Source organism: Pleomorphochaeta sp., assembly GCF_050031695.1.
GTDB lineage: Bacteria > Spirochaetota > Spirochaetia > Sphaerochaetales > Sphaerochaetaceae > Pleomorphochaeta.
This window is the reverse complement of sequence record NZ_JBNAIC010000035.1, coordinates 1-57,671: the sequence shown is the minus strand read 5'-3', so window position 1 is coordinate 57,671 and position 57,671 is coordinate 1. Positions and strand designations below refer to the sequence as shown.

Annotated in this window: 55 protein-coding genes and 2 tRNA genes (1 of these 57 running past the window's edge); 10 read left to right on the top strand and 47 right to left on the bottom strand. The window is 27.8% G+C overall.

Going from position 1 to position 57,671, the window contains the following annotated elements:
• The 10 genes from ACPKM0_RS06540 to ACPKM0_RS06495 all read right to left on the bottom strand — a co-directional run.
• On the bottom strand, positions 1–156 hold the start of the coding sequence (locus ACPKM0_RS06540; RefSeq protein WP_472474459.1) for a radical SAM protein. 1,245 nt of this gene lie to the left of the window's left edge; only the first 156 of its 1,401 coding nucleotides appear in the window; it begins with the start codon at positions 154–156; the stop codon falls past the left edge of the window.
• A gap of 135 nt (positions 157–291) precedes the next feature.
• A complete protein-coding gene (rseP, locus tag ACPKM0_RS06535; protein WP_472474457.1) occupies positions 292–1,686 on the bottom strand; it encodes an RIP metalloprotease RseP in 1,395 nt (464 codons plus the stop codon).
• A gap of 28 nt (positions 1,687–1,714) precedes the next feature.
• Complete coding sequence (dxr, locus tag ACPKM0_RS06530) at positions 1,715–2,824, bottom strand: 1-deoxy-D-xylulose-5-phosphate reductoisomerase (RefSeq protein ID WP_472474455.1); 1,110 nt, start codon at positions 2,822–2,824, stop codon at positions 1,715–1,717.
• A gap of 6 nt (positions 2,825–2,830) precedes the next feature.
• On the bottom strand, positions 2,831–3,670 hold the full coding sequence (locus ACPKM0_RS06525; protein WP_472474453.1) for a phosphatidate cytidylyltransferase: 840 nt from the start codon (positions 3,668–3,670) through the stop codon (positions 2,831–2,833).
• On the bottom strand, positions 3,670–4,365 hold the full coding sequence (gene uppS, locus ACPKM0_RS06520; protein ID WP_472474451.1) for a polyprenyl diphosphate synthase: 696 nt from the start codon (positions 4,363–4,365) through the stop codon (positions 3,670–3,672). The genes ACPKM0_RS06525 and uppS overlap by 1 nt, the downstream gene beginning before the upstream one ends.
• Positions 4,365–4,919 carry a ribosome recycling factor gene (frr, locus tag ACPKM0_RS06515; protein ID WP_472474450.1) on the bottom strand — a complete coding sequence of 185 codons (555 nt, stop codon included), beginning with the start codon at positions 4,917–4,919 and terminating at the stop codon, positions 4,365–4,367. The genes uppS and frr overlap by 1 nt, the downstream gene beginning before the upstream one ends.
• Before the next feature lie 63 nt (positions 4,920–4,982).
• Complete coding sequence (gene tsf, locus ACPKM0_RS06510; RefSeq protein WP_472474448.1) at positions 4,983–5,819, bottom strand: translation elongation factor Ts; 837 nt, start codon at positions 5,817–5,819, stop codon at positions 4,983–4,985.
• Between the two features lie 10 nt (positions 5,820–5,829).
• Positions 5,830–6,720: a 30S ribosomal protein S2 gene (rpsB, locus tag ACPKM0_RS06505; RefSeq protein ID WP_472474446.1), complete on the bottom strand. Its 891-nt coding sequence runs from the start codon at positions 6,718–6,720 to the stop codon at positions 5,830–5,832.
• Between the two features lie 115 nt (positions 6,721–6,835).
• Positions 6,836–7,399: a Maf family protein gene (locus tag ACPKM0_RS06500; protein ID WP_472474444.1), complete on the bottom strand. Its 564-nt coding sequence runs from the start codon at positions 7,397–7,399 to the stop codon at positions 6,836–6,838.
• Positions 7,400–7,402: 3 nt separating this feature from the next.
• A complete protein-coding gene (locus tag ACPKM0_RS06495) occupies positions 7,403–9,343 on the bottom strand; it encodes an ABC-F family ATP-binding cassette domain-containing protein (RefSeq protein ID WP_472474442.1) in 1,941 nt (646 codons plus the stop codon).
• Positions 9,344–9,440: 97 nt separating this feature from the next.
• Between ACPKM0_RS06495 and aroE the strand changes: the two genes are divergently transcribed.
• The gene (gene aroE / locus ACPKM0_RS06490) at positions 9,441–10,928 is read left to right on the top strand and encodes a shikimate dehydrogenase (protein ID WP_472474440.1); all 1,488 of its coding nucleotides are present in this window, start codon (positions 9,441–9,443) and stop codon (positions 10,926–10,928) included.
• 35 nt (positions 10,929–10,963) lie between these two features.
• Here aroE and ACPKM0_RS06485 read toward each other — a convergent pair whose 3' ends face one another.
• Genes ACPKM0_RS06485 through ACPKM0_RS06460 form a run of 6 tightly spaced genes read right to left on the bottom strand, consistent with a single transcriptional unit; the run spans position 10,964 to position 17,793 of the window.
• Positions 10,964–11,722: a fumarylacetoacetate hydrolase family protein gene (locus ACPKM0_RS06485; protein WP_472474438.1), complete on the bottom strand. Its 759-nt coding sequence runs from the start codon at positions 11,720–11,722 to the stop codon at positions 10,964–10,966.
• Positions 11,723–11,730: 8 nt separating this feature from the next.
• On the bottom strand, positions 11,731–13,764 hold the full coding sequence (locus ACPKM0_RS06480) for a hypothetical protein (protein ID WP_472474436.1): 2,034 nt from the start codon (positions 13,762–13,764) through the stop codon (positions 11,731–11,733).
• 20 nt (positions 13,765–13,784) lie between these two features.
• Positions 13,785–15,704 (bottom strand): DNA repair helicase XPB, encoded by a 1,920-nt coding sequence (locus ACPKM0_RS06475; RefSeq protein ID WP_472474434.1) that lies wholly within the window; start codon positions 15,702–15,704, stop codon positions 13,785–13,787.
• Complete coding sequence (aroC, locus tag ACPKM0_RS06470; protein WP_472474431.1) at positions 15,705–16,775, bottom strand: chorismate synthase; 1,071 nt, start codon at positions 16,773–16,775, stop codon at positions 15,705–15,707. It abuts the gene before it with no gap.
• Positions 16,775–17,284: a shikimate kinase gene (locus tag ACPKM0_RS06465; protein ID WP_472474429.1), complete on the bottom strand. Its 510-nt coding sequence runs from the start codon at positions 17,282–17,284 to the stop codon at positions 16,775–16,777. The genes aroC and ACPKM0_RS06465 overlap by 1 nt, the downstream gene beginning before the upstream one ends.
• Positions 17,284–17,793 (bottom strand): hypothetical protein, encoded by a 510-nt coding sequence (locus ACPKM0_RS06460; RefSeq protein ID WP_472474427.1) that lies wholly within the window; start codon positions 17,791–17,793, stop codon positions 17,284–17,286. Before ACPKM0_RS06460 ends, ACPKM0_RS06465 begins: the two co-directional genes overlap by 1 nt.
• Positions 17,794–17,860: 67 nt before the next feature.
• Between ACPKM0_RS06460 and ACPKM0_RS06455 the strand changes: the two genes are divergently transcribed.
• A complete protein-coding gene (locus ACPKM0_RS06455) occupies positions 17,861–19,030 on the top strand; it encodes a deoxyguanosinetriphosphate triphosphohydrolase family protein (RefSeq protein WP_472474425.1) in 1,170 nt (389 codons plus the stop codon).
• Here the strand turns inward: ACPKM0_RS06455 and nrdR are convergent, their stop codons facing one another.
• On the bottom strand, positions 19,031–19,498 hold the full coding sequence (nrdR, locus tag ACPKM0_RS06450; RefSeq protein ID WP_472474423.1) for a transcriptional regulator NrdR: 468 nt from the start codon (positions 19,496–19,498) through the stop codon (positions 19,031–19,033).
• Between the two features lie 110 nt (positions 19,499–19,608).
• Entirely contained in the window at positions 19,609–20,454 is an 846-nt protein-coding gene (locus ACPKM0_RS06445) for a deoxyribonuclease IV (RefSeq protein WP_472474421.1), read from the bottom strand.
• A gap of 166 nt (positions 20,455–20,620) precedes the next feature.
• On the opposite strand from ACPKM0_RS06445, the gene ACPKM0_RS06440 reads away from it, so the two are divergent.
• Complete coding sequence (locus ACPKM0_RS06440) at positions 20,621–21,274, top strand: hypothetical protein (RefSeq protein ID WP_472474419.1); 654 nt, start codon at positions 20,621–20,623, stop codon at positions 21,272–21,274.
• Between the two features lie 9 nt (positions 21,275–21,283).
• Entirely contained in the window at positions 21,284–21,748 is a 465-nt protein-coding gene (locus ACPKM0_RS06435; protein WP_472474417.1) for a nucleoside-triphosphatase, read from the top strand.
• A 154-nt stretch (positions 21,749–21,902) separates the two neighbouring features.
• Here the strand turns inward: ACPKM0_RS06435 and ACPKM0_RS06430 are convergent, their stop codons facing one another.
• The 4 genes from ACPKM0_RS06430 to ACPKM0_RS06415 form a co-directional block, all read right to left on the bottom strand.
• On the bottom strand, positions 21,903–23,207 hold the full coding sequence (locus ACPKM0_RS06430) for an ATP-binding protein (protein ID WP_472474415.1): 1,305 nt from the start codon (positions 23,205–23,207) through the stop codon (positions 21,903–21,905).
• 511 nt (positions 23,208–23,718) lie between these two features.
• Positions 23,719–23,901 (bottom strand): hypothetical protein, encoded by a 183-nt coding sequence (locus ACPKM0_RS06425; protein WP_472474413.1) that lies wholly within the window; start codon positions 23,899–23,901, stop codon positions 23,719–23,721.
• Positions 23,902–24,077: 176 nt separating this feature from the next.
• Positions 24,078–24,536 carry a thioredoxin-dependent thiol peroxidase gene (bcp, locus tag ACPKM0_RS06420; protein ID WP_472474411.1) on the bottom strand — a complete coding sequence of 153 codons (459 nt, stop codon included), beginning with the start codon at positions 24,534–24,536 and terminating at the stop codon, positions 24,078–24,080.
• Positions 24,537–24,630: 94 nt separating this feature from the next.
• Positions 24,631–25,269, bottom strand: coding sequence for a flavodoxin family protein (locus tag ACPKM0_RS06415; protein ID WP_472474409.1), 639 nt, complete (start codon positions 25,267–25,269; stop codon positions 24,631–24,633).
• Between the two features lie 260 nt (positions 25,270–25,529).
• On the opposite strand from ACPKM0_RS06415, the gene ACPKM0_RS06410 reads away from it, so the two are divergent.
• Positions 25,530–26,189, top strand: a complete 660-nt coding sequence (locus ACPKM0_RS06410; protein WP_472474407.1) for an IclR family transcriptional regulator — start codon at positions 25,530–25,532, stop codon at positions 26,187–26,189.
• 89 nt (positions 26,190–26,278) lie between these two features.
• On the opposite strand, the gene ACPKM0_RS06405 is transcribed toward ACPKM0_RS06410, so the two are convergent.
• Positions 26,279–26,360 (bottom strand) — tRNA-Tyr (locus ACPKM0_RS06405).
• Between the two features lie 173 nt (positions 26,361–26,533).
• On the opposite strand from ACPKM0_RS06405, the gene ACPKM0_RS06400 reads away from it, so the two are divergent.
• Both ACPKM0_RS06400 and ACPKM0_RS06395 read left to right on the top strand, forming a co-directional pair.
• Positions 26,534–27,511 carry a 2-hydroxyacid dehydrogenase gene (locus ACPKM0_RS06400; RefSeq protein WP_472474405.1) on the top strand — a complete coding sequence of 326 codons (978 nt, stop codon included), beginning with the start codon at positions 26,534–26,536 and terminating at the stop codon, positions 27,509–27,511.
• 135 nt (positions 27,512–27,646) lie between these two features.
• A complete protein-coding gene (locus ACPKM0_RS06395) occupies positions 27,647–28,342 on the top strand; it encodes a queuosine precursor transporter (RefSeq protein ID WP_472474403.1) in 696 nt (231 codons plus the stop codon).
• Here the strand turns inward: ACPKM0_RS06395 and ACPKM0_RS06390 are convergent.
• On the bottom strand, positions 28,339–29,157 hold the full coding sequence (locus tag ACPKM0_RS06390; protein ID WP_472474401.1) for an inositol monophosphatase family protein: 819 nt from the start codon (positions 29,155–29,157) through the stop codon (positions 28,339–28,341). The two genes, ACPKM0_RS06395 and ACPKM0_RS06390, sit on opposite strands and share 4 nt — an antisense overlap.
• Positions 29,158–29,213: 56 nt before the next feature.
• Here ACPKM0_RS06390 and mfd point away from each other — a divergent pair, with 56 nt between their 5' ends.
• Together mfd and trmB are read left to right on the top strand one after the other, a co-directional pair.
• A complete protein-coding gene (mfd, locus tag ACPKM0_RS06385; RefSeq protein ID WP_472474399.1) occupies positions 29,214–32,513 on the top strand; it encodes a transcription-repair coupling factor in 3,300 nt (1,099 codons plus the stop codon).
• Positions 32,514–32,522: 9 nt separating this feature from the next.
• Entirely contained in the window at positions 32,523–33,263 is a 741-nt protein-coding gene (gene trmB / locus ACPKM0_RS06380) for a tRNA (guanosine(46)-N7)-methyltransferase TrmB (protein WP_472474397.1), read from the top strand.
• Between the two features lie 39 nt (positions 33,264–33,302).
• Here the strand turns inward: trmB and ACPKM0_RS06375 are convergent, their stop codons facing one another.
• The 16 genes from ACPKM0_RS06375 to ACPKM0_RS06300 form a co-directional block, all read right to left on the bottom strand.
• Positions 33,303–33,602, bottom strand: a complete 300-nt coding sequence (locus ACPKM0_RS06375) for a GNAT family N-acetyltransferase (RefSeq protein ID WP_472474395.1) — start codon at positions 33,600–33,602, stop codon at positions 33,303–33,305.
• Between the two features lie 135 nt (positions 33,603–33,737).
• Positions 33,738–35,810, bottom strand: a complete 2,073-nt coding sequence (gene fusA, locus ACPKM0_RS06370) for an elongation factor G (protein ID WP_472474393.1) — start codon at positions 35,808–35,810, stop codon at positions 33,738–33,740.
• 375 nt (positions 35,811–36,185) lie between these two features.
• Entirely contained in the window at positions 36,186–37,334 is a 1,149-nt protein-coding gene (locus ACPKM0_RS06365; RefSeq protein WP_472474391.1) for an MFS transporter, read from the bottom strand.
• A 136-nt stretch (positions 37,335–37,470) separates the two neighbouring features.
• Positions 37,471–37,938, bottom strand: coding sequence for a NanQ anomerase/TabA/YiaL family protein (locus ACPKM0_RS06360; RefSeq protein ID WP_472474389.1), 468 nt, complete (start codon positions 37,936–37,938; stop codon positions 37,471–37,473).
• A 179-nt stretch (positions 37,939–38,117) separates the two neighbouring features.
• Positions 38,118–38,861 carry a nuclear transport factor 2 family protein gene (locus ACPKM0_RS06355; protein WP_472474387.1) on the bottom strand — a complete coding sequence of 248 codons (744 nt, stop codon included), beginning with the start codon at positions 38,859–38,861 and terminating at the stop codon, positions 38,118–38,120.
• 5 nt (positions 38,862–38,866) lie between these two features.
• A complete protein-coding gene (locus tag ACPKM0_RS06350; RefSeq protein WP_472474385.1) occupies positions 38,867–39,898 on the bottom strand; it encodes a lactonase family protein in 1,032 nt (343 codons plus the stop codon).
• Positions 39,892–40,452, bottom strand: a complete 561-nt coding sequence (locus ACPKM0_RS06345) for a hypothetical protein (RefSeq protein WP_472474383.1) — start codon at positions 40,450–40,452, stop codon at positions 39,892–39,894. The genes ACPKM0_RS06350 and ACPKM0_RS06345 overlap by 7 nt, the downstream gene beginning before the upstream one ends.
• An 86-nt stretch (positions 40,453–40,538) precedes the next feature.
• Positions 40,539–42,122, bottom strand: a complete 1,584-nt coding sequence (locus ACPKM0_RS06340) for an ABC transporter substrate-binding protein (RefSeq protein WP_472474381.1) — start codon at positions 42,120–42,122, stop codon at positions 40,539–40,541.
• Between the two features lie 46 nt (positions 42,123–42,168).
• Positions 42,169–43,125 (bottom strand): ABC transporter ATP-binding protein, encoded by a 957-nt coding sequence (locus ACPKM0_RS06335; protein ID WP_472474379.1) that lies wholly within the window; start codon positions 43,123–43,125, stop codon positions 42,169–42,171.
• Positions 43,126–43,129: 4 nt separating this feature from the next.
• Positions 43,130–44,116 carry an ABC transporter ATP-binding protein gene (locus ACPKM0_RS06330; RefSeq protein WP_472474377.1) on the bottom strand — a complete coding sequence of 329 codons (987 nt, stop codon included), beginning with the start codon at positions 44,114–44,116 and terminating at the stop codon, positions 43,130–43,132.
• 10 nt (positions 44,117–44,126) lie between these two features.
• Complete coding sequence (locus ACPKM0_RS06325) at positions 44,127–45,038, bottom strand: ABC transporter permease (protein WP_472474375.1); 912 nt, start codon at positions 45,036–45,038, stop codon at positions 44,127–44,129.
• Positions 45,039–45,041: 3 nt separating this feature from the next.
• The gene (locus ACPKM0_RS06320; protein WP_472474373.1) at positions 45,042–46,028 is read right to left on the bottom strand and encodes an ABC transporter permease; all 987 of its coding nucleotides are present in this window, start codon (positions 46,026–46,028) and stop codon (positions 45,042–45,044) included.
• A gap of 31 nt (positions 46,029–46,059) precedes the next feature.
• Positions 46,060–47,109 (bottom strand): NHL repeat-containing protein, encoded by a 1,050-nt coding sequence (locus ACPKM0_RS06315; protein ID WP_472474371.1) that lies wholly within the window; start codon positions 47,107–47,109, stop codon positions 46,060–46,062.
• A gap of 399 nt (positions 47,110–47,508) precedes the next feature.
• Positions 47,509–48,132: a GntR family transcriptional regulator gene (locus ACPKM0_RS06310; protein WP_472474370.1), complete on the bottom strand. Its 624-nt coding sequence runs from the start codon at positions 48,130–48,132 to the stop codon at positions 47,509–47,511.
• Positions 48,133–48,362: 230 nt separating this feature from the next.
• A complete protein-coding gene (locus ACPKM0_RS06305; protein ID WP_472474368.1) occupies positions 48,363–49,271 on the bottom strand; it encodes a ketopantoate reductase family protein in 909 nt (302 codons plus the stop codon).
• The gene (locus tag ACPKM0_RS06300) at positions 49,272–50,270 is read right to left on the bottom strand and encodes a LacI family DNA-binding transcriptional regulator (RefSeq protein WP_472474366.1); all 999 of its coding nucleotides are present in this window, start codon (positions 50,268–50,270) and stop codon (positions 49,272–49,274) included.
• Between the two features lie 206 nt (positions 50,271–50,476).
• Between ACPKM0_RS06300 and ACPKM0_RS06295 the strand changes: the two genes are divergently transcribed.
• The gene (locus ACPKM0_RS06295) at positions 50,477–51,160 is read left to right on the top strand and encodes a cyclase family protein (protein WP_472474364.1); all 684 of its coding nucleotides are present in this window, start codon (positions 50,477–50,479) and stop codon (positions 51,158–51,160) included.
• Between the two features lie 76 nt (positions 51,161–51,236).
• On the opposite strand, the gene ACPKM0_RS06290 is transcribed toward ACPKM0_RS06295, so the two are convergent.
• The 7 genes from ACPKM0_RS06290 to ACPKM0_RS06260 all read right to left on the bottom strand — a co-directional run bounded on the left by ACPKM0_RS06290 (position 51,237) and on the right by ACPKM0_RS06260 (position 57,633).
• Positions 51,237–51,566: a helix-turn-helix domain-containing protein gene (locus ACPKM0_RS06290; RefSeq protein WP_472474362.1), complete on the bottom strand. Its 330-nt coding sequence runs from the start codon at positions 51,564–51,566 to the stop codon at positions 51,237–51,239.
• Positions 51,567–51,579: 13 nt separating this feature from the next.
• Complete coding sequence (gene fusA / locus ACPKM0_RS06285; protein ID WP_472474360.1) at positions 51,580–53,619, bottom strand: elongation factor G; 2,040 nt, start codon at positions 53,617–53,619, stop codon at positions 51,580–51,582.
• A 185-nt stretch (positions 53,620–53,804) separates the two neighbouring features.
• Positions 53,805–54,698 (bottom strand): hypothetical protein, encoded by an 894-nt coding sequence (locus ACPKM0_RS06280; RefSeq protein WP_472474358.1) that lies wholly within the window; start codon positions 54,696–54,698, stop codon positions 53,805–53,807.
• 53 nt (positions 54,699–54,751) lie between these two features.
• A complete protein-coding gene (locus ACPKM0_RS06275) occupies positions 54,752–56,119 on the bottom strand; it encodes an aldehyde dehydrogenase (RefSeq protein ID WP_472474356.1) in 1,368 nt (455 codons plus the stop codon).
• 84 nt (positions 56,120–56,203) lie between these two features.
• Entirely contained in the window at positions 56,204–56,785 is a 582-nt protein-coding gene (locus ACPKM0_RS06270; RefSeq protein ID WP_472474354.1) for a hypothetical protein, read from the bottom strand.
• A 227-nt stretch (positions 56,786–57,012) separates the two neighbouring features.
• Entirely contained in the window at positions 57,013–57,516 is a 504-nt protein-coding gene (locus tag ACPKM0_RS06265; RefSeq protein WP_472474352.1) for an asparaginase domain-containing protein, read from the bottom strand.
• A gap of 45 nt (positions 57,517–57,561) precedes the next feature.
• A tRNA-Glu gene (locus ACPKM0_RS06260) sits at positions 57,562–57,633 on the bottom strand.
• Positions 57,634–57,671 lie beyond the last annotated feature (38 nt).

Sequence of the window (57,671 nt, the reverse complement as noted above, 5' to 3'; positions counted from 1 at the left end):
AGACATTTTTTTATCTTTTTCTGTAGGTTTGAAATATTTATTAAATAGATTAATAATATCATTTATTCCTTGTTCTTCATTATTCTTTGCGTGATTTATAGCTATATCTAATCCAGCACTTATAGCAGTTCTTGCTGCTTTATGTGGAATTCCCATATGTAGCCTCCTATATATTTAGATGATAGTATCCTTAAATTTTATTTAAAAGGGTCAATATTAAAATTGTGTATAAAAAAACCCCACATATTGATATTTGTGGGGGTGTATATAAACCTTATAAGTTATTGTTATTTATATTAAGGAAAGAAAATATCTGATATCTACAAAATACATTACAGAAAATAATATAATAACAAAAATTAAACCTATAATCTGAGATATCCAATAATGTTTAGGTGAAATTTTTTTCTTTCTAATCATCTCTAATAAAGAAATTAGCATTTGTCCACCATCAAATGCTGGAATCGGAAGTAAATTGGCAATTGTTAAAGAAATTGATACAACGGCTAAAAGATATAAAAAAGCTCTTATTCCACTTGCAATATTATTTTCAAAGCCTAATACAGTAATATTTCCTATCATTAATGATGCTCTCATAGGACCTGTAAATACAGTTCTAATGTCATTAGTATTTCTAGTTATTAAGTTTTTAATGCTGATTATTGTATCATTAAATAAATTAATAGCCATGTCAAAACCTTCAGTTAATGCAAGTGAAATTGATTGACCTTCAATTTTTTTTGTTGGAGCAGAGAGTGAAAAATTATTTTTAACACTACCGTTGGTATTTGTTTCAGGTGTGTAAATAATTGTTTTTATTTTTTTATCCCGATTTATTGTTAGAGAAATTGAATCAGTTTCAATATCTTTGAAAAAAGTTAATAAATCTAAATTGTTTGAAATTTCATTTCCATTAACCTTTGTTATTATATCTCCTTTTCTAAGTCCAGCTTTATATTCTGGAGAAAATAGTCTGACAAGAGATATTTGTGTATCAATAATATAAGTGATTCCATAGCGATAAGAATCAGCCTCAGTTTTTTCACCTACAATAATTAAATTATATAATTTATCATTTCTTTCAACTAATAAAGATATTTCACTAGAGTTGTTTTTTGCTAATTCATTTCTAAAATTTTGCCAATCTTCTATTTCTATATTATTGAATTTAATAATTTTATCATATTTTTCTAGTCCATAAATGCTTGCAGGACTAATTTGATTCTCAAATAGGATAGGGTATTCATCAATAGGAGTAATTGTTGCAGGAATAGATAATTCTTGATGAGGAGTTGTAAATAATGCTGTACATAGAAGAATTGTTAATAAAAAATTGGTTGTTGGTCCTGCTAGGTATGTTAAGAACTTGTAAATAGGTTTTACTGAAAACAAAGAACCACTTTCAATATGTATAAATTTATCTTTATTGTGATCTAGTGCTCTTGTTAAATCATCGGCTCCTTTCATTTTACAATACCCACCAAATAAAAACCATGAAATTCTATATTCAGTATGTCCTATTCTTTTACCAATCATTTTTGGACCAAATCCGACAGAAAAAATTTCTACATCAATTTTGAATATTCTTGCAGCAATGAAATGCCCAATTTCGTGTAATAGAACTATAATCCCTACACCAAGAATACCGACAGCATATTTTATTATTGTTGATAAAATTTGATCCATATTTAATTATACCATTAAATTGAATAATTTAAATCATACTGTTTGCAATAATTCTTGCTTTTTTATCAACTTCTAATACGTCATCAAAATTTTTAATTGTATAGGAGAAGTCCTTTTCTAAAGTTTTTAAAACTAAATCTTGAAGTTTGAGATAAGAAATATCTTTTCGCAAGAAAGCATAAACTGCTTCTTCATTAGCTGCATTAAAAGCAATTGGATAGCCTTGTTTTTTTTCTAGGATATCATAAGCACATTTTAATAAAGGGAATTTATCATAATTAGGTTTTTCAAAAGTTAATGATAGATTAGTGAAATCTAAAGGTTTTACTAATTCTTCATTTGTATAATCATTTAATATTCCTTCTATTATAGGTAAGGACATATTAGGTGTTCCAAGTTGTGCATATATAGCACCATCATGCATTCTAATCATTGAATGTATGATACTTTGAGGATGTACACTTACTTCAATGTTATTAGCTTCAAATCCAAACAAATATGAAGCTTCTATAACTTCTAGTGCTTTATTTGCTAGAGTGGAACTGTCAATTGTTATTTTTTTCCCCATTTTCCAAGTTGGATGGTTTAATGCTTTTTCAACTGTAATATTTTTAAATTCGTTAAAATCTAATGTTCTAAATGGACCACCACTTGCAGTTATAATAAGAGATTTAATATTTTCTTTTTTATGTGATTCTACTAAAGCTTTTAGAGCAGAATGTTCACTATCTACAGGTATAATTTTGCAATTATTTTTTTTAGCTAAATCAAAAATAAAAGAACCACCTGTTACAACAGATTCTTTATTAGCCAAAGCAACATCTCTATTATTATTTAATGCTTTAATTGTTGCATTAAGGCCGTCAAATCCTGCTATGCCATTTAATACTACATCACATTCTATATTTTTTAGTAGATCATCAATTGAATTAAAATAATTGAAATTTGTATTTCTGTAATCAGAATTCGTGAGTAATAAATTTGATATATTATGTTTTAAGGAAATTTCTTCAAGTTTTTTATAGTTAGTATTTGCACTTATGGCTACAACTTCAATAGGTAAAGTCTTCTCTTCTATAGCTTTTAAACAAGTTGATCCTATGCTTCCTGTCGCACCTAAAATAATTACTTTTTTCATAATATCTTATCTTATAAATATTTCAATTAATAAATAAAAAACTGGAGCACTTGTAAGTAAAGAATCTAAATTGTCTAGAGCTCCACCACGTCCTGGAATAAAACTACCAGTATCCTTAACAGAAGTACTTCTTTTTATTACAGATTCGATTAAATCACCAATATTTGCACTAAATGAAATTGTTAATCCTAAAATACCTGCTTCAATAATAGTAATTGGGACTTTAAATAAAAGAGTAGCTACGATACTAATTAAAATGCTTGAAATTATTCCACCTACAAAACCAACAACACTTTTATTTGGGCTAGCTTTAATAAAGCCTCTTGAATTTTTTCCAAATAACATACCAAAAACATAGGCAAAAATATCATTAGAAAAAACAGCTAGTAGGAATAATGCATAAAGCGAAGAAACTGATTCAAAAGTGTTTAACTTAATAATAAAAGATAATAAATATCCAGGATATAATAAAGAAAAACTATTTATTGAAATTTTTAAAAATGAATTTTGAAAAGGTGTTTCTTGTTTAGTTCCATCATAAATCTCTATTGCAAAAGATAGGATTAATAAAAAAACAAAACAAAGATCAACTAAATTGTTAATATTTGTTATTGAACTTATCCATGCTGATAAAGGTAAAAGGCCTGTTAAATAAAAAGGTAAATTTGGAGTTATATCAAACTTCTTTTCAATTAATTGATATATTTCTTTACTTCCTAATAAAGTAAATCCAATTGCAACGATAGCAAATGCTAAGTGACCAAATTGAGGTAATAAAAAAATTACTATCAACAATAATGGTATGCCAAGTAAAGTAGTTAATAGACGTTGCTTAAGTGAGGACATTAAATTATACCTCCGAATTTTCGTATCCTAGATTTATAATCTTCAATTATTTTTATAATCATAGATTCATCCCAGTCTGGGAATAGTGTATCATAAAAACCTAACTCAGCGTAAGCACTTTCCCAAAGTAAAAAATTGCTTAGCCTTTTTTCTCCAGCACTTCTAGTTATCATATCAACATTAGGTACTATTTCACTAAATTGCATGTTAGATTTTATATCTTCTGCTGTAATTTGTGCTTTATTGTTATTTTTTATGTAAGAATTTACACTTCTAACAATTTCATCGTGGCCACCATAATTAATACAAAGAATAACCGTCAATTCATTATTATCTTTTGTTAAATTCTCAACTTTTGTTATAGCTTCTTGTGCATTTTTAGGTAGTTTTGAAATATCTCCACGAACTAAAATTCTTATTTTTTCTTTTTGATAAAATTTTATTTCACCAGGCAATTTGGAGGCAATTAGATTCATTAAATAATTAACTTCAGTATCAGGTCGCCTCCAATTTTCTGTTGAAAAAGCATATAATGATAAAAATTTAATCTCATTTTTTTTACTAGCAATTAAAATTTTTTTCAAAGCCTTAAGTCCAGCTAAATGGCCAGCAGTTCTAGGTAAGTTTTTAGCTTTTGCCCAACGACCGTTACCATCCATTATTATAGCTAAATGAGTTAAATTTTTAGATTCCATTATATCTCCATTATTTCTTTTTCTTTGCTTGATGCAACTTCGCCAACTTTTGCAACATAAGTATCAGTAATTTTTTGAACTTTAGTTTCGCCAACTTTAAGATCATCTTCACTGATTAAACTTTCTTTTTCCATTAATTTTAATTCATCAATAGCTTCACGGCGTAAATTTCTTAATCCAACTTTATATTTTTCAGCTGTTTGTTTTGCACTTTTAGCTAATTCTTTACGTCTGTCAGCAGTTAAAGCTGGGAAAGTGATTCTGATTAATTTACCATCATTATTAGGTGTTAATCCTAATTCACTTTTTAAAATTGCTTTCTCAATTGCAGGAAGAACTGTTTTGTCCCAAGGTTGAATTACAACCATTCTTGCTTCAGGAACTGAAATTGAACCAACTTGTGATAATGGAGTAGGTGCACCATAGTACTCAACTTGAATGTTGTTAAAAAGTGCAGCATTAGCACGACCAGTTCTAAGAGTTTGGTATTCATGCTCTAGAGCTTGAATAGACTTTTTCATTTTGCTTTCTAATGATTTTAATACTGTATCCATTTCATTCCTCCAAATATGAATAAGCTCACTAGTTGCCTAGTGAGCTTTGATTAAATTTGTTTATTAAGCGCCTGTTGAATACATTTGGAAACCTGTGATTTCTAATGTACAATTTGCAGCTTTTGCTACTTCCTTCATTTTTTGTGAAACTGATTTCTTATCATCTTTTACAAAAGCTTGATCTACGAAACAGATTTCTTTGAAGTGTTTAGCTAACATACCTTTTACAATATTAGGAACAATCTTTTCTGGTTTACCCATTGATAAAGCTTGTTTAGTAAAGATACCTTCTAAGTCAGCTATTTTTGCAGAATCAATTGCATCAGAATTTAAGAATTCAGGTGTAAATGCAGCAACATGTAATGCGCAATCTGCACAGAATTCTTTAACGCTTTCATTTTCAAAAGCTTTTGCACTATCTGCTTTAAATTCAACTAATACACCTTTTTCTCCAGCACCGTGAATATAAGTTGTAGCATATTCGTTATCTGCTAAATCAACAACAAAAACAGTTTTTAGTGACATATTTTCTTTAATTGTTGCAATTAAGCCAGTTACCATTGAATTTAATTCATCATTGATTTCAGAATAACCTTTAGTAGCGATTACTTCACACATTTCTTCGCCTAATTTTTTGAAATCATCATTTTTTGCAACGAAGTCAGTTTCACAAGAAATTTCTACTAAGATAGCTTTATCATTAGTAATTTTAGTGAAAATACGACCATTTTCAGTTGCACGGTCAGCTCTTTTAGCTACAGCAGCGAGGCCCATTTCTTGTAAAATTTTAGTTGCAGCATCAAAGTCACCTTCTGCTTTAACTAAAGCTTTTTTACAGTCCATCATGCCTGCACCTGTTGTATCACGTAATTTTTTTACGATAGCAGCTTTAATTTCCATCTTATATCTCCTATTCTTGGTATAGAGTTTTATCGTCTACTTCAATTCCAGCAACAACTGTTGAACCTTTTGTTTCTTCGTTGTTAGAATCATCATTTGCTTCGAATTTAGAAAGATCATTTTCTTCATCACTTGAGAATACTACGCTTTCTTTTTCTTCAACTACAGTTTCTTCAGCAGCTTCTTCTTCTAAGCTTTCAACAATTTGTAAGTTACCAGTTTCGTTGTCAGCATCAATAACTGCTCTTGAAATGATTTCAACAAATAATGAAATAGCACGGATAGCATCGTCATTACCTGGGATTGGGTATGTGATATCTGTAGGATCACAGTTTGTATCTACAACAGCAATTACAGGAATACCTAATTTTTTAGCTTCTGTAATAGCAATTGCTTCTTTTTTTGTGTCAACAACAAAAAGAGCTCCTGGTAAGTCTTTCATATCTTTGATACCACCAAGGTTCTTTTCTAATTTATTTTTTTGTTTTGTTAATAAAGAAACTTCTTTTTTTGTTAATGATTCAAAAGTACCATCACTTTCCATTTTTTCAATTCTTTTTAATGTAGCGATTGATTTTTTGATTGTTGAGAAGTTTGTTAACATACCACCTAACCAACGGTTATTTACGTATGGCATGCCGCAACGTTTAGCTTCTGTTTCAATAACTAATTGTGCTTGTTTTTTTGTTCCTACAAATAAGATAGACTTACCATCTTTAACGATAGTTCTTGCAGCTTCATAAGCTTCTACAATGCAAGTTGAAGTCTTTTGTAGGTCGATAATGTGAATCCCGTTTCTTTGTGAAAAAATAAAACGAGCCATCTTTGGATTCCATCTTTTTGTTTGGTGGCCAAAGTGTACGCCTGATTCTAGTAGGCTTTTCATTGTTACTACGGACATAATATCCTCTCCTATTCTGACGACTAGTACTTGATAAAACGCTCTTTGTTTACCAAGGTCGTCTCCCTTCGTATATATCTCACCTAATGGCGGAAATTTCTTAATCGTGGAATGATTAAGATGACTTTATTAAAGCAGAAATTTCATTTAGTGGCAACCCCACAGCAACGCTAAATTCACCTTTTGTTTCTTTAACTAAAGAGCATCCAATTCCTTGAATTCTATACGCTCCAGCAGCACCTTTCCATTCATCTAAAAATAAATAATCCATAATGCTTAAATCCGTTAAATTCTTAAAAGTAATATCTATAATATTATAACCTATCTTTATTCCTTTATTTGGTAGATAGATAGCATATCCTGAATATATTTGATGCTTATCATTACTAAGTCGTTTTAATATATTATAAGCTTCTTGCTTATTTTTAGCTTTCCCGATTAACTCGTTTTTATGAAAAATCATAGTGTCAGCTGCTAATATTATTTTATTTTCTAAAGTTCCATATTTATTAATATAAGCTTCTAATTTTTGGGAAGCTAAATCTGTTACTATTTCTTCAGGTTTTAGTTTTGTTGAAGTTTCATTTATATTAAGGCCTTTAACAATAACATTGAAACCAGCATCTTTTAATAAGTTTAGTCTAGCAGTTGAATTTGATGCTAATATTATAGTTTTCATTTTTTATATCTCCAATAAAGTTTGTAGCTCTTCTTCTTTTTCTAGCCATATTTCTTCATTGATTTCGAGTTGTTTTTCTAACTTTTCCTTTTCATTAATTACTTTATTTATTTTTTCTGCAACACTGTATACTTCTTCTTTACTCATTTCAATTTCTAACTTTTCAATTTTGCTTGTTATTGTTTCATTTTCAATGAGTAACTTTTCATTATCTCTTTTTAATTTATTAATTTTATTATTTTTTTCTCTTTGTGCTTTATAACTTAATGCTCCTTTAGATTCAACCTTAACTATGGTTTCTAAAGCAGTATTATTTTCAGCTTCTTCATATTTCTCTTTTTCTTCTAATTTATATCTAAAGTAATTATAATCTCCTTCAAAAAATACAGGGGAGTCATCACTTAAATATAATATTCTATTTGCTAAATGTTCAATAAAATATGTGTCGTGACTAACAAAAATCATGGTTCCATCATAATTTTTTAAAGCTTCAATCAACATTTCTTTTGCGTTTATGTCTAAATGATTTGTAGGTTCATCTAATATTAATAGATTTACAGGATGCATTAATATTTTTAATAATGCTAATCTGCTTCTCTCTCCACCACTTAAAACACTAACTTTTTTAAATACATCGTCTCCTTGGAATAAAAAAGCACCTAAGTAATTTCTTAACAAAGGAAGTTGATTAGTATTAGAAATAGCTTCTAATTCTTCGATTACAGAGTTATTAGGATTCAATGTCTTTTCAGTATCTTGAGCAAAATAACCTATTTGAACATTAGATCCCTCTATTATATCACCTGTATATGATTTATCTCTTTCACAAAGCATTCTCAATAAAGTACTTTTCCCTTTACCATTTCTTCCTGTAACAGCCAATCTATCGTTTTTTGAAACTAAAAAACTTAAATCATCAAAAATATTTAAATCGCCATAGTTTTTGTTTAGATTGTTTACTTTTAATACTTCGTTACCACTGTGTGGAGCATCAGGAAAAGTGAAATGAAGTTTTTTTAGGTGAGATGGGACCTCAACTAAGTCAATTTTTTCTATTTGTTTAATTCTGCTTTGAACCTGTTTAGCTTTTGAAGCTTTATATCTAAATTTTTCAATAAATTGTTCTGTTTTTTCTATTTGAGCAAGTTGTCTTTCTCTCAATTTTTTTTTCTGTTCAATTTCTATCTCTCTTTGTTTTAAATAAGAAGAGTAGTTACCGCTGTAATGAGATAAATTTCCATTAAACAGTTCAAAGACTTCAAATATTGTATCATCTAAAAAACCTTGATCGTGACTAACTAACATTAATCCACCTTTATAAGCTTTTAGATAGTTTTTAAGCCATATTCTAGCTTCGATATCTAAATAGTTTGTAGGTTCATCTAATAACATGATATCAGGATTTTCTAATAATACTTTTGCAAGAGCAATCCTCATTTGCCAACCACCTGAAAATTGATCACATGTTCTAGTAAAATCAGATAATTCAAAACCTAAACCAAGTAATATTTTTTCAATAGCCATTTTTCTATCAAAGTAGCCACTGTTTAATAATTCTTCTTGAATATTGTGTAACTTTAATAGAGTAGGTTCAAGATTTTCTTTTTCTATGCAGTTTTCTAATTTAGTTTCTAAGATTTGCTTTGTTTTTAATATATCATTAAATCTGTGGTAACTTTTTTCAACTTCATCAAATAATGTATCTGTTTCAAAAACTATATCACTTTGAGGAAGGTAAGATATTCTAAGCCCTTTTGTTGTAGCAAGTTCCATGCTATCAGCTTGGATATCTCCATTTATTATTTTTAATAGAGTTGATTTTCCGCTACCGTTGCCTCCAACGAGAGCAGATCTAGATCTTTCATTTAACATAAAGTTAACGTTTAATAATAAATCTCGATCGGAAAAAGCTAAATTTATGTGTTGAACTTGTAGAGTTCCCATTCTTTTCTCCATTTTTTATGTTGATAAGTAATCTTATTACCGTTATTATAGAGTTTATCATATAGTCGTTTTTAATGACAACAGGAGGAGAGGTTAATTGATTTGCCTTACTACTACAGAAAATACATTAACTAAAGCCTTAAAACAAATTGAAAGAAATAGACCATATATTGATATGGTAGAATTACGTTTAGATTTGTTAGATGAAGGTGAATTAGCAAGCGCTCAAATATTTCCTAGATTATGTGCTTTGCCTACGATTGCTACATTTAGACGCGTATGTGATGGTGGAACATCAAAGTTAAGTGATAAAGCTAGAATAACTAAGCTTAGAGAGATTGTCCTTCAAGGTGATTTTTCATATGTGGATATTGAAGAAGATGTAAAAAAATCTGATTTAAAAATAAAAGGAGAAAATGATTCTCCTCGTTTTGATTTTGAAAATGAATTAAAACATAAAGGTATAAAAATAATAAGATCTTTTCATGATATGGAAAAACTTCCAGCTAATTTATTCTCTTTAGTTACTAAATTATCCAAAAAAGGTGATATCCCTAAAATTGCTGTTACACCTAATACAATAGTTGATGTTGTAACACTCTTTAGGATAAATGAAGAATTAAAAGATATAAAAGAAAAAATAATAATTGGCATGGGTGACTATGGAGTTTGTACTAGAATCCTTTATAAAAAAATTGGTTCTATGCTAACCTTTGCTTGTGAAAAAGAATTAGCTCCTGGGCAATTATCTGCAAAATCTTTAAAGCTATTATATAGAGCTGATCAGGTTAATAATAGAACGAATGTGTATGGAATTATTGGAAATCCTGTTTTACATACTGATTCTCCTAAAATTCATAATCCAGGATTTGATGCTATTCATTATAATGCAATATATGTACCTTTTTTAGTAGATAAAGTTAGAGCCTTTTTTAAACTTGCTGAATTAATTAAAATTCATGGTTTTTCTGTTACAATTCCCCATAAAAGAGATGTTTTACCTTATTTGGGTAAGATTACTAGGGAAGTTAAACAAATAGGTGCTTGTAATACTGTTACCAGAATACAAGGTATGTGGAAGGGAACAAATACTGATTATTATGGTTTTTTAGCTCCTATAGAGAAAGAAATAAATGAAAATTCAATTAAACATGCTTTAGTAATTGGAGCAGGTGGGGCTGCTAGAGCAGTAGTTTGGGCTCTTAGAAACCATCATGTAAAAGTAACTGTTGCTAATAGAACTTTGGAAAAAGCAAAATTATTAGCAAGTGAAACTATGAGTAATTATATTGAACTTGATAATATTTCTTCTTTAGAAGATTCTACTGACTTAATTGTTCAAACTACAATGGTTGGAATGGGACCATATATTGATGATGATATTTTAGAAAATTTTTCTTTAAATAAATCAATGATTGTATATGATTTAGTATATAAGCCTAGATATACTAAATTATTAAAAAGAGCTCAAGATGTTGATTGTAAGGTTATAAATGGGTGTGATATGTTAATTGCACAAGGAAAGCTTCAATTTGAATCTTTTACAGGTTATCACTATCCTCATTGGGTGCAAATTGATTTATAAAAAATAATGCCAATCATTTGAGATTGGCAAATTTTTTATCCTATTGTATTTTCTAAATCAGGTAGTCCTTCAATTTTTATTTTGACTATATCACCTTTTTTCATACCGCTTATCCCCCCTGGGGTTCCTGTTAGTATGATATCTCCTGGAAGTAATGTCATTATTGAAGATAAGTAACTTACTAAAAAAGGAACATCAAATATTAAATTACTAGTATTTGATTCTTGCATAATTTTTCCATTAACTTCGCTTGAAATTAATAAATTGCTTGGATCTAATTCTGTATTAATTACGTAACCAAAAGGGCAAAATGTATCAAAACCTTTTGCAATAGTCCATTGCCCAGTTTTAGGTTGTAAATCTCTTGCAGTTATATCATTTGCACATGTGTATCCTAAAATGTAGTCATTAACATCTTCTTTTTTTACATCTTTTGCAGTTTTTTTAATTACTATAGCTAATTCTGCTTCATAATCTAATCTATTACACATATCAGGTTTAATAACAGTTTGCTTATGTGCTAAAGCACTTGTTGATGGTTTTAAGAAAACAATAGGACTTTTTGGAATAGGTAGTTCAAATTCAATAGCATGATCTTTGTAATTTAATCCTATACAAATTGCTTTTGAGAAATCACAAGGTGTTAATATTTCTACCTTGTTAATATCTATTTCTTTGGTTGTTTTAAAAAAGCCTTCAAAAGGATTGCCTTCATAAATTGTAATCGAATTAGTATCACAATTATAATTCCCAAAAAGTGTTTCGTTATTATATTTAAACCGTATAATTTGCATAATTACTCCTATTTTATTACGTAGTTCATGATTTTAGCATTATATATTTTGCTAATTGGTAATGTTATTGTTTCTAAAGTTGGTAGTTTTTTAGCAGTAACAAAATATTCAGTGCTATTTTCAGATTTTACTTTTTCAACTAATAATAATAACTCATGAGTAGAATAAGTAACTTTTAATACTGTATTTTCTTCTTTACCTGCCATTTTACATACATTTACTTTTCTTCTAAATTCAAAACCACTAGCACTTATGTCTGTTTCTAATACAAGAGGAGCTAGTTGAGATTCATCAACTATCATAGAGTTCCTTAATCTTGATAATAAATCTTGTTTTTCTGATTTATTAATTTCCATTAATTCTATTCTTCCTCTTAATATTCTTGAATTGAATTCTTTTTCACATACGGGATTGTAAAGAATTGTTTTTTCAAACTTACATAAATTACTTTCCATATTAACTAAAGTATTAAATATTGCAAGTTGATCATCTTTTAGATGGTAGTTGTTGCTAAGTCTCCACTGTTCGTTTGTATAAAAAGTTTCACTTTGGATTAAATCACCTTTTCTTCTTGGAACAATTAAACCAGCTTTTTCTAAATAATTAGTCCAAATTGCTTCATTTTCGCGAGACATTAGATAAACACCTTCGCTTAATTTAGCTAAAATAAATTCTTTTATTTCTGGATGATTGTCAATTATCATAGAAATTCTTTTATTTGTTTGAATAACAATTCCATCATAAACACTTAATTGACTGTATTGTTTTTCAATTAAATCAAAATAATTAATTGCGCTACAGTTTTTAATATTTTTGCAATTGTTGTTTATATAATTAATTACTTCATCTTTATGCATAGAGCTATCTAAAGCATCTCTAAAATCTTCTTTAGTTAATTTATAAGTAGTTTGTATATCGTATGAACTAAGCGAAGCAAAACGCCATAAAATATCATTTTTACCTCTCTCCCCAATATATTTGACCGTTAAATCAGTGTCAAAAATTAGAGGTTGGGGCAATTCGCATGCTTTTTCAAAAGAATTTATTTGATAGGTGGTCTCTTTTTTTATTATTATGTTTAACTCTAGTAATTTTTCAATAAATGTATCTATTTCAAAATTTTCAAATCGAATTGCTTGGGTAGATAAAACAAAAGTTAATGCTTTTTCATCAAAAGTTTTTAAATGTTGTAAAAATAATATTACTTTTCTAGCATATAAAAATGTAATTTGAAAATAATCATATAAAGGTGCAATTGATTGTGCAAAGAATAAAATAGCAATATCTAGATTTGATAAATCAATAAAATTCTGTAGTATTTCATACTCTATTGTATCAAATGGTTTAAATATTTCTAATTCTTCTAAGATTTTATCTACTTTATTTGTTTCTTCAATTAATTCTTCTGTTTCAAATGTTGGAAAAAGTTGTGAAACATAATTTCTTTTTTGATATTCAGTTAACTTTGGGTTTATTTTTACAATACTTAAATAACCTCTAAGAAATTCACTGTTAATAATATTCTTCTTTATATTAGGATCATATGTGTCATTGTTTGAAAAAATAGGATATAAAGTAGCTTTTTCTAATAATGCTTCTCCAAAAATAGGGTTAAGTATAAATTTATCATCCGTTGATAAGATTAACAATCTTTTACTTAAGTTAGATATATGTTCTATTAACGATACATAGCTAAAAGCTTCAATTTGTTCATTGTTTTCAAAATATGTGTAATATGAAAATTCATGATTTTCACTTTCTATTTTCTTTTCAAAAGGTTTGATTAAATTTAATATTTGATTAGTAGAAGCTCCTTCTGTGATATAGAATATCCCCAAAAGTAAACTGTCTACATAATCTATTGTAGACAATAAGGCTTTAGCTTTCTCTTCATTTAGGAAAAAACTAACTAAATTTTCGCTAACTATTTCTTGATTAAATGGAGTAGTAGTTTCTGGTAAAAAATTTCTTGCCTCATAATAAAACTTATCATTATCTAAATTTATTAACCAAGTTTTAAAAAAATCTGGGTTGCTTTTCATTTTTTTAATTAAACATCCTTCTATATTTGTTCTTCTTTATCATAAATTTCTATGGAATATTTATATCCTTGTTCTGCTAAGAACTTTTGTCTATTTAGTGCAAATTCTTCTTCATTAGAATTTTGTGTAACTAAAGAATAGAAGTGAGAGCTTATTTTTTTTGGTCTTAATATTCTTCCTAATCTTTGTGCTTCTTCTGCTCTAGATCCAAATGTTCCTGAGAGTTGTATAGCTACTGAAGCATCTGGTAAATCAATAGCAAAGTTTGCAACTTTTGAAACAACTAAAACCTTAATTTCTCCCTTTCTGAACTTTGAGTATAATTCATCTCTTTTTTTATTTGCAGTTGAGCCTGTAATTATTGGTGTATTTAATTCTTTTGCTACAACTTTAAGTTGAGATAAATATTGCCCAATTATCAATATAAATTCACCTTCATGTTTTTTTAATAGAGAATGTACTACTTCTAGTTTTCTAGGGTTTTCACTTGCAATCTTAAATTGTTCTCTAGGTTTTGCTAGTGCATATTTAACTTCTTGATCTAGCGGTAGAGGGATTCTAATTTCACTACAAAAAGCCTCAGCAATATATCCTCTTTGTTCTAACTCACTCCATGGTACATCATACCTTTTTGGGCCTACTAAAGAGAATACTTGATCTTCTTTATGGTCTTCTCTTACTAATGTTGCAGTTAGTCCAACTCTGTGTAATGATTGAAGTTCTGCAGTAACTTTAAAAACAGGGGCAGGGAGCATGTGAACTTCATCATATATAATTAATCCCCATTCACCTTTTGTTAATAATTCAAAATGTGGGAATGGTCCTATTTTATCAGGTCTCCAAGTTAATACTTGATATGTACAAACAGTAACTTTTTTTGCAGATTTGTTTTCACCAGTGTATTCGCCAATTTCTTCTCTACTTAAAGTTGTTTTGTCTGCTATTTCATTAACCCATTGATGAACTGATGCTACATTTGTTGTAATTACTAAAGTTCTTGTTGATAATTTAGTTAAAATATCTATACCAATAATTGTTTTTCCAGATCCGCATGGTAATACTATTGTTCCATAACCTGAGCCATCTTGAGCTTCTCCAATTAATGTGCTTGCAGCTTGTTCTTGATAATCTCTAATACTAAAATCTTTCCCTTCAAGAGTTTTATCCCTAAGTTTAACATCAATAGGTATTCCTTTTTTTAATGGTATTCTATCATCTACAGGATAACCTAATTCAATTAGCTTAACTTTAATCTCACCTCTATCAAGTTTTCTCAAAGCAAAAACACCATCTTTAACTTTAAATAGAAAATTATTTAATTCTCTATGATTTTCAAGAATTTTAAAGATTAGAGAATCATATATTTTTAGTAAATATACTTCTTCAAAAGAAGTTTTTACTTCATTTTTTATATCTTCATCGGTTTTAACAGTAGTATTAATGATTAATGAATCAAGAAGTTCTTGTTCTTCTTTTGTTAGCTCTATTCCTTCTCTTTTCTTTTTAGATAATTCTCGTTTTATCTTAGAGTTTTGAGCTTTAATTCTTAAATATTCATTTAATTGAGCATCAATTTCTTCATTTGTTCTTTTCTGCTTTATTTCTTTAAGTTTTTTCTCTACATTTTCTTCACGATCATCTTCACATAAAACTAGTTTGCCAAATCTAGAAGAAATGTCATCTATAAAAAATATAATGGAATCAGTTATAGGAAATTTTGACCATTTCTCTAATTTTTCAATAACTGTCTTACTAACAATATTACAAGATGCAGCATTCCAAAGTGAAATTGGGGTTAGTGCATATGTATGAATATGCTCAGGACTTTTTATTAAGTCACAAAAAGTTGATATATCATTTCTACACTCCTCAAATTGAGGGTGGTGGACATCTAAAAGTAAAGTTCTGTCACTTTGTACTATTAAAGGGGTATCTTTCAATTAAAAAGGCCTCCTGCATTCTTTTTCCATCATAAAATCTAAAGTAACTAAAGCAGCCATTGCTTCAACTACAACTACGGCTCTTGGGCAGATACAAGGGTCATGACGGCCCTTTATCTCTAGTAATTTTTCATTGTTATTTATATCTACTGTTTCTTGTGGGATAGAAATTGAAGGAGTTGGTTTAAAAGCAACTCTAAAGATAATATCTTGTGAGTTTGTAATTCCACCTAAAGTGCCACCGTTGTGATTAGAAATAAATCCTAACTTATTCATTTTATCATTAAACTCTGAACCTTTATATTCAGCAGAGCTAAATCCTTCACCAAGTTCAAACCCTCTTGCAGCTCCTAGACTAAGCATAGCACTTGCAAGGCGTGCTTCAAATTTGTCAAAAGTAGGTTCGCCAAGGCCAACTGGAACATTTGATATATGGCACTCAATTATTCCACCAATACTATCACCTTCTTCTCTTAGTTTTGAAAACAAAGTTTCTATTTCAGTTGCTTTTTGACTATCTGGGAAATGAGCATCATTATTATTTCTTTCTTCCCAATTGTATGATTTATCTAAATTATTAGCTTTAATATTTCCTATTTGAATAGTTGCGGCTTCAATTTTTATATTTTCTAAATCTAGATATTGTTTACAAACAGCACCTGCAATTACTCTTGTTGCAGTTTCTCTACCACTAGATCTTCCACCACCTCTAGGGTCACGAATATTATATTTATTATAATATGTGTAATCTGCATGTGAAGGTCTAAAAGATTTCTCTAATTCACTATAATCTTTTGAAATTTGATTAGTATTTTCAATTATTATTGTTAATGGTGTACCTGTGACTTTGCCTTTATACATACCTGATATTACTTTTAATTTGTCTTTTTCATTTCTCTTTGTACCAAATTTATTTCCACCAGGTCTTCTTCTATCTAATTCTAATTGTATTTTATCTAAATCAAGAGAAAAATTAGGCCTTAGCCCATCTATGGTAACACCTATTGCTTTACCATGTGATTCTCCAAAAGTAGTAATACTTATTAATTTTCCAAAGGAATTATTACCCATTATTTCTCCCAATTAATAATTTCGTTTTTTATAATTTCAAAAGCATCATTAATATTTAAATCGTCTAGCTTAATAGTCAATTTTGCTCTATCAATATATAGTGGTCTTCTTTTTATATATAATTGATGAAATTGATTTTTAGGATCTTCTTCTAAAAAAGGAGGTAAGCCTAAAAAATTTATTCTTTCAAATAAAACTTTTTCATCTAAATCAAGAAAGATTAAATTGTCACATAAATTAAAAGCTAGTTCGTTTTCACAAATGCCACCTCCTAATGCGATAATCTTATCTTCTTTTTTTTCATCTAGTAGTTTTTGTAAGCAATTATATTCAGCTGTCATAAAAGCCTCTTTACCCTCAGCGCTATATAACTGTCTTACACTTTCATATTTTATATTCATTTCGATATACTTATCTAAATCGTAAAATGGTAAATTTTTGTACTTAGCAAATAATTTAGCATGTGTACTTTTACCACTATGTTTTATTCCTGCAAAAAAGTATGTCATTAATTATTTATATCCTTATTATCATCAAATAAATCTGTCCATTGTTCATTTTGGCTATTTATTTTAGGTTTGATAAAACCATATTTTTCTTCTTCTTCTTTTAGTTTTTTTTGTGTTTCTATCTTATTTTTCTCTAATTGTTGAGTGTAAAGTGCTCCAAAATAATTGTTTTTCATTATTTCTCGTCGTTTATCTTTTGGTTTTCTGTTTTTCTTTATAGCTCTATAAAAGAACGCAATCATTAATAACCATAAAATAGAAATTATTAAAGCAGCGTAAACATTATTAGCTTTAGTTATAAATGGTGGGAAATTTGAAAAAAGGTTAAAATCTAAACTTTCACTTTTCATAATAGCAAAGCTTTGGTAAGCTTGAGATATAACAAAAATAATGTTAATAACTAGTGGGAAAATCCATGATAACCAATCTGGGGAGAATATGAACCTTATTATCATGAGTAATGATAATAGATAAATCATAAAAGTAAGTGTTGGAATAATATAATCCATTACAAAAATACCTCCTAATATGGTAATCCTAATTGGTAAAGTATAACATAAACGGGAGGGTTTGTGAATGCAAAAAGCTAAAATGAAAGAATACCAAGCTAGTAAAATTGATACTTCTATTCTTGAATCAAGAAAAATTAAAAGAGAAGGAGATATAAGGGGTACTTATTATCGAGATACTACTGCAATAATTCATTCTTCAGCTTTTAGAAGATTAAAACATAAAACACAAGTTTTTTTCTCTCCTAATAATGATCATATTTGCACTAGGATAGAACATGTATTACATGTTGCTTCAATCGCTTCTACTGTGTGTAAAGGGTTAGACTTAAATCAAGAATTAGCTTGGGCAATAGGTGTTGGTCATGATTTAGGGCATACTCCTTTTGGTCATGTTGGAGAAGTAATTTTAAGTGGTTTAAAGAAAAAAGAAGGTTTTGATAAATTTGAACATGAAATACATTCTCTTCGAGTTGTAGATTTCTTATCTAATAAAGGGGAAGGGATGAACCTATCCTATGCTGTTAGAGATGGAATAGTAAGTCATTGTGGTGAAACTTTTATTAAAAGTATAACACCAACTTTTAAAGTGAAAAATCTAGATTTAATAAAAGAGAAAAAAGGCTTATTACCTACAACTTATGAAGGAGCTATTGTTAGATTTTGTGATTCTATTGCATATCTAGGTAGAGACTGGGAAGATGCTTGTAGATTAAATATTATTAATAAAAATGATATGCCAGAAATTTCTAAAAAATTATTAGGAAATAATAATAGTGAGATAATAGATACTTTAGTTAATGATTTAATTAAATCAAGTGATATTGAAGGTATAAGATTTAGTGATGATATTTTTGAAGCAGTAACTGCAATGAAAGAGTATAATTACCAGCATATTTATAAGTCTCCTATGTTAAATGGGTATATGAAATATTTTAGTAGACTAATTAATTTAATTTATGATTATCTATACCAATTATTGATTGAAAATTATGATAATCAAAAAAAATATAATGATGAAAAAAATATGCTAGCTATAGGATTTGGAAATCATGTTAAAGAGATGTTACCAATCTATGATAAGAGAGGAGAAGATTTTAGATTCTTAATTTTTGATTATATTGCTGGAATGAGTGATAACTTTGCACTTGATTGTGCAAGAGAAATTTTAATTCCTGAACATCTAAACGAAGAAATTGAATCTAATATAACTAGAAAATGGTTTGATATGGAATAATTACTTTTTCTTTTTATCGTTTAATCTTTCGATTTCTTCAATAAATTGATCAATATCTTCAAAGGCTCTATAAACAGAAGCGAATCTTACATATGCAACAGTATTTAAAGTTGAAAGTTGTTTGAGTGTTTCTTCCCCAATTTCTGAAGATTTTATTTTTCTCTTAGACCCAGCTTTTGTTCTTATGTTTTGTTCAATATCATCTAGTAGTTGTTGAATTGCATCATCATCAATATTGAGCTTGTCTGTACAACTGTTAATGCCTCTTTTTATTTTATTAATATCAAAAGCTTCTTCGCTGCCATCTTTTTTAATTACACAAATTCTTTTTTCTTCAATTTTTTCGTAGCTAGTAAATCTGTAGCCACAATTTAAGCACTCTCTTCTTCTTCTAATTGAAGTTCCAATTTGATTAGATCTTGATTCTATAACTTTATCGTTATCTGTATGACAATTTGGGCATCTCATAATATTCCTCGTTTTTAATACATATTAAAGTATATAACAAATTGTATCTAGTGGTGTGAACTTAAGTAACTCTATATTTTAAACTAAAAATAACGCTATATATATTATTTTTATATTTCTTTCATTTCTCTTATTAATTCTATTTCTTTTTTATACCCATCTAAGTCATTAGGTGTTTCTAATAAAAATGGTAAGTTTTTTAAAACTGGATGTGAAATAATTTTGTTAATAGCTAATAGTCCAATATTTCCTTTTCCTAATTGTTCATGTCTATCTTTATGAGAATTTAGGATGTTTTTACTATCATTTAAATGGATAGCTTTTAAGTTATTAATTCCTATAGTTTTATCAAAATTTTCTAAAACATTATCTAAATTGTCTTTAATATCATAACCACCATCGAAAACATGGCATGTGTCTAATAGAATTTTTACTCTATCTTTGTTATTTATACCATTTCTAATAGTTTGTAATTCATTAAAGGTCCTTCCTATTTCTGTACCTTTCCCTGCCATAGTTTCTAATAAAAGTGTAACGTTAGAATTTTGATTATTTGAAATAAGAATATTTAAAGCCTCTATGATTTGATCTATAGCTTTTTCAGTTCCTTGTGCTGTATGGCTTCCTGGATGAAAATTGTAATAAGGACATTCGATTAAATCTAAACGTTTTATATCTTCATCCATTAGTTTTAGAGCTAATTCTCTTAAATCAGGGTTTTTTGAACATAAATTATATGTATATGGTGCATGTGCTACAAAAGGAGTGTTGTACTTTTCTCTCCATTCGTTTTTAAATTCTTCAATATCTTTTAAATCAACTTTTTTAATTTTAGTTCCTCTTGGGTTTCTGGTAAAAAATTGAAATGTATTAGCATTTATTTTTTTTGCTTCTTTTATTATATTAACAAAGCCTTTTGAGTTACTTAAATGTGGCCCAATTATTGTATTTTTCATTTATTATCCTTTATGTAGTTAATTATAAACTACTAGTTTAGCTGTTATAATTAAAGCTTTTTGTATTTATATATAGGATATTATATAATAATTGTCAAAAATAGTATATAAGTGTTGCAATTTTATACAATATGTGATTATATTAACATAAATTAATGGAGGACGTATGGCAGAGTCTGTAAGCAGTTGTGTAAAAAAGATAATAGATAAAACACCCTTTATAAATGAGATGTTAGTAAAAGGGATTTTATCATATAGTAATTATGCTACTTCTATTAAAGAAGATGTTGAAAATAGTTATAATAAAAGTGTGAAGCATAGTGCTATTGTAATGGCTATTCGTCGTTACGGAGATGAATTAAGAGCTAGAGAAAAAAATGAAAATAAAAGTGATGTTGATTATGAAATAATAATGAAGACTAAGATTTATGATTTAAACATTGTTAGAAATGATAAATTCTTATCTAAATTATCTCAGTTGTATAATGAAGTTTCAACTGATAAAGGTGATTTTTTAAATGTATCGCTTGGAAGTCATGAAATATCTGTTGCAATTAGTGAAAAATATAAAGATTTATTAGAACAATTAGCTCAAGAAGAAGAAATCCTCCATAAAATGGAAGACTTAGTTGCTTTATCATTAGTTTTTTCAGGTAATTTCTTACAAACTCCTGGAATAGTTTATGAAGCAGTTAGAAAATTAGCTTGGGAAAAAATTAATGTAATTGAGATTGTTTCAACAAAAAATGAACTGACTTTTGTTATTAAAAGGGAAGATTCAATGAAAGCTTTTGATGAGCTTCAATCATTTTTATCTTAATTAAAATATATGAAAGTTAAAATTATTTCTGGAGCTAAAAATTCTTCAAAAACAACTACTTTAAAAAGTATACTAGAAAAAAGTAATGAAAAGTATTTAGGTTATATTTGTGAAAGTGATAATGAAAAGAATAATTATTATTTAAGAAATATTTATTCTAATGAGCTTTTCCATATAATGCAAAATGAATTTATTGAAACGAAAGAGAGAATAGGGCAATACTATATAATCGATAATTCTTTTGAAAAATGTTCTACTGTTCTTTTTAACCAGATAAATGAAATAGAAGATCAAATTGATTTTATTGCTTTAGATGAAGTTGGATTATTAGAATTAAATGGGTCAGGATATAATCAAACAATTTTAAAGTTGATTGATTTAAATTATGATTTGATTTTATGCGTTAGAGATGTATTCGTTGAAAGAGTTATTGAGAAATATAAATTCGAAAATGTTGAAATAATTAGAGTTTAAAAAAAGTTATTTTTAAATTGGAAAATAATAAATAAGGGGGAATTTAGTATTTCTCCTTTTTTTATTTTTGTTCAATTTATTGATATCATTATTTTTGAAATATTTAGTAAGAAAACTGAATATTCTCTAAATATAAAATATGAAAATGGTTTGTTTATTTAATAATTTTATCAATTTCGAAAATACTCCAAAGAGGTAAATTTATAAGCCAATCTTCTTGTTTGTAGTCAGCCATTGAAGTTCTAATAGAATATTGTGGATTGTATTTTTGTGAAAAAGTTTTTAAACTTTTTGCCTTCAAATTTACCTCAGCTATTACTTCTATGGGTACTATAGTTTCTCCATTATCAATTAAAAAATCAATTTCAGCTGAATTTTTATCATTAGTCCAATAAAAAGTGTTAATCGAAGATATTTGCTTTAATTGTTGTAATACATATTGTTCTGTTAATGCTCCTTTAAATTGATTAAATACTTCATTTTTGTTTAATATAATAGTTGGGCTTAAATTTGTTATACATGATAATAAACCAACATCTAAAATAAATAATTTAAAAGCTTTTAAATCAATATATGAATTTAAAGGTAATTCTAATTTATTTACTCTATAAATTTGATATATTAATCCACAGTCTTTTAACCATAAAATAGCACTTTCAAATTCTTTTGCACGTGCTCCTTTTTTAATATTTCCATATATATATTTTTTATTTTCTTTTGATAATTGGGAAGGAATATTATTCCAAATCATTCTTATTTTTGGAACAACATTAGTGGGAGCATGTTTTGAAAAATCTTGCTCATAAGAAAGTAAAATTTGTTTTTGAATTTCTTTTACTCGTTTAAAGTCTCTATTTAGTACAAAGTCATTTACAACTTCAGGCATCCCTCCAACTAGATAGTATTGTTTTAAAAAATCTATATACGATGATTTAAAAGTTGAGGCTAAATCAAAATCTAAATTATGAATTAGTTTAATTAATGAAGTTTCGTCAATAGCTATTAAGAACTCTTCAAAACTTAAAGGATATAAATCTAAAAATTCTACTTTTCCAACAGGGAATGAAGAACTTTCATGCAAAGCAACTCCTAATAATGAGCCAGCACAAACTATTTGATATTCTGGTGCATTTTCATGAAAATATTTTAGAGAAGTTAATGCTTTAGGAGCCTCTTGTATTTCATCGAAAATTATTAATGTATTATTACAATCAATTTTTTGATTAGAATAAATTTCTAAAGCTAAAATTATTCTATCTATTTTCATATCATTATTAAATATTTCTATTAATTGAGGATTGTTTTCAAAATTTATATATATAGTATTTTGATAAAATTCTTTTCCAAAATATTTCATTAACCAAGTTTTACCTACTTGTCTAGCACCTTTAATTATTAATGGTTTTTTTTGTTTATTATTTTTCCAATTAATTAAATTATTTATTGCATTTCTGTACATATTAAACTCTCTTCTAAATGTATTATAATTGCATATTACATTTTTTACAACGAAGAAGTGTAATTTTATACATTTTTTCCCACGAATAAGTGTTATAACTTTACATTTTTTCCCACGAATAATCTAAAGATGTATAAATGATTAGAGCAAATTGTAACAATTTTTTTTTATTCGCCTGATACAATAATGATTAAATATTTATAGTTGATACTATTATAGGCGTGTTACTATTCACAAAAAAACAAAAAAAGTGTACTAAAAAATAGAGAAATCATTATAGCTTTTATAATAAGAGCTTATGGCAAACCATAACGTTTAAATAGATTATAAAAAGAAATAAAGAGCCTTATATAAGTTATAGAAAAAATATCATATAAAAATATAACTATTATTTTTTCATTAGATAGAAGCCTTAATAATGGTAAAATCTCTGTGTAAATTTTGAATTTATTATATGGGCAATAAAAAATCCCACTATCGTGGGATTTTTCACTCTTATAATAAATTATTATTATTTAGACATTTCGTTTTTCTCTTCCATAATTTCTTTTCTGCGTAATTTGCATAAGTTAGAAATTTCAGATAGTGCTTTACGTGCACGAGCTGCAGATACTTTTACGCCTTTTTCAGAGAATTTAGCATTTTCAGCTTGATAATCTTCGAAACTCTTTAATAATTGTTCATGTGTTGTCATTAAGAACCTCCATAAAATATATATAAAAATTTTACCATACAAATTTTAAAAAGCAAATGAAAATGCTAAAAAAAGCATAAAAATAACTGTTTTTTAGCTTTTTTATGAAGATTGTGTGTGTTTTTTCTAATTCTTTCATAATAAATAATATTTGAAAATAAAAACTATTTAAATTATTAAAGATTAGCTAATATTTTATTTACATGATCTTTTACCTTTGTGACTTTGTAAATTTCTTTAATTTTGAAGTCTTCATCTATTATATATGTTGTTCTAACAATTCCAAAGTATTCTCTCCCGTAGTTTTTTTTAAGTTGCCAAACTCCATATTTTTTAATAACCTCAGATTCAACATCACTTAAAATATCAAAATTTAATTCATATTTATCACTGAAATTGCAATGAGACTTTACACTATCTTTACTTATGCCTAAAACTACAGCATTTTTATTTTTGAATTCTTCTAAGTTTGCTTTAAAATCAATAGCTTCTAAAGTACATCCTTTTGTATTATCTTTAGGATAAAAATATAAAATTATTTTTTTACCTTTATAATCACTTAATTTAATTAAATCACCATTTTTATTAGGTAATTCAAAATCAATAGCATCTGTATTTTTTTCTAAATAAGCCATATGTATCTCCTCTAATTTAATAATAATTTAGTTTTAGAAAAATACAAGTGAGTTTGTTACAAATTAAAAAACATATAAAAGAAAATATTATTATTTATCGAATCATGCTAGTTAAAGGACTTTTTATTTCATCAGGTTCATTTATGTTATTTATTTTACCACTTTGAACAAGTTTCATTGTCCAAGCCATATTTTGAGCTAAATTTTTTAGAATTCTAACTCCTTCATCATCTTGTTCTGAATCTCCTTTAGCGTGACCATATATAACATTCCAATAGTTTGAAGTCGGAATTATCATTTCGGCATATTGAAGGTATTGATTCATTTGATTATTAGCAGGAATTCCACCAGCTCTTCTTACAGCACCAAAGGAACAGCCAACTTTATGTCTTAATTGGTTACCCATTGCTATATTTATATAAAATAATCTATCAAGAGCTGCTTTTAATCCTCCAGCCATTCCCGCAAAATGAATAGGTGAACCTATTATTAATCCATCACACTCTTTAAACTTTTTAAATATATCATTTACTATATCATCAGAAAATACACATTCACCGTCTTTTTCTTTAAAACAACGTTTACAATCTATACATTGATGTATTGCTTTATTACCTATATTTATAACTTCAACTTCAATGTTTTCTTTTTTTAATTCTTCTTTCATAAGCTGAATGCCAAAAGCAGTATTTCCGTTATTTCTTGAACTGCCATTTATTGCTAAAACTTTCATAACTTATTTTCTCCATTTATAATTATCTTAAGATTTATGATTTGGGAATCATAAGAGGAAAAGGATTGTATGTCAATAATATATTTGCTATTATAGTATATATTGTAAAATTTTATATAAAAGTTTATTATTGATGAACTTTTAATGTTAATTAGAATATTTTCATTCAATTTTTATCATATCAAGTATGATAATGATAAACTTAGTTTAGAAAAAGCAATAAAGTAACAGGTTTTAAATAACTTGGTTGGAGATAATCTATGAGTGATAATAAATATATACAATCAATTACAAGGGCAATGAGTATATTGAATTTCGTTTCAGAAAAAGGTTGTGTTAGATTAAAAGATATTTGTGAATTTACTAACTTAAATAAATCTACTGTATTTGGTCTATTAAAGACCTTAGAACATACTGGATATTTAACTAGAGTAAATAAAGGTCTTGATTATTCCTTAGGAATTAATTGTTTGAAGTTGGGAATTTGTTATGACCTTCAATCTGATAGAAAAGAAACTATCCATAAACTTCTTTCTCTTTTAGTTGATAAAATAGGGGAAACGGCATATTTTGAGATTAAAACTCAAGAAAAATATTACTATTATGATTATGTTCAATCAAAGCATTCTCTAAAAGTTGTTTTAGATGATGAAAGGTTTGTATCTTTAAGTGATAAATCAGCTGTTACTAAAATTTATAAAAACTATCAAAATAATATTAAATATGCTACTGATTTAGAAGAAGTTGAAGTTGGCCTTAATTGTTTTGCAGCTCCATTTATGGTGGGTAATGAAATATTGGGTTGTGTTGCTCTATCAGGACCTAGTAATCGATTTTTAAAAGATAATATGGAAGACGTATATAATATATTTATAAAAACAATGTTAGAATTAAATTTAGAAGAACATATATTAAAATAAATATTAGTAAAATGATTAAAATAGAATATGAGAATAGATTTTTATAACTTTTAAGAAAAAAAACTTCTTTCAATTAAGAAAGAAGTTAGTGGGGAGAGAAGGATTCGAACCTTCGAAGGCTGAGCCAACAGATTTACAGTCTGCCCCCTTTGACCGCTCGGGAACCTCCCCATGTGTCAAACACAAGTAGGAATTTAGAACAGAATGGAAATATAGTCAACCACTTTTAGAAAAATAGTTAAAAAAGTTGTAATTTTTTTAAGTTTGTTGGGTCTCTATTGCTATAAAAGTGTTTATTGGTTAAAATGTTAACACTAACAAACATTTTGTAAAGGAGTAATGATATGAAGATAGCATTTTTTGATACAAAAAAATATGATAAAAAATGGTTTGAAAAATATAAAAGCAATGAAGATGAAATTGTATATTTCGAATCTAGACTTAATGCTAAGAATTATTTCTTAGTTAAGGGTTTTGAAGTAGTTATTGCTTTTGTTAATGATGAATTGGATAAAAGAGTTATAAAAGGAATTGCAGATTTAGGAGTTAAGTTATTAGCAATGAGATCTGCCGGTTATAATAATGTAAATATAAAAAGCGCTAATGAGAAAGGTTTAAAAGTAGTAAGAGTTCCAGCTTATTCACCTTATGCAGTAGCTGAACATGCTATGGCTTTGTTATTAGCTTCAGTTAGAAAGATTAATCATAGTTATGTAAGAACTAGAGAATTTAATTTTTCACTTAATGGTTTGGTCGGCTTTGATTTATTTAATAAAACAATTGGTGTTGTTGGTACAGGAAAAATTGGTCGAGTTTTTATTGATATTGCAAAGGGTTTTAAAATGAAAGTCCTAGCGTATGATCCATATCCAGCTGAAGGTTTAGATGTTGAATATGTTGATTTTGAAACATTATGCAGAAAATCAGATATAATAAGTTTTCACTGTCCTTTGACCAAAGACACTATGCATATGGTTAATGAAGAAACAATTAAAATCATGAAAGATGGTGTTGTAATTGTAAATACATCTAGAGGTGCTCTAGTCGATGCTAATGCCTTATTAAATGGCATTAGAAGTAGAAAGATAGGTTCAGCAGCATTAGACGTTTATGAAGAGGAAGCGGGTCTATTCTTTGAGGATCAAAGTGAAAATGTATTAGATGATGATACCTTAATGTTATTGATTTCTATGCCTAATGTAATTGTAACAAGTCACCAAGCTTTTTTAACAGAAGAAGCTTTAAATAACATAGCTAAAACAACTATGGACAATATTGAAAGTTATAAGAAAGGTGAAAAATTAATAAATTTGGTAAATTAATCAAATTTATACTTTAATTAATTTATATATTTGTGATATATTCACAAAGCACATTAGTGCGCTTGGACCGGATAAGTATTATCTCGGCGTAGGAAAGCAAAGCTTTCGGCTATTCTATCTAAGTGAGGTATTTTTATGAATGAAATGTTATGGGTTGTTATGCTCATAATCAATTTTGGTGCAATTTTAATTGCATATCGTATTTGGGGTAAACTTGGTTTATATCTTTGGGTCCCAATTTCTGTAATTGTCGCAAATATTCAAGTTACTAAAACTGTGAATCTGTTTGGATTAGAAGCTACTTTAGGTAATATAGTGTATGCTTCAGGTTTTTTAGTTACTGATATCTTAAGTGAATGTTTCTCAAAAAAAGAAAGTAGAAAAGCTATAGGTATTGGCTTTTTTGCTCTAATATCAATGACTATAATGATGCAACTTGCAATTATGTTTAATCCAGCTCCATCTGATTTTGTTCAGGATTCTATGGTAAATATTTTTTCATTTATGCCTAGGATAATGATAGCTTCATTAATTGCATATTTTATTAGTAATCATCATGATATTATTGCATATGAATTTTGGAAGAAGAAATTTCCTTCTACTAAAATGATTTGGTTAAGAAATAATGCTTCAACTTTTGTTTCACAATTAATAGATTCAATTATTTTTACATTAATTGCTTTTTATGGAGTTTTTGAAATGGATATATTAATTGAAATTGTTATTTCAACATATATTCTAAAATGGGTTGTGGCAATATTAGATACTCCATTCATTTATTTGGCAAAAAAATGGTTTGATGAGGGGAAAATTAATACTTCTATAAATTAATTTTTTACTTTTTGTGGTAGTGTTTCAATAAGTATATCTATACCTTTTTCACTACCACAATAGATTATATCTTTAGTTAATTTTCTATTAATTAATAAATCATCATCATATATAATTTCTTCTTTATTAGGGTATACCATTTTGATATTTAATTTATTTAATACAGCATGTGATGAAGCGATATCCCAAGCAAAAGCTCTTTGATTAATACAACCGGATATGTTAGAAAATATTGCTGGTGCTAATATTTGTAAAATTGAAGATCCAAAAGTCCTAAATTTCCCTTTATAATTATCAAAATTAATTTGTTTTTGCAATTTAGAACTAATAGTAATTTGTTTTGGGAAATCACTAAGCTGAATATTATTATATGGCATATCATCTATATATAAGTCTTTATAAGGATCTAATCTAACTCTTAATTCTTCTTTGCCAATTCCAAATCTAGGTGCAATTATAATTGCTCCTACTGCTTCTCTTTCTTTATTTAATATTCCAATTGATATAGCAAAAGAGGGTAGTCCTTGTGAATAAATATCAGTTCCATCTATTGGATCTAAAATAAAGGTAAATGGAGCTTCTCTATTAAAAGGAGTTATGTTTTCTTCACTAATGATATTGCACTCAGGGAATAAGGTATTCACTTTCTCAATTATTCTTTTAGAAATTTCTGTATCTGTTTTTGTTAGAACTGATCCATCTTCTTTATAATACCTAATAATATCTTTTTGCATGTTTTTTGCATATGCTGCTAAAGTTATTGTTTCTCTATATAGTTCATCTAATTTAATTTTACTTAAAAGAATTTTACTCATTAGTATTCCTTATTTCTTGTATTTGATTATTTAAATATGATAATGTAAAACATCTTATGGAAAATAATAATAATATAACTGATAAAATACAACAATACTTAAAAACTTCTATGGCGATTAAAGCTTTAAATAAAGGTGAAAAGAATCTAAGAATTACATCATTAGATGGTTTTGTTCTATCTCAATTTATTAGGAGAATTTATAGAAGTCGTAAAAATCGAGTATGGGTAATATGTCCAACTGAAGATAGTGCTAAAAATTTATTAAAGGATTTTGGTATTCTTTCTAAAGATAAAGAAAATTCTAGTATTTTAGATAAGTACAATAGGGAAGTTCCAATTCTTTATTTACCTTCAAATGGTAAAAAACTATATAGTAATTTTGAAAGTGGAAAAAATGAATATACTCAGCTAGAAGCTCTTTCAAGAATCGATGATTATAAAGAATCAATTATTGTAACTCACTTAAGAGCTTTTGCAACTGAAGTTGTAAGCCAACAAACCTTAAACAATACATCTTTTACAATTAAAAATAATGACAAGTTTGAACCGATGAATATAGCCACAGTCTTTAGTGATGCAGGTTATACTAGGGTCGTAAGTACAACAATGCCTGGTGAATTTACTCTTAGAGGTGAAGTTGTAGATATATATCCATTTTCATTTGATAATCCAATAAGAATATATGCAGATTGGGACGAAGTTGAAAAAATAGCAGTCTTTGATTCCCTTACGCAAGAAACTAAAGAAATAATAAATAAAATTACTATCCCTTTATTAGATGAGAATGATTCTGATATTAAGTTCTCAAAAATAGATTCTTATTTTAGAGAAAAAGATTATTTTAGTTTTATTGGTGATTTAAGATTAAAAACGAGTTATAAAAGTTTAGTAAGTGAAGCAAAAAGCTTATATAGGGAAGCTTATCATATAGATAAAAATGTCCCATCATTTAATGAAGTATTATTTGATTTTGATAAATTTTATAATGAAGTCGATAATAAACTTACTTTAGTCGATATAGTAAATGATAAAACAAATGCTTTTAGTTTCGATGTTGAAGGTCCTAGATCTTATTTTGGTGACTTTACTAGATTAAAAAGTGAATTAAAAGACATGTATAAATCAAACTGGACTGTCTATATATTCACTAGTAATAATATCCAGAAACAAAGACTAAAACAAATGCTTATAAGTTTTAATCAAATAAAATATATGGATTATGAAATCTCAAGAGGATTTTCAATCCCGTCTATTAAATTAATTGCAATTTGTGAGAGCGAAATCTTTGGAAGAAGGAAGCAAATAATAAAAACTCTCCAACATACTAAAAGTTCTCCACTAGATTCTTTTGTAGATCTACATGAAGGAGATTTTGTAGTTCATGTAAATTATGGTGTTGGTAAATTTATAAAGATTGATAGAGTAAAATCTTTTGATAGAGAAAGAGATTATATTAAAATAGCTTATGCTAATGGTGATAATATTTATGTGCCAATTGAACAAGCAAATTTAGTTCAAAGATATATAGGCTCTTCTTCAACTAATCCAAAACTTGATAAAATTGGTTCTGCAGTATGGGAAAAGAAAAAAGCAAAAGCTAGGGTTAATGCAGAAAAATTAGCAAAATATCTAATTGAACTATATGCAAAAAGAAAAGCTTCTATTGGTTTCCCATATGATAAAGATAATGATATGCAACTTCAGTTCGAAGCTCTATTCCCATATCAAGAAACAACTGATCAATTAAATTGTATTGATGATATAAAAGTAGATATGGAAAGCAATGCTGTAATGGATAGATTAGTTTGTGGTGATGTTGGATTTGGTAAAACTGAAATCGCATTTAGAGCAGCCTTTAAAGCTGTTCTAAGTAATAAACAAGTTGCTTTTTTAGCGCCAACTACAATTTTAGCAGAACAGCATTATAATAATTTTGTAGAAAGAGTTAAGGATTTTCCAATTAATGTTGCATTGCTTTCAAGGGTAATTCCTAGAGCACAACAAAAGAAAACATTAGTTTCTTTAATAGATGGTAAAATTGATGTGCTTTTTGGAACTCATAGAATTTTATCTAAGGATATTATTTATAAAGATTTAGGGCTTTTAATTATTGATGAAGAACAACGTTTTGGTGTTAAAGATAAAGAAAAAATTAAAACATTAAGAAATAGTATTGATTCTTTAGCTTTATCCGCTACTCCAATTCCAAGAACATTATATATGTCTTTATTAAAAATAAGAGATATGTCTTTATTATCCACACCTCCTATAGCAAGACAACCTATTGAAACTAAAATCGAAGAATTTGATATTAAAACAGTAGTAGAAGCTATTAGAAAGGAAATTAATAGAGGTGGACAAGTTTTTTACTTACATAATCGTGTTGAATCTTTAGATGCTGTTGTATCAATGCTAAGTGAATTAATGCCAGAATTAATTATAGAATCTGCTCATGGACAAATGAAACCTAAAGACTTAGAAGATACTATGAGACGTTTTGTTCATGAAGGTATTCAAGTATTAGTTTCAACAACTATTATTGAAAATGGTATTGATATCCCTAATGTAAATACAATCATTATAGATAGAGCTGATATGTATGGAATAGCACAGCTTTATCAATTAAGAGGCCGGGTTGGAAGATCTGATAATAAAGCATATGCTTATCTATTATATCCCGCAGATAAAGCACTTAGCGAAATTGCTGTAAAAAGGTTAAAAACTATAGGAGAAAATACAGGGCTTGGTGCAGGCTTTAAAGTATCAATGCGAGATATGGAGATAAGAGGAGCTGGTAACTTATTAGGTAAGGAGCAGAGCGGACAATTAGCTTCAGTTGGTTTAGATATGTATATTAGAATATTAGATGAAGCTATTAATGAACTTAGAAGCAATAATCAAGATGATTTAGATAAAGAAGTATTCTTAGAATTAGATTATACAGGTTTTATTCCTGATGAATATATTAAAGCACCTTCTGTAAAATTTGAAATATATAAGAAAATTGCAACAGTACAAAATGATGAAGAACTTGATATGTTAAATAGTGAATTAACTGATAGATTCGGTACAATGCCTGAAGAAGTAGTTAATTTAATAAATATTGCAGAATTAAAAATAGTTTGTAGGAAATTAAAAATTATACATTTAACAGAAAGAAAGGGAAATGTGCTAGCAAAATTTAGAGCAATCAAATATATTAATGGAGAAAAATTATTAAGATTGTTACCAAATTGTAATGGGGCAGTGACATACGATACCAAAAAACCTGAATATATAAAATTAAAGACTGAAGCAATATCTTTAAAAGATAAAAGCCTATTTATATTAGAAATGCTTCAAAGATTATTATAGAGGAATAACATGAGAGAAAAAGCACAATCATTATATGATGAATATCCTGAATTAGCTATTGTTGAAAAAAAAGATTTAGATAATAAAAATAGAGAAGTTCATTCTTTTGTAATTAGAACTAATAAATTACATACCTTCCAGCTTGAAGCTGTTAAAAATTATTATGATCATTATGTGATTAGATATAAAGATGAAATTATGGATTTTAAAAAAATCTTTAATAATGATAAACCTGTAATTATTGAAATTGGTTTTGGAACAGGGGAGTCAACACATAGAATAGCAAAAGATAGAAGTCAATTTAATTATATTGCTATAGAAGTATTTTTAAATGGGTTTACAAAATTATTATCTGTTATTGGAAATGAAAATATAGAAAATGTAAGATTAATGAGATTTGATGCTGTTGCTGTTTTAAATGATATGATAGCAGATGGGAGTGTTCATGGGTTCCATATATTTTTCCCAGATCCTTGGCCAAAGAAAAAACATCATAAAAGGAGGTTAATTCAAACTCCTTTTACTAATTTATTATCTAAAAAATTAAAGACTGGTGGTTATATTTATTGTGTAACAGATTGGCAAGAATATGCACAGCAAATGTTAGAAGTATTAACAGAAACTAATGATATGACAAATTCTTATAATGGTTATAGTGATTCAAGAGAATGGAGACCTACAACAAAATATGAAAGACGCGGGGTTAAATTAGACTATAATATTAATGAAGTTTGGTTTGAAAAAGAGTAAAAAAAAAGGATTGATCATAAATAATCAATCCTTTTTAAATTATAATTTACATCTAGGCCCTTCTTCTGGCATTTTGATTCCATCAGAATAATCTTCATGTCTTAAATACCAAGTATGAGCATATGAGCATAAAGGCACAACTGTGATTTTTTCTTTTTTAAAATAATCAGCTGCAAATGTCATTATTTTTGAAGCGATTCCTTGTCCTCTAAGACTTGGATCTACAAATACTTTATCTAAAACAACTAAACCATCAGGGGTGTAATCTAATAAAATATAAGCTAATTCATTACCATTTTCACTATAGAAAATTTTATCATTTTCAATTATAAATTCCATTATGTAACTCCTATTAAAATGATAGGTTAAATATATCGAATTTATTATAAAACTACAAGCATTATATAGTTAAATCGATTAAAATAAAAAAGAGCTATCAAATGATAGCTCAATTTGTTAAATCTCCAATATTGTTTATTCGTCTTGTTTTGAAGCTTGAATTACTATTTCAGCATTTTTACCTGATAAAGGTTCATAATGTGAGAATTCAAGTTCAAAACTACCAGTTCCAGATGTCATACTCTTTAAATCAATTGCGTAATTTAACATTTCGCTTTGAGGTACTTGAGCATCGACTTCTTGAAGTTGTCCGAATTCTTTTTGACCTGTTACTCTACCACGTTTACTTGAAAGATCTGATAAGATATCACCTAAATATTGATTATCTACAAATACTTTAACATTAGTAAATGGTTCTAATAATGTTACACTAGCTTTTGCTAAAGCTAAATCTAATGCTCCTTTTGCTGCTAATTTAAATGCCATTTCTGAAGAGTCAACTGGATGTTCTTTACCATCAACAAGGGTTGTTTTTATATCAACTAATGGATAGTTTGCTAAATATCCTTCACTCATTTTTTCATGTAAGCCTTTTTCAATTCCAGGTACATAACCTTTAGATACTGATCCACCTTTAATAGCATTTACAAATTCATATTCTAAGCCACGTTCTAATGGTTCGATTTCAATTAATACTTTACCATATTGACCATGACCACCACTTTGTTTTTTATGAGCATATTCAACAATACCACTTTTTTTGTTAATAGTTTCTCTATAAGCTATTTTTGGTAGTTTTGTATGAACTTTTATTTTTTGTTTTTCAGCAATCTTATTTAGTATCATTTGTAAATGAACATCACCCATACCACTAATTACAGATTCTTTGGTTTCTTCATTAAATCGTGTTTGGAAAGTTAAATCTTCTTCACAAATTTTATGAAGTGATTCATTTAATTTATCAGCGCTTTTTTTATCATCAGTTGAAATTGCTAATGAATAAATAGGGTCAGGTAAAGCTAAAGGTTTATATAAGAACTTCTGTGAATTAGTATTTTGTAATAAAGTGCAGTTAGTAGCTGATATATTACTTTTTGCAATAATACCAATATCACCTGCAACAAGGCTATCAGTTTCAATTAATTTCTTACCAACAGCTCTATAAACTTTACCAATTTTTTCTTTTCTCTTTAACTCAGGGTTTGTAAGTTCCATATCTGTTCTTAAAGCACCAGTTCCAACTTTAATGTAGCTTAATTTACCACTAAATTGGTCTATAGTTGTTTTAAATACATATGCACTTGCATCGCCTTCTTCACTTATTGCCATATCTACATGTTCATTATTTTCATCAGTAGTCCATTCGATTTGACCAAGAGGGGATGGAAAGTTGTGAGCAACAAAGTTTAGTAAAGAAATAATTCCACTACCTTTAAGTGTTGAACCACAGAATACAGGTACTACTCTATTATCTGCTAGACCTTCTCTTAGTCCTCTTCTAATATCATCAGCGCCTAAAGTTCCTTCATCAAAATACTTTTCAATTAGGTCATCTGCACCTTCAGCAGCATATTCAATTAATTGTTCTCTGTATTCTTCTTCATGTTCTTTATATTCTTCTGGTATTTCTGAGACTTTTTCATTGTTATTATCATCAAAGAAATATGCCTTATCTTCAATTAAGTTAATTACGCCTTTAAAATCTTTTCCTTCTCCCATTGGTATGAAGGTAGGAACAAAAGTTGCGTCGAAATGTTCCCTTAAATCATTAATTACATTAGTGTAACTTGCTCTATCACGATCCATTTTATTAATAAAAACAGCACGTGGTTTATTTCTATTGTCTAAACGACGCCATAATTTTATTGTTTCGATTTGAGCTCCATCTCTAGCATCTACAATCATTAATGAAGCTTCTGTTGCTCTAAACCCACAAATTGCTTCACCAATAAAACCTGAATAACCCGGAGTATCAAGGATGTTGAGACATTTTGAATCCCATTCTAGATTTGCTAGACTGGTATGTATAGAAATTTGTTTTTTAATTTCTTCTTCTGTGAAATCACTAGTGGTTTTCCCACTATCTACATTTTCTACCTTGGAAATAACCTTACTATAATAGAGTAGTTGCTCCATTAAAGAGGTTTTTCCGGTACCATTGTGGCCGACGATAGCGACATTCCTTAAATCAGTACTGGTAACGCTCATAATTCCTCCTTGTGCTGTTAAGCTAATAATTGCGTATTTCTTATATGTTAAGCCTCCAATTTTCATATGTCAAACTTTTTATTTTCTAATTATTTATTAAAATAGTGTAAAAATAAGATTTTTATTTAAGTCTAGTTTTAGTATTTGTAGTATGTATAAATAATTAAAATATTGATTTAATTTTGAAATTAGAAAGAAAAATATTAAAAAAAACTAATGTAAAGTTAATTTTTCGTTATTTAGGAATTATAAAACAGACTGATTTTTAGGATTTTATAATGAAAGTTTTGCATCATTTTAATTTTTAAATGATAAAAGCTCTCTTTATATTTTTATAAAGAGAGCTATAAAAATGTATAAATTTTGAAAAGAATTCTATTTTTCAAAAAGTATAAGAGTCATTATAAATACGAATAATGCAATTATTGAACAAACTAAAAATCCTGATGCACTAATAAAAATAGAAGATATTAATGTAGCGATTAATTGTCCTGAAAACATTGCTAAACTGTAAAAACTTAAATTTTGACCTTTGTTAAAGTCTGTGCTATTAGCTACAACAAGATTATTTAATAATGTTTGTGTTAAACCAAACCCTATACCCATAAATATAACAGAACAATATAATAAATTAGCACTATCAGAAATGTAAAGTAAGAAATGAGCTATAGAAAAAGCTGCTAAACCAATTAATAAATCTATTTTATTAGAAAATTTTGCTACAATTGTTGGAATAAACCCAATAACAATTACTGCAATAAGGGATATGGTTGCAATATAATTTCCTGTAAAGGTTGAACTATATCCAAAATCATTTTGTAAATAAGACGGTAACTTTAAAACAGAAGTAAAAAATATGATATTTACACAAAATGTAAGAATTAGAGTATGAATTAAAGAACTATTTTTTTTACTATTTTTTGCTTTATTGCTTTTTAGATTATCTCTTTTTAATTTATTGTTGTTATTAAAATTAGGAACAAATAACAATATAATTATAAATGTTAATATATTTATTGAATATATAAAAAAAGGAGAGAACCAATTAATTTCAGCAAGTCTACCACTAGTTGTTAAAAATAAGACTCCCCCTAATTGCATAACCATTCCTTGTACAGCAATCATCTTTAATTGTTTTTTGCCTGTATAAAAATGTGAAATTAAACTTGTACTACTTGCAATTACAATAGCTGCAGAACCGCCTAATAGAAATCTAAATAAAAGCATTAGAAAAACATTTGGCATTAAAAATGTAGTTGTTCCAAATATTCCTGATAATAAAAGTCCTATTAGCGCCATTTTATAAGATCCAAATTTATCAATTAATTTGCCTGAATATAATGAACAAAGAGCCACCCCAATAGAAGGAACTGTTACAACCCACCCTGATAAATGACCTAAGCAATATTGTTCTGCAATTTTAGGAAGTGCTGGTACAACAGCGCTCCCTAGCATTATTGTTAATGTGCTTGCTAGCATTAGCCCAACAAGACCTGAAAAAGATAAATCTTTTTGATTTTCCATTATTATTTTTGCTCCAATTATTTGTAAAAATAAAAAATAAAAAATCAATGTCATTGTTTAAGTAATACAAAATGACATCAATTATTTTTTAATTTTTTATGTAATTTCTCTTTTAATTATTGATTTAAATTGTATTTTATTGAGTGTATAATACTTTTAGTACTATTTTTTTCACTTTTGCGCTGTTTGTATTAACTGAACAAGCTGGTTTATGTGCATCTTGAGGGAATACAATTAAGAAAGAATCTTCATTGATAATAAAAGGATAATCACATCTTTTATCATTCTTATAAAAACCAATATCTTCATTCGAATCAAATGAATCAATTAAATCCATATCTTTTAATGTTTTTGCATAACATATTTCATTGCCAAATACATTAGAATGAATGTCGATGTAATTTTTATGTGCTTCATATTCACAAGTGTCAAAATCTTTTGTGTCATAATGTTTAACATGAGCAAAAATTTTTTCACCATCTATAGCGTGAAAGCCATCTTCTAATTCGTTTAATTCTCCTGATACCATAACTTCTAAAGCCTTATCTAGTAGCTCAGTTATACCTTTGTAATTTTTTACATTACTTTTGCTGTCGTAAATCATTATTATCTCCTTGATTTGATTTTACTTTTTAAACAATAGTTATTGATAAATATTGCTTAATTATTATTTTTAAAAATTTTAGATTAATTTTTAGTATATAAAACCTATCTCAACGAATTGAGATTTGAAATTTATATGTTTATTAATTTCTGTTTAGAAAAGAAAATATTTAGTTTTTATTAATTTATTTCTTTTGGTGGCGTAGGTCTTACTTGGGGTAATGAATTTAATTTATATTGCCAATGAAAAGAAGATGCTTCATCAGCATTATTTTCAGGTGGACCGTCTAAATCAAAAGGTAAATTTGAGGTAAAAACACTGTCTATTAATATTCCATCTGTTTTAAATCTTTCAACTGAATATTGAACCCAATCTCTATCAAAAGGGCATCTAAATATTTCATAAATATGTAAATTTAATATTTTCCAATTATCATTTTCACAAATAAAAGTTCCTTCATATTTTTGCCATACCCATTCTGCTCTATATGCATTTCCATTGTTATCTTTTGAGGTTAATAAAGCTTTTTCTTCAAGAGTGGCTGGAGGATTTTCTCCTAGTTCTCCTGCATCCGTTTCTGTTCCAATAGCTGTCCATATAGCATGAGCTTTATTATTTTCTATATCTATTTCAATAACAGGTGTATTTAAAGTATAAACAGATAATTTCCCTTTTATTATATCTTTTTCATAAAAGGTACTAATTTTTTTTATTCCTTTAAATATACCTGATGCACACCATTCAAGGGTTGCATTATGGCTATTTTGAGCCCATAACTCTTTTGTAATAGCTTGTGTGTTTCCTGCAGTATAATAATATTGGTAACTCCCCATTAAATTTTCTATTTTAGATCTTGCTGAAAGAATATTTATTTTTTTATTCATTTCATCAATTTTATTTTTTATATTTAAATCGTTATTCATTTTAATTATCCTTCAATTATTTCGATTGCAGCAGGTGAGGGAATATGGATTTTATTATTAGTATAATCTAAACTTTTATTTTCATAGTTGATTGTATGTATGCATACTTCATCTGATTGTTGTAATGCAGTAATAACTATTTTCCCATCTGCTGAGATATTAAAATCTCTTGGACATTCTCCAGGTAATTCTATAGAATTTTCAAATTTTAATTGTCCTTCTTTTCCAATTGAAAAGATTGAAATAGAATTTGTGTTTCTAATTCCTGCTAATAATAGTTTCCCATTTGGTGTAATTTTTATAGCAGAAGTTCCAAAATCCATATTTTTATCAAAAACTTCTAAAGCTGTAACTTTTTGTATTTTTCTAATTTTATTTGATTCTTCTAAATATTCTAAAACAAATATTTCCCCAGTTTTTTGTAGCATTGTGTATATATATTTGTCAAAGCTTGTAAAACTTCTTACAAATACTTTATTACCATAATTATATTGTGTTAATTTTTTGCCCGTTAAAGGATTAATTACGATAAAAGAGCTAGAAGCTACTGACATATAGGCTAGGAATTTGCCATTATTAATTAAATTTACATCATGAATTGCATGAAGCCATTCTTTAGGTTTTAACTCTGTAATTGTTCTTACAAGTTGATTAATACTTCCATCAGAATTTAAAGAAAAAATGGATATAGATCCACCAAAAAAATTAGCTACATATAAATGTTTATTTTCTTTATCAACATTTATACTACAAGGTCTTTGTCCATTTGTGGGCATTCCATTCAATAAAGATAGACTCCCATCTTTATTTATTTTATAAGCGTTAACTCCACCTGAAGCATACCCTTTATATGTCATTCCTTCTTCAACTGCATATAAATAATTATTGTCATTACTTAATGCGAGTGCACCTGCATTATAATTGCTTTGTGTGCATTTTATATTAGGATATAATGTTTTTTTAGGTATTTTTAAAGTATATATTCCTTCACTGTTTCTAGTTGAATTAGTACCAATAAATGCAGTGTAATTTAACATTTAGAACTCTCTTTGATAAACTTAATTTTGTATAAATAAATAATCATTGTTATTAAAAGGCTTAAGATTATTAAATTTAATAATAAAACAGTTATTTCGCTTGAATTAGTAAGCAAGTTGTTATGTTTAGTTATAAAAATTATCTTTAGAATAATGGATAGAGTTATTGAAATAATGCCGATTATTGATCCTATTTTTAAAAAAAGAATTGATTCATTGTACTCGTTTTTACTCATTTTTCGTTTATTGATTATATTTTTAAAACTTCCCATTATTAATAGTATAAGAGGGATAATAAATAACAACGGAGGAGCTGATACATAGTTTATATAACTACTTTCAGTTTTGATTGTAATACTAAAAAAATAAAGAATTATTACTAATAAAACATTTATAAAAAATAAAATTTTCTGTGTTTTCCATTTTTTATCTTTCATATCATGGATATAATAATCACCATAATATTTTAATACTTTTTTAGTACCTTTGCCATTTTCTTTAACAACTTCTTCCATTTTGTAATCATTAAAATACTTTTCAGCTATTGGTCGCATACTCTATTCCCTTTTATAAATAATGATATATTAATTCAGCTATGATTATAACTGAACTAATATATCTATTTGAATATTTTAATAAATTATTCTACAGGATGAACATTAGTTAAGACTGACCATCCACGAACATCATATACAATGCCTTCTATGCTCTTAGAATGAGCATCAAAACGAGCTACACTTTGTACACCAATTAATACATTATTATCAAGAACAAATTGTTGAAGTTCAGCATATAATTTAGCTGCTACTTCTTCATCAGTTGTAACTTTGATTTGATCAATTAATTTATGTAATTCTGCTTCATTTTTACCGTTATACTGTGAACCACCTTTAGCTAATGCATAAGAAAGACGACTATCAATATAATCAAGAATTAATAATGGATCCCAGTTATCTAATTCAGAGAAAACTATTTCGAAATCACCTTCAAATAAATATCCTAAATATGTTGCTATATCTGTAACTTGTACTTCTAGATCAATATAGATTTGAGAAATCATATTTTGAAGTAGTGTGCCTTCGGTATCTTTAAATGGTGCTACTAGTGAAAGTTTAAGTCTATTTTTATCATTATATCCTGATTCTTCCATTAATTTCTTAGCTTTCTCAACATCTAATTCTGGTACATCACATTCTGTATAATAAGGAGAACCTTGACCTAAAATTGAATATGCTACTTTTGAATACCCACCGTAATCAGTTTGGTTAAAAGCATTTCTGTTAACTACTAATGCAATAGCTTCTCTAACATTATCATCTTGGAAAGCAGGTACTGCATAGTTGAAAGCAATTGGGTTAATAGTGTTTTGTACTTTTTTAATACAAGTTAATCCATCAGTATTATCAATGTCATTTACTTGTGATCCTGCTAAATCTTGAGCGATATCTATATCTCCAGATTTTAATGAAAGGGCACGAGTTGCATTATCACTTAAGAATGTATGTTTAATATATTTGAAATATGGAAGTGCTTCTTTATTCCAATAATTATCATTTCTTTCTAATGTAATTGAAGTACCTTGTTTCCATTCTTTAACGGTATATTTACCAGAACCTACAGGTTCTCTTGATAATTTACTTAAGTCTTCATTAACATCTTCAAATGATTTAAGTGATAATAATGCATAGTGTGTAGATGCTATAACATTAACAAAACTTGGCCATGGTGCACTAAAGGCAATGACAATGTGTTGATCATCAACAATTTCTGTTGCTTCAGCATCATATTTAGAATAATAGTTTGATAGTGAATATTTTGATCCTTGTTCAAATGTAAAAGCTACATCTTTAGCTGTTAATTGCTCTCCATTAGAAAAATAAACATCATCTCTTAGTGTCATTGCTATATGTGTAGAGTCAAGCCATTCCCACTCTGTTGCAACACTTGGTTTTACAGTATTAGTACTATCATCCCATTCAACTAAAGTGTCATATAATGATGTATCAACTCTAGCATTGTCATTACCACCACTGTACTGTGGACAAAGGCTATTAGGCTCACTTCTGTTACCTACGTTTAAAGTGTCTTTTGCCTCTGTTTTTGTTGCAGCAGTTGTGACGCTCTTATTAGTATTGTCACTCTTTTGTTCAGTTTTGTTACTACAAGAGATTGAACTAAACATTATTGAAATTGACAAAATTGCAATAAATATACTCTTTTTCATAAATTACTCCTTTTTATGATTTTATTTCATATATATTATTTATTTCTTAAATAAATTCTTTTGATCTGTGACAAGAAACAAAATGATTCTTATCGATATCGATTAAATCGGGATTTTTACTATTTATACAAACATCTTTACTGTAGGAACAGCGAGAAATGAATCTACATTCATCTTTAACATTAATAGGAGAAGATAACTCTCCTTCTAATATTATTCTTTTAGGCCTATTTGTTAATGAAGGTACTGGAATAGCCGATAATAATGCTTTTGTATAAGGATGAACGGGTTTTTCAAATAATGTTTTTTTATCAGCTTTCTCAACAATCTTTCCTAAATACATAACACAAATTTCATCAGAGATATGTTTTACAACAGACATATCATGAGTGATAAAAATATAAGTTAATCCTAAATCTTTTTGTAAATCTTGCAATAAGTTCAGAACTTGTGCTTGTATTGAAACATCTAAAGCAGATACAGGTTCATCACAAACAATTAATTCTGGATTTAATGCTAAAGCTCGAGCTATACCGATTCTTTGACGTCTACCACCATCTAATTCATGGGGGTATCTATTAGAAAATCTATTTGCTAAACAAACTTTATCCATTAAAGCATTTACTTGATTATCTAAATCATTATTATTTTTAACTTTATTATAAATAATTAATGGCTCAGCGATTAATTCTTTAATTGACATTCTTGGATCTAATGATCCAAAAGGGTCTTGGAATATCATTTGCATATTAGGTTTAACTTTATGGAATTCTTTTTTACTATACTTTGCGATATCTTTTCCATTAAACTTAATCTGTCCGGAAGTAGGTTCAATTAATCTAATAATAGTTTTTCCTAGTGTTGATTTCCCACAACCAGATTCCCCAACAATACCTAAAGTTTTACCCTTTTCTAGATTAAAAGAAACATTATCTACTGCATGTAGAATCCCAGTATTAGTAATAAAGTATTTCTTTAAATTTTTTACTTCTAAAATATTCATATGGTTATTTCCTTATTTTACTAGAACATTTAACAAAATGATTAGGTTCAATTTCTATTAATTGTGGTTCATGATTTTTACAACTATCTTTTCTAAATTCACATCTTTCATAAAAACTACAATGATTAGGTAATGAAGTAGGGTCGATTATATCTCCTGGAATTGGACATAATCTATCAACATCTTTGTCTAAACTTGGAATTGAATTAAATAATCCAATTGTATATGGATGACATGGATTATTAAAAATTTGTTCAACAGTACCTGATTCAACTATTTCACCTGCGTAAACAATGATACATTTAGTACATATTTCAGCTACAATACCTAAATCATGAGTAATTAACATTACTCCCATTTGTCGCTCATTTTGCAAATTTTTTATTAAATCTAAAATTTGAGCTTGTATGGTTACATCAAGAGCTGTAGTTGGTTCATCAGCTATTAATAATCTAGGATTACATGCTAAAGCAATTGCTATTATTACACGTTGTTTCATACCACCAGATAATTGATGAGGAAAATCTTTATAGCGTTCTGCTCTAATTCCAACTATTTCTAACATATCAATAGCTTTTCTTTCACATTCAATCTTTGATAATTTTTCATGAATTTTGATAACTTCGCTAATTTGTTGTCCAATTGGAATTACAGGGTTTAAAGCTGTCATTGGATCTTGGAAAATCATACTGAGTTTTTTTCCTCTTATTTTTTCCATTTGTTTACGGCTTTTTTTACCTAAGTCGTCACCATTTATCTTTACAGTTCCTCTTATAACATGACTTGGTGGATAAGGTAATTGCTGCATTATCATTTTAGCTATAGTTGTCTTACCAGCTCCTGTTTCTCCAACAATACCTAAGCACTCACCCTTTTCAAGTTTAAAAGAAACTCCATTAACAGCTTCAACAACTCCTTCGTCTGTTTCATAGTGTATTACTAAATCCTCTACTTCTAATAAAGGAGAGTTTTGTCTATCTTTTATTTTCATAATTATCTCCTTATTTTAGTCTTGGATCTAATGCATCTCTTAATCCATCACCCAATAAATTAAAAGCTAATACAGCGAACATTATGCAAAGTCCTGGAAATAGAACTAAATATGGTGCACCTGTAATAAATTCTTTACCATTTGATAGCATTACACCCCATTCAGGAGTAGGCGGTAAAATACCAACACCTAAATAACTAAGCATTGAGATACAGAGGATCTCTACACCCATTAACATTACAATTTGAATAATTATTAAACCTATAGCGTTAGGAATAAGATGTTTAATCATAATTCTTACTTCACTAGCACCAATAGCTCTTGAAGATTCTATATAATCATCATTTACTACTGTAAATATTGCCGCTCTAAAACCTCTCGACATATTAGGAATAGCACCTATACTTAATCCTAAAATAAGAACAGACATTTTATTTCCTAAAACTGCAACAATTGCGATACTAAACATTAAGCCAGGAATTGAACCCCAAATATCTACAATTCTCATTATTATATTATCTACTCTTCCACCAAAATATGCAGAACATGTACCAATAATTCCACCAAATAAATTTGCAACAACTACAGCACATAAAGCAATAGGTAATGATATTCTTGTTGCATATATACATCTTGAAAATACATCTCTACCATATTTATCTGTACCAAAGAAATGTTGTAAACTAGGTTTTTGTACCATTGAATTATAATCATGTTGTGCATAATCATAAGGGATTATTAAAGGTGCAAAGATTACAAGAAGAAATAATAAAATTACCATTCCAAGCCCAATCATTGCTGTTCTATTTCGTCTTAATCTTTTCCAAGAGTCAGACATAGCACTAGTTTTCTTAAGTTCACCTTTTCGATTTAATCGTTTTTTATTAATTTTAATCATTTCTGGAGTTTCGTTTTTTGCCATGATTTACAAAGCCCCCTCTAAAGCTAATAATTTTTTTATTTCTTTTTTACTTACTTTTTTTTCTGTTAATGTAGTTTTTAGGCGAGGATCTACTGCAACGTATGCTAAATCTACTATTAGGTTAATAATTGTAAAGATAATAGCTATTACTAATATTCCACCTTCCATTGAGGCATAGTTTCTATTATTAATTGCTGTTGTTACATATGTACCAATACCAGGAAGTGCAAATACAGCTTCAATTGTAATATTCCCACCGAGTTGGTTACCAATGTTAATACCTATGCTAGATACAATAGGAATCAGTGCATTTCTAAGCATATGTTTCCAAATAACAACACTTTCTTTTTGACCTTTGGCTCTAGCAGTACCTATATAATCTTGTCTCATTATTTCTAATAGACTTGTTCTTGTGTATCTTACAAACATTGCAATACAAGCAAAACTTGCAACAAATATTGGTAAAATCCAACCAGAAATAGTGCTGATACCAGTAGTAGGCAGCCAATGAAGATTAACCGAAAATAGCATCATTAATAGTAAACCAAGCCAAAAACTCGGCATAGAAACGGCTAGCATTGAGAAAACTAATATTATATTATCTACCCACGTGTATTGCTTAATTGCCGAAAGAATGCCTAGCGGAACACCAATTAATAAACTGATTAGAACAGAAACTAAAGCTAATGTTAATGTAACTGGAATACGAGTTTTTATTTCTTCAGAAATTGAACAACCAGTACTATAAGAAACACCTAAATCGCCTTTAGTCATCACATTAGTTAGATAATTTGCCCATCTTTCTATAACAGGTTTATCTAAACCTAATTCAGCTCTTTTTGCTTCACGTACTTCTTGTGAAGCATTAATGCCTACTATTTGGTCAACTGGATCCCCCGGAGTGATTGCTGTAATAACAAATATTATTGTTATTACACCAATCATTATTGGAATTATCCATAAAATTCTTTTTATAATATAAGAAAACATAGAGATAAAATTCTCCTTTTACTCTTTCAAACTATTTAATTCTTTTTAATTTAATTACTTGATGATCAGGATTTGCTTTAGTTGGGAATAAGAAAATATCACCTTTGCTATTTCCAGAGATACCGTGAGCTTTAATATCACTATTAAAATATCCAACTTGTGCTTTAATATTGAAATCCATATCAAAAATAGTCATGTAACCAGCACGTCCAACTACATACATAAATTCACCATCAAAATGTAAATCAGAAGGTTGTCCTAGGTTGCCATGTAAATATGCAACAACATTTCCGTCTTTGTCAAAAACATTAACAGCATTGTTTTCTCTGTCGTTTGCCCAAACTCTTTCTTTAGAATCTGTTTCTACACCATGAACAAATAAGAATTTTCCAGGACCTGGGTTGTATGAATGATTTGGACCATTTACTGTATCACCCCAAGTACTTAGTAATTTACCATCTCTTGAAAAACAATGAACTGCACAGTTACCATAACCATCTCCAAAGTAAACTTTTCCATCATTTGTACAAGTTACAGATGTTGGCATGTTAAACGGTTCAGCACAATGAGTTATTCTTTTACCAGCTTCATGGAATTCCCATTTTTCACTTGTGAAATAACATTCAATTTCAGTTGGGAATTGAGTACCATATCTACGTTCTCTTTTCCAATAAAGATTATCTCTTCCTGAGTCGCTAGCTTTTCCTCTTTCTCCAAATACTTGAATTTCTTCACCTTCAAGAGACATTTCAACAGCACAATGGTTAGGAACATCTACTAAGATTAAAGTATTTTCTGGTGTTACACATCCAAAATGTAAACCTTTAATAAGACTTGTTTGAATGTCTCCTAAATATTCACCAGTTTCAGCATCATATTTTGCAATTCTACTAATTGCATCTCTCATAAATACATAAAGAATTCCATCAGCACTACAACAACCAGAGCCTACATATTCAAATTCCCAATCAGGATTAGGGAATTGAACAAAGTCAGGAATCATTTCAAAAGTAAAATCGCCATCAGTATAAATATTCTTGGCGTTTTTTGACGCAGATAAATCAATTTTTATGTCTTTCATAAACATACTCTCCATTTAATTAACATTCTTTATTTAAGGTTTGTTTTCCTTATACAAAAAATTATGAATGATTTTTCATATAAAATTACAATTTAATAACAACTTAATCTTAGGTATAATGTTTTATACTCAATTTACTTATTATTTCTTATCTTTAGAATCAGAAACTAAACAACAAAAAACCAAGTGAAATAATTGTTAAATTGTTGTTGTATCCAACACTAATAACTTGAGTATAACCTACTAATTCTAATAAAACAAGTTTTTTTTTAAATTTTTTTTATGCGTTTTTTTTGGAAAAAATGGGAGCTGTAAATATAATTGTCTCAACCAAAATGGCCTTATTCTTAGACAAAGAATAAGACTAAATTTGTATATTATTTTTGTTTTTTTAATTATTTATAGTTGATAAAAATAGTCTAATGCTGCTTTTTTACATGCTTCAATATGTAGTTTCATTTTTTCTTGAGCAATAGCTACTTCATTATTTAATAATAAATCTAAAATTTCTATATGTTCATTTTTTGCATCATGAATTTTAGTTTTATTTTGACCTGAAGAAATAATTATTCTAGTATTTTCATCAAATACTTTTTTCATCATTGATATTAAAAAATTATTATCACAATTATTTATTATGTATAGATGCATTTCCGTATCAAATCTGAAATCAACTTCTCCAAATTTTCCTAAGAATCCATCTTTGTAATATTGTAACTTTTCTTTAGAAAGATTATTACCAGCTAATTTTAATGTAATAGGTTCTATTTCTATTCTAGTTTGAAAAACTTGTCTAACCATAGCAAGTGTAACAGGTTGTACATATATTCCTTTTTTGGGAAGAGTTTTTATAAATCCTTCTTGCTCAATTCCATTTAATGCTTGTCTAATCGGTGTTCTACTAAAGTTTAATTCTTTTGATAATTGAGATTCATTTAAAAGTGATCCAGGTTTATAATCACAATTTATAATTTTATCTTTTATTATATTATATGCTAATGTTTTTAAATCTCTATTTTCCACAAATTACTCCTAAAGTTTAATATACTTTATGTTGTATTTATAAAGTATACAACAGGTATTCAAATTTTACAACCCTTAAATACATAATTCTATTATAATGACAGTATAGCAACTATTGTTTTGTTAGATATATTACTTACCATAAAATATATTATTAAATTTTTTTAAACTAATAAAGACTATCTATATTCAAGATAGTCTTTTTTTTATAATTATTAATTAAGTAATATTTATTTTGCTTCTAGTGCATGTATTTGATTTACTACGAAATTGTGAGTTGGAGTAGGGATTTGATGTTTTTCCCCTTCTTTTACTACTGCTCCACTTATAGTATCTACTTCAGTTTTTCTGCTATTTCTTATATCTGCACAAATAGATGTAACTCCTTTCGAAGCGTTTTTTATAACTGCATTTATTTCTTCCATCAATAATGCTTTATTTGCTTTTAAATTCAAAGAAGTAGCAACTGCAATTGATTCATCAAGTAATTGTTCAACCATATTCAATGCATTTTTACACTTTCCTAAATATCCTATTTCACATTGAAGTAATGCAGTAGTTGCGCTTAATGTGGTGTTTATAAATAGTTTATTCCAAATTAATTGATTAATATTTTTATGAAAATGTGTGTCAAATCCACTTTCATTAAACGAATTAATTAATTTTGAGAGAAAATCTTCGTTTACTTGATTTAAGAAACCAATATTAGTTTTACCCTTACCAGATCTTGCAATATGACCAAAATCAATAACTTTTCCAACGTCTTCAGTTGTTCCAATTATTATTTTATCTTCACTAACATAGTTCATTAATAAATCTTGGTGTCCTGCTCCGTTTTGTAGAGTCATTAAATATGTATTTTTACCAATAAGATTTTTATTTTGATCTAAAGCAGCTTTAGAATATATTGCTTTTACAAAAACTATTAATAAATCTACTTCTCCTATTTTTTCAGAGTTTATATATGCTTTTGGCTTATAAATATTTGTTTTATTTTCTTCATCGATTTTTAAACCATCTGAATTAATAATATTTACTACTTTTTCATTTGTATCTATTAAGGATACATCATTTTTTGATGATAACTTTCCGCCATATATGGAACCCATAGCTCCTGCACCGATTATCGCTATTTTCATTTAACTACCTTTGTTTATAATTGTTTCTCTAATTATTATTTCAGGAAACAATTGCATTTTTTTTGAAACATGCTTTTTATCGATTATATTAATAAGTGTTTGAGCTCCAAGTTGTCCCAATTCTCCCATTTTATTGTCTAACGAGGTTAGAGAAGGGGAGGTTATATTACAATAAGAGCTATTATTAATACCAATTATCCCTATTTCACTTGGTATATTTATATTATTATCATTCAATAATTTTATTACTAAGGTAGCTAAATAGTCATCAGAACATATTATAGAATCAATTTCAGTGTGTTTTTCTAAATATGTTAACACTTTAGATACTTGAGAGATATTGTTTTCATCTTTTAAAAAAAGTGTATTTTGTTTAAAATTAGATTCTTTAATTCCCTCTATATATCCTCTTAATTTTATTTTTGTACTAGGTGTATCCATCCAGCTTAAAAATAAAATGTTTTGATAACCATAATTTTTTAATAAAGTTACACTTTCTTTTACCCCTTGTTCTTCAGCGACTAATAGATTTGTAACATTATCATTTGGTAGAGTGCCGTTTAAAAATACAATTGGCCTGTCATTAAAATATTTATTTATACTTTTTTCAACTGTTTTATTTTGGAATATGGAACCTATAATTATTGCTCCATCAACTTGTCTTTGACTTAGTATCTCTATACTTGATTCCATTCTAGAAAAAGTAGTTCCTGCATTAATAATTAATGAGCAATAACCTTTTTCCAATAAATTAGTTTCAGTTTCATATGCTATTTCGGTATAGTGTGAATTTCTAATATCTGCTACTAATATTCCAATTAGATTAGATTTCTTTGTTGAAAGGCTTCTAGCCATTTCATTTAATTGGAAGTTGTTTTCATCTAATACTTTTTGTACTTTCTCTTTAGTTTTATTATTTACAGAAGATTTTCCATTGATAACTCTTGATACTGTACTCGCTGACACTCCAGCTTTTTCAGCTATTTCATAAATTGTCAATTTTATATCCTCCTCATTTATTTATGTAACCGATTTCAATAATATAAAAAAAATTTATATTTTTCAAGAAATTTTCTTTACATATTAGATTTTACTTGATAGTATTAATTGCAACCGGTTGCAACTTTGTTGAATATATCATTTATTTTTTTAGCTGTCAATAAAAATGCAATGCGCTGAGATTAATTATATAAGGAGAAAAGTAAATGTTATTAGAAAATACTAATATAAATATTATTGATTTATCAAAACATTTAGATCCAGAAACTGAAAGCAGAAGATGTAAAATTAGAAGATTTAACACAGGGGGGCCAATACCAGATTTCCATACTGATATGGATTTAACAACTCACTTAGGAACTCACGTAGAAACACCTTATCACCATGATGATAATTGGGCAGATGTATTAGAGTTACCAGTAACTCATTTTGTGGGTAGATGTGTTTATTTAAATTTAGAAAATTGTGAACCTAATCAACACATAACTGCAGCTGATTTAGATAAAGCTTCAAAAGGAAGAGTTCAAAAGGGTGATGTTGTTATTATTGATTCTCCTTATCAGATTCCACCTTTTACTAATCTAACCAATACTGAAGTAGATAAACGTCTATTTATTGGTGTTGAATCAGCTAATTGGTTTAAAGAAAAAGAAGTTAAATGTGTAGGTTTTGGAGATGGTGTATCTATTGAAAATTGTAATGAAGATGTAAAACCATTTCATGATATTTTAATGGAACAAAATATTACTTTTATCGAAGTATTAAAAAATCTTGATAAACTATCTCAAGAAGTATTCTTTATCGTATTCCAACCACTACCAATAAAAGGTATAGATTCCTCTCCTGTAAGAGTTATTGCAATTGAAAATTTACCTCCTTTTATTGATTAAAAAAAATTATTTTAGAATAAAAATATCCCTTGTGTTGCTTTATACAAAACAAGGGATTTTATTTTTTATATAGATTTTATTTTTTCATTTTTTCAGTAAAAAAATCATCAATTGATTTGTTTAACTTCATTTTTAATTCAAATGATATTAATTCTTTTTCGTTAAAACTTAAATCGAATTGGTCTCCATTTTCGATGAATAATGTCCAACACGGAGTGTTTAATACAGCTGCTATTTTTTCTATATTAGAAAATGAAGGAGCTTTTCTTCCGTTTTCAATTTCCGTGATGAAAGATGCTGAAACATCAATTTTTTTTGCTAATTCAGCTTGTGTTAATTTCATTTTTTTTCGCTTAATTTTTAAATTATTTGCAAAAATTGTCTTTAAATCTAAAGTGTTCTTCATTATCCTCTACTTTTTAATAAGATTGATCAGCTTTAGGAGAATAATGATCAAATTCCATTGAGAAATTACCTCTTCCTTGTGTAGTTGATCTAAGAGCTGTTGAATAACCAAACATTTTTGAAAGAGGACTTTCTGCACTTATGTGATCAGCATTAGGCTTAGAATCAATTTTATGAACTATTCCACCTCTTGATGTTAAGTTACCAATTACTTCACCAATATATTGGTTAGGTACTACTATTTCAACTTTCATAATTGGTTCCATTATAACAGGATTTGCACTTTGACAAATCTTATCAAAACACATTGATGCACAAGCTTCAAAAGCAAACTCACTTGCTGTTAATTCATCGTAGCCAATTTCAGTAACATTTACTTCAACATCACAAACTTCATAACCATATTTTATTCCGCTTAAGAAAGAATTAGTAATTCCTCTTTCAATAGCTGCTATAATTTTAGGATCTATTCCTCTTGTATTTGCACTAATATTGAATTTATTTCCAGATCTAATTGGTAAAGGTTTAACTTCAATACCAATTTTAGCATAATTTTCCTTATTAGCTATGACTCTATCAAATACTTCAGATCCAGAAGCCTCACTTGTAATACTTTCTCTAAATGATACTTGAGGGTTACCCACATGAGCTTCAATTTTCATTTCATCTTTTAATCTTGTAACTAAAACATCAAGATGTAATTCACCCATACCACTTATTACTAATTGGCCTGTTTCACTGTCATCTTTGTATGTAAAAGTTGGATCTTCCATAGATAATTGGATAAGAGCTTTTTTTAGTTTATCACTATCATCTTGAGAGTTTGGTTCAATAGCAATAGATATTACAGGTGTTGGGAAAGTCATTTTTTCTAATAATATCTTTTCACCTTCGCTTGATAATGTATCACCTGTTTGAACATCTTTAAATCCAACTATAACACCGATGTCCCCTGCTGTTAGTTCTGATAAATCTTCTCTTCTATCTGCATGCATTCTTAAGATTCTACCGATTCTAATTCTTTTTGATTTTGATACATTATAAATGTTAGTACCTTTTTTCAATTTACCTCGATAAACTCTAACATACGATAAAACACCAGCTTCTTTATCCATTTGTATTTTAAACAATAATGCTAAAGGTTGAGAATTCTCATCATGTAAAATTTGTACTTCAGTATCTTTTTTAATATTAATACCATACATGCTTGTCACATCTGATGGGCTAGGTAAAAAATCAATAACACCATCAAGAACAGGTTGAACACCTATATTTTTTAATGAAGAACCTACAAAAACAGGTAGTAATTCTCTTTTTAAGCAACCTTTTCTTATAGCATTTTTTAGTTTATCTGAAGAAATTTCTTCCTCATTAAAGAATAAATCCATAATTTCTTCATCAAAAGTTGATGCTTTATCAATTAAATTTTCTCTCCATTCATCAACTAAATCATTCATTTCAGATGGAATATCACTTTCGATTATGGTTTCACCAAAATCATTTTTATCAAATGTTAAATATTTTAAATTAATTAAATCAATAATACCATTAAAATCATTTTCACTACCAACAGGTATATAAAGAGGAACTGGATTTGCATCAAGTTTCTTTTCCATTTCTGTAACTACGTTATAGAAATTTGCACCTAATCTATCCATTTTATTAATGAATGCAATCCTTGGAACTTTATATGTGTCAGCTTGTCTCCAAACTGTTTCTGTTTGAGGCTCAACGCCTCCAACTGCACAGAAAACTGCAACAGCACCGTCTAGAACTCTAAGAGCTCTTTCAACTTCAGCTGTAAAGTCAACGTGGCCAGGAGTATCAATTATATTTACTTGGTGATCTTTCCAGTAACAAGTAGTAGCAGCACTTACAATGGTTATTCCTCTATTTTGTTCTTGTTCCATCCAGTCCATAGTAGCATTACCATTATCGACTTCTCCAATTTTATGATTTTCACCACTGTAGTATAGTATTCTTTCTGTTGTTGTAGTTTTACCAGCATCAATGTGTGCCATAATACCAATATTTCTTGTTTTATTTGCAATCATAACTTTTCAAACGTAAAAACGTTTATGCTCCTAAATCTTATTTATTTTTTATATATTATATATTGTTAAAATCTTTGATAGAGTAACAAAAAAATGTTATCTTTTCAATTAGTTAATTTATTGTATGAACAATAAAAAAAGAGCTTAATTTAATAATCAAGCTCTTGAATAATGTTAAATGAAATTTATGTCCATTGAGATTTTAATGTTTTTATTTCTTCAATAGCTTCGCTTTCCCCATCAGTGTGATAAGGCCATGCATTATATTTAGCAATAGCGTAATTTAATAGCATAACAGCTTCTTGTCTATCACTCATTTTATTTAGGGCAACGGATGAATAATAAGGGATGGTAGATCCTTTATCTTTGCCTTCATAATATGCATATTTTTCATAATTATTATCTAGGCTTTTCCACTTAGAATTCATTGATTTAATATCTTTACTTCTTTTGCTTTTACTCCAATTTCTTTCGTATAGAGCTTCAGCTAATGCTTTATAATGGTTAGGGTAGATTTGAGCTTCGGGGATTGTATCTACAGCAATTCTATAATATGAAATACCAAATGTTTTATTTCCAAAAGAAATAAAGCCTCCTGGTACTGTTGTGTAAAGCGCTCCTAATACATACCATGTTTCTGTTGAATTTAATTCATTAAAATCATCTAATATGATTTTTAAATCAGCTCTCATATCGCTTGCAGCTGCTAAAGATTTTAAAACGCCTTTTGTTTGCCCAATTCTACCAATATTACTAGATTTCCACAAATGAGCCATTGCATTATCATATAAATCTATTGATTTATTTGAATATTCTAAACCTAAATTATAATATTCAAGTTTTTGGCTATCTTTTTCAGCATCATCACCCAAACTTACTTGATTTCTTGAAAGTCTCCAATAAATCTCAGCTTTATCTTGGTTTGATGAAGCGTTTTTTAATTCATCTTGTAATAATGATTCTAATTTGTCTATTTCATCTTCGATGTATAGATTGTCCGCACGATTGAAATTAATAGCACTAAAAAGATTAACGTTAATAAAAATAAAGGCTACTAAAAATATGTAAAATTTTCTCATTTTTACCCCCTAATATTTATAGTAAAGGGGAAATACATATTTATCAAGAAATTTTATAATAGCTTTTTTAGTTTGTTCATTTTGTTATTTAATGGGGGCTTCCTTAATTTTAAGTCAATTAGTGTGCTTTTTTTCACTATAGATTTATTGTGTGTGAACGTTTCATAACCTTTTTTACCATGGTAGCTACCCATACCACTTTCTCCAATTCCTCCAAATGGCATATTTGGATTAGCAAGATGGATTATGCAATCATTAATACATCCACCCCCAAAACTTAAATTATTGTTAAAGAATTCAATTTGTTTAGAATTATGTGTAAATATGTATGAAGCTAAAGGTTTAGGTTTTGATTTAATAAAGGATACAGCTTCATTAAAATTTCCTACCTTTATTACTGGTAGAATAGGTCCAAATATTTCATCTTGCATTAATGGGCTTTCAAAATCAACATTTACTAATATGGCTGGGGAGATTTTTCTTGTTTCTGGATCTAAATATCCACCATAAGACAATGTTCCGTCATCTAATAAATGAGTTAATCTATTAAAGTGTTTTTCGTTTATTATTTTTCCATATTCTTTGTTGTATAGTGGATTATCGCCATACATGTTTATTATTTCATTTTTAATTGCTAATAATAATTTTTGATATACTTTTTGGTGACATAAAACATAATCAGGAGCGACGCATGTTTGCCCTACATTTAAAAACTTACCCCAAACTAATCTAGATGCAGTTACTTTGATATTTGCACTTGAATCAACATAAACTGGAGATTTTCCACCTAATTCTAAAACAATAGGTGTTAAAAATTCAGCAGCTTTTTTCATAACAATTTTACCAACAGTTTTGCTACCTGTAAAAAAGATAAAATCAAATTTATGGTCAAGTAATTCTTGATTAATTTTAGATCCCCCTAGAATTACTTCAACATAGTCTCTGCTAAAAATAGAATTTAACATGTTTTTTAAAACAATCGATGTGTTTTCACTATATCTAGATGGTTTGATAATTGCTGTATTTCCACCAGCAATAGCTGATACAAGAGGGGATAATGTTAAAAGTAAAGGATAGTTCCAAGGACTCATTATAAGAGTATTTCCTAAAGGTTCATTTATTATGTAACTTTTAGATGGAAAATGCATAATAGGAGTTTTGACTTTTTTCTTTTTCATTAATGATTTAAGATTTTTAATAAGGTACTTAATTTCATGATTAACAATAGCAATTTCACTCATATAGGATTCTTCACTAGATTTTCCTAAATCTTTGTATAAAGCTTCCATTATTGGTTTTTCCCAAGTGTAAAGGGCAGAACTTAATCTCCTTAATTTATCTAGGCGGAAGCTGTATGAAAGTGTATTACCTTGTAAAAAGTATTTTTTTTGTGTATTAACAATAGTATCAATATTAATCATTAATTATCCTTTAAAAATAAAAATCCAAAACAAAATTAGTCTTGGATTTTGAATGAATCAATTAAATAAAGAAATTTAGAAAAATTATAGAGTTAGTTCTTGTTCTAATAATTTTTCATATGCAAAAATATCTTCATTATATTGATATAATGTTTTAATATTTTGTAAACCTAAGTATCTAGCAGTGATTCTGCAATCATATGTAGTATCTAATTCTTTATTAAAGCGATTAAGCATATTCCAAGATCTTCCATCTAATGATTGATTGCTTGTTGTAACCATTGTCATTGAGATGTGATAATCTTTATCATATAAAGCTTTTTCAAATAAAGCATTTTGACTTATTTTAGGATGTTTAGGATGAAACGTTTCATCTGGATAATTTACAAAATCTTTGATTACTTGATCTGGGATTGTGTAATTAGCAGGTAAAAAATAAGTAGCTAAAAGAATAATATGTTTTTCACTTTCGCAATGAAGCAAAGTTGTAAAAAATTTCTGAGGACAGACGAATCTTAATTTATCTAGTGGGTAATCAGAAACTGTATCAATGCAGTTTTCTACAAACCAACTTGATAGAAAAACATCATAGTCTACTCTAGGTTTTTCTTTGTGTTTGTCAAACATTTCTTCTTCAATCATTTGATATAATTGAGTTGTTGTCATAAGTATCTCCTAAACAATTATACTTTATATAATATAACAAGTGTGTCTAAGTTTCAATATTAGAAAAATAAATATTATGGAATCTATTTAATTTAATTAAAATAGTTAATTACACTAAACATGATTTAAGTTATAAATATAAAACACTATAAAATATTGATAGTTATATGTTTGAATATGCAATAGAAACAATTGTATATATTTATTGTTTGTTATGGCAAGAGCAATTAGTTTTTATCTTTAAAAATACCAACTTTTTTATCTTTATAAACTTTACCAGCTTCAAAAACTTTACCGTTCATACAAATATATATACCTGGAGGTAATAATTGAACAGCTATTTGTGCACAGCCCAAATTATATACAGCATCACTGTCTTTAAGGGAATATGGTACCATAGCTCCTGTAAATACTACAGTATGGGTATCGTCTTTATCTTGGAGTTCTTTTGCAAGTTCTGCAGTAACACTCATTGTATCTGTACCGTGTATTACCAAAACTTTTTCTTCAAGACTGTTGAAAATACTTTTCACAATTTCTTTTCTTTCTTGTTCATTCATATATAATGAATCAATAGCTATTGGGCATTCTAATGTAATATTAGTTGTACATCTTGAATCCTTTAAAATTTTAGGTAATTGTGATTCAACAAAAGTTAGTTGACCTTCAATAGGGTTGTACTGTTTATCAAAAGTTCCACCAGTTGTAATTATTCTAATCTCTGATTTCATTTTAACCTCCATAACAAAAAAAATCCAGTTCTACTGAACTGGATACATCTCCTACGAGAGTCGAACTCGTGTTGCCGGGATGAAAACCCGGTGTCCTAACCACTAGACGAAGGAGACATTAAAAAGTTGAGCTGCAAAGGATTTGAACCTTTGAC

Bases quoted from the DNA above. Each gene is read 5' to 3' on its own strand.
- ACPKM0_RS06265 (WP_472474352.1), bottom strand. From the start codon at position 57,516: ATGAAATCAGAGATTAGAATAATTACAACTGGTGGAACTTTTGATAAA.
- aroC (WP_472474431.1), bottom strand. From the start codon at position 16,775: ATGGGTAATAATTCCTTTGGAAAATTAATAAGTATTACTACTTTTGGA.
- ACPKM0_RS06395 (WP_472474403.1), top strand. From the start codon at position 27,647: ATGAATGAAATGTTATGGGTTGTTATGCTCATAATCAATTTTGGTGCA.
- ACPKM0_RS06360 (WP_472474389.1), bottom strand. From the start codon at position 37,938: ATGATTTACGACAGCAAAAGTAATGTAAAAAATTACAAAGGTATAACT.
- ACPKM0_RS06335 (WP_472474379.1), bottom strand. From the start codon at position 43,125: ATGAATATTTTAGAAGTAAAAAATTTAAAGAAATACTTTATTACTAAT.
- uppS (WP_472474451.1), bottom strand. From the start codon at position 4,365: ATGGAATCTAAAAATTTAACTCATTTAGCTATAATAATGGATGGTAAC.
- ACPKM0_RS06320 (WP_472474373.1), bottom strand. From the start codon at position 46,028: ATGTTTTCTTATATTATAAAAAGAATTTTATGGATAATTCCAATAATG.
- bcp (WP_472474411.1), bottom strand. From the start codon at position 24,536: ATGGCTTATTTAGAAAAAAATACAGATGCTATTGATTTTGAATTACCT.
- ACPKM0_RS06290 (WP_472474362.1), bottom strand. From the start codon at position 51,566: ATGAAGAACACTTTAGATTTAAAGACAATTTTTGCAAATAATTTAAAA.
- rseP (WP_472474457.1), bottom strand. From the start codon at position 1,686: ATGGATCAAATTTTATCAACAATAATAAAATATGCTGTCGGTATTCTT.
- rpsB (WP_472474446.1), bottom strand. From the start codon at position 6,720: ATGTCCGTAGTAACAATGAAAAGCCTACTAGAATCAGGCGTACACTTT.
- ACPKM0_RS06435 (WP_472474417.1), top strand. From the start codon at position 21,284: ATGAAAGTTAAAATTATTTCTGGAGCTAAAAATTCTTCAAAAACAACT.
- ACPKM0_RS06445 (WP_472474421.1), bottom strand. From the start codon at position 20,454: ATGAAAAATACAATAATTGGGCCACATTTAAGTAACTCAAAAGGCTTT.
- ACPKM0_RS06400 (WP_472474405.1), top strand. From the start codon at position 26,534: ATGAAGATAGCATTTTTTGATACAAAAAAATATGATAAAAAATGGTTT.
- ACPKM0_RS06345 (WP_472474383.1), bottom strand. From the start codon at position 40,452: ATGCGACCAATAGCTGAAAAGTATTTTAATGATTACAAAATGGAAGAA.
- trmB (WP_472474397.1), top strand. From the start codon at position 32,523: ATGAGAGAAAAAGCACAATCATTATATGATGAATATCCTGAATTAGCT.
- ACPKM0_RS06525 (WP_472474453.1), bottom strand. From the start codon at position 3,670: ATGTCCTCACTTAAGCAACGTCTATTAACTACTTTACTTGGCATACCA.
- nrdR (WP_472474423.1), bottom strand. From the start codon at position 19,498: ATGAGATGCCCAAATTGTCATACAGATAACGATAAAGTTATAGAATCA.
- ACPKM0_RS06325 (WP_472474375.1), bottom strand. From the start codon at position 45,038: ATGGCAAAAAACGAAACTCCAGAAATGATTAAAATTAATAAAAAACGA.
- ACPKM0_RS06485 (WP_472474438.1), bottom strand. From the start codon at position 11,722: ATGCAAATTATACGGTTTAAATATAATAACGAAACACTTTTTGGGAAT.
- ACPKM0_RS06500 (WP_472474444.1), bottom strand. From the start codon at position 7,399: ATGAAAACTATAATATTAGCATCAAATTCAACTGCTAGACTAAACTTA.
- ACPKM0_RS06460 (WP_472474427.1), bottom strand. From the start codon at position 17,793: ATGGATTATATTATTCCAACACTTACTTTTATGATTTATCTATTATCA.
- ACPKM0_RS06430 (WP_472474415.1), bottom strand. From the start codon at position 23,207: ATGTACAGAAATGCAATAAATAATTTAATTAATTGGAAAAATAATAAA.
- ACPKM0_RS06425 (WP_472474413.1), bottom strand. From the start codon at position 23,901: ATGACAACACATGAACAATTATTAAAGAGTTTCGAAGATTATCAAGCT.
- mfd (WP_472474399.1), top strand. From the start codon at position 29,214: ATGGAAAATAATAATAATATAACTGATAAAATACAACAATACTTAAAA.
- ACPKM0_RS06350 (WP_472474385.1), bottom strand. From the start codon at position 39,898: ATGTTAAATTACACTGCATTTATTGGTACTAATTCAACTAGAAACAGT.
- ACPKM0_RS06440 (WP_472474419.1), top strand. From the start codon at position 20,621: ATGGCAGAGTCTGTAAGCAGTTGTGTAAAAAAGATAATAGATAAAACA.
- ACPKM0_RS06465 (WP_472474429.1), bottom strand. From the start codon at position 17,284: ATGACATACTTTTTTGCAGGAATAAAACATAGTGGTAAAAGTACACAT.
- ACPKM0_RS06330 (WP_472474377.1), bottom strand. From the start codon at position 44,116: ATGAAAATAAAAGATAGACAAAACTCTCCTTTATTAGAAGTAGAGGAT.
- ACPKM0_RS06390 (WP_472474401.1), bottom strand. From the start codon at position 29,157: ATGAGTAAAATTCTTTTAAGTAAAATTAAATTAGATGAACTATATAGA.
- ACPKM0_RS06480 (WP_472474436.1), bottom strand. From the start codon at position 13,764: ATGAAAAGCAACCCAGATTTTTTTAAAACTTGGTTAATAAATTTAGAT.
- ACPKM0_RS06415 (WP_472474409.1), bottom strand. From the start codon at position 25,269: ATGAAAGTTTTAGCAATAAATGGCAGTTCAAGAAATAACGGAAATACT.
- dxr (WP_472474455.1), bottom strand. From the start codon at position 2,824: ATGAAAAAAGTAATTATTTTAGGTGCGACAGGAAGCATAGGATCAACT.
- ACPKM0_RS06410 (WP_472474407.1), top strand. From the start codon at position 25,530: ATGAGTGATAATAAATATATACAATCAATTACAAGGGCAATGAGTATA.
- ACPKM0_RS06280 (WP_472474358.1), bottom strand. From the start codon at position 54,698: ATGAGAAAATTTTACATATTTTTAGTAGCCTTTATTTTTATTAACGTT.
- ACPKM0_RS06375 (WP_472474395.1), bottom strand. From the start codon at position 33,602: ATGGAATTTATAATTGAAAATGATAAAATTTTCTATAGTGAAAATGGT.
- ACPKM0_RS06355 (WP_472474387.1), bottom strand. From the start codon at position 38,861: ATGAATAACGATTTAAATATAAAAAATAAAATTGATGAAATGAATAAA.
- ACPKM0_RS06495 (WP_472474442.1), bottom strand. From the start codon at position 9,343: ATGGGAACTCTACAAGTTCAACACATAAATTTAGCTTTTTCCGATCGA.
- ACPKM0_RS06275 (WP_472474356.1), bottom strand. From the start codon at position 56,119: ATGATTAATATTGATACTATTGTTAATACACAAAAAAAATACTTTTTA.
- ACPKM0_RS06295 (WP_472474364.1), top strand. From the start codon at position 50,477: ATGTTATTAGAAAATACTAATATAAATATTATTGATTTATCAAAACAT.
- frr (WP_472474450.1), bottom strand. From the start codon at position 4,919: ATGGATACAGTATTAAAATCATTAGAAAGCAAAATGAAAAAGTCTATT.
- ACPKM0_RS06270 (WP_472474354.1), bottom strand. From the start codon at position 56,785: ATGACAACAACTCAATTATATCAAATGATTGAAGAAGAAATGTTTGAC.
- ACPKM0_RS06315 (WP_472474371.1), bottom strand. From the start codon at position 47,109: ATGAAAGACATAAAAATTGATTTATCTGCGTCAAAAAACGCCAAGAAT.
- ACPKM0_RS06365 (WP_472474391.1), bottom strand. From the start codon at position 37,334: ATGGAAAATCAAAAAGATTTATCTTTTTCAGGTCTTGTTGGGCTAATG.
- tsf (WP_472474448.1), bottom strand. From the start codon at position 5,819: ATGGAAATTAAAGCTGCTATCGTAAAAAAATTACGTGATACAACAGGT.
- ACPKM0_RS06340 (WP_472474381.1), bottom strand. From the start codon at position 42,122: ATGAAAAAGAGTATATTTATTGCAATTTTGTCAATTTCAATAATGTTT.
- ACPKM0_RS06305 (WP_472474368.1), bottom strand. From the start codon at position 49,271: ATGAAAATAGCGATAATCGGTGCAGGAGCTATGGGTTCCATATATGGC.
- ACPKM0_RS06455 (WP_472474425.1), top strand. From the start codon at position 17,861: ATGCAAAAAGCTAAAATGAAAGAATACCAAGCTAGTAAAATTGATACT.
- fusA (WP_472474360.1), bottom strand. From the start codon at position 53,619: ATGATTGCAAATAAAACAAGAAATATTGGTATTATGGCACACATTGAT.
- fusA (WP_472474393.1), bottom strand. From the start codon at position 35,810: ATGAGCGTTACCAGTACTGATTTAAGGAATGTCGCTATCGTCGGCCAC.